54 protein-coding genes and 3 tRNA genes (2 of these 57 running past the window's edge) are annotated in these 55753 nt (G+C 64.0%); 26 read left to right on the forward strand and 31 right to left on the reverse strand.

The window, feature by feature from the left end; genetic code table 11:
- A protein-coding gene (locus VIL88_RS05445) for an NAD(P)/FAD-dependent oxidoreductase (protein WP_331986775.1) crosses the window boundary here: on the reverse strand, positions 1–799 show its 5' portion. It extends 548 nt beyond the left edge of the window; only the first 799 of its 1347 coding nucleotides appear in the window; it begins with the start codon at positions 797–799; its stop codon lies beyond the left edge, outside the window.
- Between the two features lie 165 nt (positions 800–964).
- On the opposite strand from VIL88_RS05445, the gene VIL88_RS05450 reads away from it, so the two are divergent.
- Positions 965–1375, forward strand: coding sequence for a DUF2177 family protein (locus VIL88_RS05450; protein WP_331986776.1), 411 nt, complete (start codon positions 965–967; stop codon positions 1373–1375).
- Here VIL88_RS05450 and VIL88_RS05455 read toward each other — a convergent pair.
- Positions 1365–1889, reverse strand: a complete 525-nt coding sequence (locus tag VIL88_RS05455; protein ID WP_331986778.1) for a heme-binding beta-barrel domain-containing protein — start codon at positions 1887–1889, stop codon at positions 1365–1367. The two genes, VIL88_RS05450 and VIL88_RS05455, sit on opposite strands and share 11 nt — an antisense overlap.
- Before the next feature lie 190 nt (positions 1890–2079).
- Between VIL88_RS05455 and VIL88_RS05460 the strand changes: the two genes are divergently transcribed.
- The 3 genes from VIL88_RS05460 to VIL88_RS05470 all read left to right on the forward strand — a co-directional run bounded on the left by VIL88_RS05460 (position 2080) and on the right by VIL88_RS05470 (position 6943).
- Complete coding sequence (locus VIL88_RS05460; protein ID WP_331986779.1) at positions 2080–2787, forward strand: ABC transporter ATP-binding protein; 708 nt, start codon at positions 2080–2082, stop codon at positions 2785–2787.
- Positions 2787–5333: an ABC transporter permease gene (locus tag VIL88_RS05465; protein WP_331986780.1), complete on the forward strand. Its 2547-nt coding sequence runs from the start codon at positions 2787–2789 to the stop codon at positions 5331–5333. The genes VIL88_RS05460 and VIL88_RS05465 overlap by 1 nt, the downstream gene beginning before the upstream one ends.
- Positions 5334–5434: 101 nt before the next feature.
- Complete coding sequence (locus VIL88_RS05470) at positions 5435–6943, forward strand: ATP-binding protein (RefSeq protein WP_331986782.1); 1509 nt, start codon at positions 5435–5437, stop codon at positions 6941–6943.
- Positions 6944–7136: 193 nt separating this feature from the next.
- Here VIL88_RS05470 and VIL88_RS05475 read toward each other — a convergent pair whose 3' ends face one another.
- On the reverse strand, positions 7137–8000 hold the full coding sequence (locus VIL88_RS05475) for an aldose 1-epimerase family protein (RefSeq protein WP_331986783.1): 864 nt from the start codon (positions 7998–8000) through the stop codon (positions 7137–7139).
- Between the two features lie 121 nt (positions 8001–8121).
- Between VIL88_RS05475 and hrpB the strand changes: the two genes are divergently transcribed.
- The gene (hrpB, locus tag VIL88_RS05480; protein ID WP_331986785.1) at positions 8122–10575 is read left to right on the forward strand and encodes an ATP-dependent helicase HrpB; all 2454 of its coding nucleotides are present in this window, start codon (positions 8122–8124) and stop codon (positions 10573–10575) included.
- A 36-nt stretch (positions 10576–10611) separates the two neighbouring features.
- Here hrpB and msrB read toward each other — a convergent pair whose 3' ends face one another.
- Positions 10612–11016, reverse strand: a complete 405-nt coding sequence (msrB, locus tag VIL88_RS05485) for a peptide-methionine (R)-S-oxide reductase MsrB (protein ID WP_331986786.1) — start codon at positions 11014–11016, stop codon at positions 10612–10614.
- Between the two features lie 133 nt (positions 11017–11149).
- Here msrB and VIL88_RS05490 point away from each other — a divergent pair, with 133 nt between their 5' ends.
- Entirely contained in the window at positions 11150–11764 is a 615-nt protein-coding gene (locus tag VIL88_RS05490; RefSeq protein WP_331986787.1) for a pyridoxamine 5'-phosphate oxidase family protein, read from the forward strand.
- A 49-nt stretch (positions 11765–11813) separates the two neighbouring features.
- Positions 11814–12032 carry a hypothetical protein gene (locus VIL88_RS05495; RefSeq protein WP_331986789.1) on the forward strand — a complete coding sequence of 73 codons (219 nt, stop codon included), beginning with the start codon at positions 11814–11816 and terminating at the stop codon, positions 12030–12032.
- A gap of 160 nt (positions 12033–12192) precedes the next feature.
- On the opposite strand, the gene VIL88_RS05500 is transcribed toward VIL88_RS05495, so the two are convergent.
- The 3 genes from VIL88_RS05500 to cpdR all read right to left on the reverse strand — a co-directional run bounded on the left by VIL88_RS05500 (position 12193) and on the right by cpdR (position 12954).
- A tRNA-Val gene (locus VIL88_RS05500) sits at positions 12193–12267 on the reverse strand.
- A gap of 30 nt (positions 12268–12297) precedes the next feature.
- Positions 12298–12372 (reverse strand) — tRNA-Val (locus VIL88_RS05505).
- Positions 12373–12594: 222 nt separating this feature from the next.
- On the reverse strand, positions 12595–12954 hold the full coding sequence (gene cpdR / locus VIL88_RS05510; protein WP_046139960.1) for a cell cycle two-component system response regulator CpdR: 360 nt from the start codon (positions 12952–12954) through the stop codon (positions 12595–12597).
- 246 nt (positions 12955–13200) lie between these two features.
- Here cpdR and VIL88_RS05515 point away from each other — a divergent pair, with 246 nt between their 5' ends.
- Together VIL88_RS05515 and VIL88_RS05520 are read left to right on the forward strand one after the other, a co-directional pair.
- On the forward strand, positions 13201–14100 hold the full coding sequence (locus VIL88_RS05515; protein ID WP_331986792.1) for an N-formylglutamate amidohydrolase: 900 nt from the start codon (positions 13201–13203) through the stop codon (positions 14098–14100).
- A gap of 47 nt (positions 14101–14147) precedes the next feature.
- Positions 14148–14933: an inositol monophosphatase family protein gene (locus tag VIL88_RS05520; protein WP_331986793.1), complete on the forward strand. Its 786-nt coding sequence runs from the start codon at positions 14148–14150 to the stop codon at positions 14931–14933.
- Between the two features lie 13 nt (positions 14934–14946).
- Here VIL88_RS05520 and VIL88_RS05525 read toward each other — a convergent pair whose 3' ends face one another.
- A complete protein-coding gene (locus tag VIL88_RS05525; RefSeq protein WP_331986794.1) occupies positions 14947–15918 on the reverse strand; it encodes an alpha/beta hydrolase in 972 nt (323 codons plus the stop codon).
- 367 nt (positions 15919–16285) lie between these two features.
- Between VIL88_RS05525 and VIL88_RS05530 the strand changes: the two genes are divergently transcribed.
- The 4 genes from VIL88_RS05530 to VIL88_RS05545 all read left to right on the forward strand — a co-directional run bounded on the left by VIL88_RS05530 (position 16286) and on the right by VIL88_RS05545 (position 24293).
- A complete protein-coding gene (locus VIL88_RS05530) occupies positions 16286–16747 on the forward strand; it encodes an Hsp20 family protein (protein WP_331986795.1) in 462 nt (153 codons plus the stop codon).
- 599 nt (positions 16748–17346) lie between these two features.
- Positions 17347–22086, forward strand: coding sequence for a glutamate synthase large subunit (gene gltB, locus VIL88_RS05535; RefSeq protein ID WP_414650111.1), 4740 nt, complete (start codon positions 17347–17349; stop codon positions 22084–22086).
- Positions 22087–22249: 163 nt separating this feature from the next.
- On the forward strand, positions 22250–22873 hold the full coding sequence (locus VIL88_RS05540) for a glutathione S-transferase family protein (protein ID WP_331986797.1): 624 nt from the start codon (positions 22250–22252) through the stop codon (positions 22871–22873).
- On the forward strand, positions 22866–24293 hold the full coding sequence (locus tag VIL88_RS05545) for a glutamate synthase subunit beta (protein WP_331986798.1): 1428 nt from the start codon (positions 22866–22868) through the stop codon (positions 24291–24293). The genes VIL88_RS05540 and VIL88_RS05545 overlap by 8 nt, the downstream gene beginning before the upstream one ends.
- 149 nt (positions 24294–24442) lie before the next feature.
- Here VIL88_RS05545 and VIL88_RS05550 read toward each other — a convergent pair whose 3' ends face one another.
- Entirely contained in the window at positions 24443–24685 is a 243-nt protein-coding gene (locus VIL88_RS05550) for a DUF982 domain-containing protein (RefSeq protein ID WP_331986800.1), read from the reverse strand.
- Positions 24686–24807: 122 nt separating this feature from the next.
- Between VIL88_RS05550 and hpt the strand changes: the two genes are divergently transcribed.
- Positions 24808–25344 carry a hypoxanthine phosphoribosyltransferase gene (gene hpt / locus VIL88_RS05555; protein WP_331986801.1) on the forward strand — a complete coding sequence of 179 codons (537 nt, stop codon included), beginning with the start codon at positions 24808–24810 and terminating at the stop codon, positions 25342–25344.
- Positions 25345–25518: 174 nt separating this feature from the next.
- On the forward strand, positions 25519–26055 hold the full coding sequence (locus VIL88_RS05560) for a DUF2087 domain-containing protein (RefSeq protein WP_331986803.1): 537 nt from the start codon (positions 25519–25521) through the stop codon (positions 26053–26055).
- Here VIL88_RS05560 and VIL88_RS05565 read toward each other — a convergent pair.
- From VIL88_RS05565 to galE, 3 genes are read right to left on the reverse strand one after another with little or no spacing between them, the layout of a single operon-like run.
- The gene (locus tag VIL88_RS05565) at positions 26033–27232 is read right to left on the reverse strand and encodes a DUF459 domain-containing protein (RefSeq protein ID WP_331986804.1); all 1200 of its coding nucleotides are present in this window, start codon (positions 27230–27232) and stop codon (positions 26033–26035) included. The genes VIL88_RS05560 and VIL88_RS05565 overlap by 23 nt on opposite strands.
- A 52-nt stretch (positions 27233–27284) precedes the next feature.
- On the reverse strand, positions 27285–28493 hold the full coding sequence (locus VIL88_RS05570) for a lytic murein transglycosylase (protein ID WP_331986806.1): 1209 nt from the start codon (positions 28491–28493) through the stop codon (positions 27285–27287).
- A 42-nt stretch (positions 28494–28535) separates the two neighbouring features.
- Positions 28536–29522: a UDP-glucose 4-epimerase GalE gene (gene galE / locus VIL88_RS05575; RefSeq protein ID WP_331986807.1), complete on the reverse strand. Its 987-nt coding sequence runs from the start codon at positions 29520–29522 to the stop codon at positions 28536–28538.
- 98 nt (positions 29523–29620) lie between these two features.
- On the opposite strand from galE, the gene galU reads away from it, so the two are divergent.
- The gene (gene galU / locus VIL88_RS05580) at positions 29621–30505 is read left to right on the forward strand and encodes a UTP--glucose-1-phosphate uridylyltransferase GalU (protein ID WP_331986809.1); all 885 of its coding nucleotides are present in this window, start codon (positions 29621–29623) and stop codon (positions 30503–30505) included.
- Between the two features lie 3 nt (positions 30506–30508).
- On the opposite strand, the gene VIL88_RS05585 is transcribed toward galU, so the two are convergent.
- The 3 genes from VIL88_RS05585 to VIL88_RS05595 all read right to left on the reverse strand — a co-directional run bounded on the left by VIL88_RS05585 (position 30509) and on the right by VIL88_RS05595 (position 33325).
- The gene (locus VIL88_RS05585; RefSeq protein WP_331986811.1) at positions 30509–31753 is read right to left on the reverse strand and encodes an outer membrane beta-barrel protein; all 1245 of its coding nucleotides are present in this window, start codon (positions 31751–31753) and stop codon (positions 30509–30511) included.
- Between the two features lie 119 nt (positions 31754–31872).
- Positions 31873–32322 carry an NfeD family protein gene (locus tag VIL88_RS05590; RefSeq protein ID WP_331986813.1) on the reverse strand — a complete coding sequence of 150 codons (450 nt, stop codon included), beginning with the start codon at positions 32320–32322 and terminating at the stop codon, positions 31873–31875.
- A gap of 10 nt (positions 32323–32332) precedes the next feature.
- Positions 32333–33325, reverse strand: coding sequence for an SPFH domain-containing protein (locus VIL88_RS05595; protein ID WP_331986815.1), 993 nt, complete (start codon positions 33323–33325; stop codon positions 32333–32335).
- 138 nt (positions 33326–33463) lie between these two features.
- On the opposite strand from VIL88_RS05595, the gene ligD reads away from it, so the two are divergent.
- Positions 33464–36055, forward strand: coding sequence for a DNA ligase D (gene ligD, locus VIL88_RS05600; RefSeq protein WP_331986817.1), 2592 nt, complete (start codon positions 33464–33466; stop codon positions 36053–36055).
- On the opposite strand, the gene modB is transcribed toward ligD, so the two are convergent.
- From modB to eda, 3 genes are read right to left on the reverse strand one after another with little or no spacing between them, the layout of a single operon-like run.
- Positions 36052–36732: a molybdate ABC transporter permease subunit gene (modB, locus tag VIL88_RS05605; protein ID WP_331986819.1), complete on the reverse strand. Its 681-nt coding sequence runs from the start codon at positions 36730–36732 to the stop codon at positions 36052–36054. The two genes, ligD and modB, sit on opposite strands and share 4 nt — an antisense overlap.
- Before the next feature lie 11 nt (positions 36733–36743).
- Positions 36744–37475 carry a molybdate ABC transporter substrate-binding protein gene (gene modA, locus VIL88_RS05610; RefSeq protein WP_331986821.1) on the reverse strand — a complete coding sequence of 244 codons (732 nt, stop codon included), beginning with the start codon at positions 37473–37475 and terminating at the stop codon, positions 36744–36746.
- A gap of 4 nt (positions 37476–37479) precedes the next feature.
- Entirely contained in the window at positions 37480–38115 is a 636-nt protein-coding gene (gene eda / locus VIL88_RS05615) for a bifunctional 4-hydroxy-2-oxoglutarate aldolase/2-dehydro-3-deoxy-phosphogluconate aldolase (RefSeq protein WP_331986823.1), read from the reverse strand.
- Between the two features lie 163 nt (positions 38116–38278).
- Here eda and VIL88_RS05620 point away from each other — a divergent pair, with 163 nt between their 5' ends.
- Positions 38279–39472 carry an alpha-hydroxy acid oxidase gene (locus VIL88_RS05620; protein WP_331986825.1) on the forward strand — a complete coding sequence of 398 codons (1194 nt, stop codon included), beginning with the start codon at positions 38279–38281 and terminating at the stop codon, positions 39470–39472.
- Here VIL88_RS05620 and VIL88_RS05625 read toward each other — a convergent pair.
- Genes VIL88_RS05625 through VIL88_RS05635 form a run of 3 tightly spaced genes read right to left on the reverse strand, consistent with a single transcriptional unit; the run spans position 39469 to position 41182 of the window.
- On the reverse strand, positions 39469–40266 hold the full coding sequence (locus VIL88_RS05625; protein ID WP_331986827.1) for an anti-sigma factor: 798 nt from the start codon (positions 40264–40266) through the stop codon (positions 39469–39471). The genes VIL88_RS05620 and VIL88_RS05625 overlap by 4 nt on opposite strands.
- Complete coding sequence (locus VIL88_RS05630) at positions 40263–40769, reverse strand: sigma-70 family RNA polymerase sigma factor (RefSeq protein WP_331986829.1); 507 nt, start codon at positions 40767–40769, stop codon at positions 40263–40265. The genes VIL88_RS05625 and VIL88_RS05630 overlap by 4 nt, the downstream gene beginning before the upstream one ends.
- 14 nt (positions 40770–40783) lie before the next feature.
- Positions 40784–41182, reverse strand: a complete 399-nt coding sequence (locus VIL88_RS05635; protein ID WP_331986831.1) for a hypothetical protein — start codon at positions 41180–41182, stop codon at positions 40784–40786.
- A 242-nt stretch (positions 41183–41424) separates the two neighbouring features.
- Between VIL88_RS05635 and VIL88_RS05640 the strand changes: the two genes are divergently transcribed.
- Complete coding sequence (locus VIL88_RS05640) at positions 41425–42525, forward strand: TRAP transporter substrate-binding protein (RefSeq protein ID WP_331986833.1); 1101 nt, start codon at positions 41425–41427, stop codon at positions 42523–42525.
- Between the two features lie 89 nt (positions 42526–42614).
- Here VIL88_RS05640 and VIL88_RS05645 read toward each other — a convergent pair whose 3' ends face one another.
- Both VIL88_RS05645 and VIL88_RS05650 read right to left on the reverse strand, forming a co-directional pair.
- Positions 42615–44003 carry a TRAP transporter large permease subunit gene (locus VIL88_RS05645; RefSeq protein ID WP_331986835.1) on the reverse strand — a complete coding sequence of 463 codons (1389 nt, stop codon included), beginning with the start codon at positions 44001–44003 and terminating at the stop codon, positions 42615–42617.
- The gene (locus VIL88_RS05650; protein WP_331986837.1) at positions 44003–44566 is read right to left on the reverse strand and encodes a TRAP transporter small permease subunit; all 564 of its coding nucleotides are present in this window, start codon (positions 44564–44566) and stop codon (positions 44003–44005) included. The genes VIL88_RS05645 and VIL88_RS05650 overlap by 1 nt, the downstream gene beginning before the upstream one ends.
- A gap of 198 nt (positions 44567–44764) precedes the next feature.
- Here VIL88_RS05650 and VIL88_RS05655 point away from each other — a divergent pair, with 198 nt between their 5' ends.
- The gene (locus tag VIL88_RS05655) at positions 44765–45742 is read left to right on the forward strand and encodes a carbohydrate kinase (RefSeq protein ID WP_331986839.1); all 978 of its coding nucleotides are present in this window, start codon (positions 44765–44767) and stop codon (positions 45740–45742) included.
- A 3-nt stretch (positions 45743–45745) separates the two neighbouring features.
- Here the strand turns inward: VIL88_RS05655 and VIL88_RS05660 are convergent, their stop codons facing one another.
- Positions 45746–46492 (reverse strand): hypothetical protein, encoded by a 747-nt coding sequence (locus VIL88_RS05660; protein WP_331986841.1) that lies wholly within the window; start codon positions 46490–46492, stop codon positions 45746–45748.
- Positions 46493–46635: 143 nt separating this feature from the next.
- On the opposite strand from VIL88_RS05660, the gene VIL88_RS05665 reads away from it, so the two are divergent.
- Entirely contained in the window at positions 46636–47538 is a 903-nt protein-coding gene (locus tag VIL88_RS05665; RefSeq protein WP_331986843.1) for an SMP-30/gluconolactonase/LRE family protein, read from the forward strand.
- A complete protein-coding gene (locus VIL88_RS05670) occupies positions 47535–48176 on the forward strand; it encodes a class I SAM-dependent methyltransferase (RefSeq protein ID WP_331986845.1) in 642 nt (213 codons plus the stop codon). The genes VIL88_RS05665 and VIL88_RS05670 overlap by 4 nt, the downstream gene beginning before the upstream one ends.
- Before the next feature lie 26 nt (positions 48177–48202).
- Here the strand turns inward: VIL88_RS05670 and VIL88_RS05675 are convergent, their stop codons facing one another.
- Positions 48203–48535 (reverse strand): TfoX/Sxy family protein, encoded by a 333-nt coding sequence (locus VIL88_RS05675; protein ID WP_331986847.1) that lies wholly within the window; start codon positions 48533–48535, stop codon positions 48203–48205.
- Complete coding sequence (locus tag VIL88_RS05680) at positions 48532–50082, reverse strand: altronate dehydratase family protein (protein WP_331986849.1); 1551 nt, start codon at positions 50080–50082, stop codon at positions 48532–48534. Before VIL88_RS05680 ends, VIL88_RS05675 begins: the two co-directional genes overlap by 4 nt.
- A 108-nt stretch (positions 50083–50190) precedes the next feature.
- Between VIL88_RS05680 and VIL88_RS05685 the strand changes: the two genes are divergently transcribed.
- On the forward strand, positions 50191–50940 hold the full coding sequence (locus VIL88_RS05685) for a GntR family transcriptional regulator (RefSeq protein ID WP_331986851.1): 750 nt from the start codon (positions 50191–50193) through the stop codon (positions 50938–50940).
- A gap of 76 nt (positions 50941–51016) precedes the next feature.
- Positions 51017–51868: a fumarylacetoacetate hydrolase family protein gene (locus VIL88_RS05690; protein ID WP_331986853.1), complete on the forward strand. Its 852-nt coding sequence runs from the start codon at positions 51017–51019 to the stop codon at positions 51866–51868.
- Positions 51869–51917: 49 nt separating this feature from the next.
- On the opposite strand, the gene VIL88_RS05695 is transcribed toward VIL88_RS05690, so the two are convergent.
- Positions 51918–52304, reverse strand: coding sequence for a RidA family protein (locus VIL88_RS05695; RefSeq protein WP_331986889.1), 387 nt, complete (start codon positions 52302–52304; stop codon positions 51918–51920).
- A gap of 131 nt (positions 52305–52435) precedes the next feature.
- Between VIL88_RS05695 and VIL88_RS05700 the strand changes: the two genes are divergently transcribed.
- On the forward strand, positions 52436–52732 hold the full coding sequence (locus VIL88_RS05700; RefSeq protein WP_331986855.1) for a GNAT family N-acetyltransferase: 297 nt from the start codon (positions 52436–52438) through the stop codon (positions 52730–52732).
- On the opposite strand, the gene VIL88_RS05705 is transcribed toward VIL88_RS05700, so the two are convergent.
- The 4 genes from VIL88_RS05705 to VIL88_RS05720 form a co-directional block, all read right to left on the reverse strand.
- Entirely contained in the window at positions 52729–52935 is a 207-nt protein-coding gene (locus tag VIL88_RS05705) for a hypothetical protein (protein WP_331986857.1), read from the reverse strand. The genes VIL88_RS05700 and VIL88_RS05705 overlap by 4 nt on opposite strands.
- The gene (locus VIL88_RS05710; protein ID WP_331986859.1) at positions 52935–53978 is read right to left on the reverse strand and encodes a DUF3298 domain-containing protein; all 1044 of its coding nucleotides are present in this window, start codon (positions 53976–53978) and stop codon (positions 52935–52937) included. The genes VIL88_RS05705 and VIL88_RS05710 overlap by 1 nt, the downstream gene beginning before the upstream one ends.
- An 85-nt stretch (positions 53979–54063) precedes the next feature.
- Positions 54064–54663 (reverse strand): alpha/beta hydrolase, encoded by a 600-nt coding sequence (locus VIL88_RS05715; protein ID WP_331986861.1) that lies wholly within the window; start codon positions 54661–54663, stop codon positions 54064–54066.
- Positions 54664–54831: 168 nt separating this feature from the next.
- A tRNA-Met gene (locus VIL88_RS05720) sits at positions 54832–54908 on the reverse strand.
- Between the two features lie 184 nt (positions 54909–55092).
- Here VIL88_RS05720 and VIL88_RS05725 point away from each other — a divergent pair.
- Positions 55093–55753: the 5' portion of an aldo/keto reductase gene (locus VIL88_RS05725; RefSeq protein WP_331986863.1), read on the forward strand. Its footprint extends 377 nt past the window's final position; 661 of the gene's 1038 nt are visible here — the first part of the coding sequence; it begins with the start codon at positions 55093–55095; its stop codon lies beyond the right edge, outside the window.

A 55753-nucleotide genomic window follows, 5' to 3' on the forward strand; every position in this document is an offset into this window, starting at 1 on the left:
CGGTGAACACGTCGCGCTGGCCATTGCTGTCCTCGATCGTGATCAGCCCGCCCTGCCGGATGATGGAGCGCGCGCCCGGCGCCCGCAGCATTGTGCTGGAGCAGTCCTTGAGCAAGGCAGTCACATAGCTGCGGCTGCCGCCCTTGACGGTTCGCCACAGGGCGCGGCGGCCGAGCGTGAACAGCTCATGACTGGCAAAGAACCGGACAAAGGACTGCATGGGAAAGCCGCGGATAGCGTCGGGCGAACTCGACCAGATGGCGGCGCACATGGGCAAGACATGCAGCTCCACCAGGTGCCGGGAATAGCCATGGCGGTCCAGGAACTCGCCGAGCGTGACGCCCTCGATCTCGGCGCTGTCGAGCAGGCTCTCGGCATGGGTATAGAAGCGCACGATGTCGGCCAGCATGCGCCAGTAGCGCGGGCGCACCAGATTGCGCTTCTGCCCCACGAGGCCGAGCGGATCGCTAGAATATTCCAGCGCGCCGTCCCCTATGGATGCGGCGAAAGACATATGCGTTTCGGTGCTCTCCACCTTGAGGTGATCGAGCAGCGCCGTGAAGTTGGGATAGTTGGCTTGGTTGAAGACGATGAAGCCGGTGTCCACCGCCGTCCGGCCATAGGGGGTTTCCACGTCGACGGTATGGGCATGGCCGCCGGTCCAGTCCTCTTTTTCGTAGAGGGTGACCTGGTGCTTGCGGCTCAGCAGCCAGGCGGCGGAAAGACCGGCAATGCCGCTCCCCACCACGGCGATCCGGCGGCCACGGGAGAGGTTTGAAGGAAAAGGCTGTTGACGCAATTGGGCTATCCTAACATAGGTTAGCCTCGAGCAACGGAACCTCGGCCGGGAGAGTTTCAGTCCGTTTTGCTGGAATTTGGCATCAGCGCAAAATAAGCACGATTGGCGCTCTGGACCCCCGCGTGAGAGCATCGGCTCCAGACAGTTTTTCCTGTGGAGCCCGCCATGCCCGCCCCTATCCTGGCCTACCTTGCCTCCGCCGTCGCCTTCTTCGCGCTGGACTTCGCCTGGCTCAGCCTCGCCGTGCCGCGCCTATACCGCCCGCTGCTCGGCCCGTTGCTGCGCGACACCCCCAACTTCCCCGTCGCGGCCGCATTCTACCTGGTCTACGTCGTGGGGCTGGTGGTGTTCGCCGTGCTGCCCGCCGCTTCGGCCGGTTCCTGGCTGGTGGCGCTGGGCCTGGGTGCACTGCTCGGCCTTGTCGCCTACGGCACCTATGACTTCACCAACCTCTCGACCGTGCGCGACTGGCCGCTGCTGGTGAGCCTGGTCGACCTTGCCTGGGGAATCAGCGTCAGCGCCATCGCAGCCCTGGCCGGTTATGCGGCGCTGTCCTGGTGGCCCCCTACTGCGTGAACGGTACGCTGGCGGTCAGCACTTCACCCGAATCGTTGAACTCGACCTCGAAATCGACGGTAATGCTGTTGTTGCCTTCGAGATAGATGCGCGAGCCGATGCGCACGTCGCTGCCGGTGCGATCCTTCTGGCGCTCCTTGAGGTCGAAGCTGATCCGGCCGCCGCTCTCGCGCCCGATGGCGAGGCCGGTAAAACCGGCATTGGAGCTCATGGCCGCCTCGTACTGGCGCGCGGCATCATTGTAGGCGATGGTGCCGCTGATCGAGAGCGTGGCGTTGACCAGTGTGCAGCGGCCCGAATAGTTGATCTTGCCCTGGTTGCCGGTGGCTACGGTCAGCCGGCAGCGGAACGGCTCGTTGCGATCGCCACCCACCAGCGCCCCCTCGCCGCGCCAGTTGCCGACATAGGAACCGAGAAGCGCCAGCTCCTGCTCTGCCGCAAAGCTCCCGGCCGGGCCGGTCAGGGCCAGTGGCAAGGCCAGCGCCAGCGCAAAGAGTTTAGATCGCATCGTCATCGGAAGGCCCCTTGCTTGGCGGTGACTCAAAACACTGCTCTTCTCTGCCAGCGCGGCGGTTCCGAAGCCAGTGGAAATCTGACACATCTGTCGCTGTTGTTACGAATTTGATAGCTGCCCTCGGCTACAAGAGCAGCAACGCCCAGAAGGGCACGAGCGGCTTGAACGTCTCAGGATGGAAACGGTTCTGGTGAATACTTCTAACTCTTCGATCATCGATGCGCGGGACGTGACCTATAGCCTCGAGGTTGCCGGAAGGCCGCTCCACATCCTCCGCTCCGTGTCCCTCCAGGTCGCACCCGCCGAAGTTGTCGCCATTGTCGGCCCCTCGGGCAGCGGCAAGACTTCGATGCTGATGCTGCTGGCCGGCCTCGAACGCGCGACCACCGGAGAGATCACCGTCCACAATCATGCCCTGGGGCGCCTGGGCGAGGACGATCTCGCCCGCTTCCGCCGCAAGACCATGGGCATCGTCTTCCAGAGCTTCCACCTCATTCCGTCACTGACGGCGCAGGACAATGTTGGCCTGGCGCTCGAGATCGCCCAGCCCGAGCTCTCCCTGCATGAGGTGCGCGAGCGCGCCGCGGCGGCGCTTGATGCGGTCGGCTTGGGCAAGCGGCTTGACCATCGCCCCTCGGCCCTTTCCGGCGGTGAGCAGCAGCGCGTCGGCCTTGCCCGCGCGATGGTCGCCAATCCGCCGCTCCTGCTCGCCGACGAGCCCACTGGCAATCTCGACCAGGAAACCGGCGCCGTCGTGGTCGAGCTGATGTTCGACCTGGCGCGCCGGCAGAACACCGCCGTCGTGCTGATCACCCACGATCCGCACCTGGCCGAACGCGCCGATCGCGTCTTCACCATGACGGCCGGTGAACTGGTCGAAACCACGGCTGCCCGCTGATGCGCCAGATCCTGGCTGCCATCCGCATTGGCCTCCTCGACATGCGCGGCGACCTGCGCCGCTTCGTGCTGCTGGTCGTCTGCCTTGCCGTCGGCACGGCGCTGATCGCCGGGGTGAACTCGGTCGGCGCCAGCATCAGCCGCGCCATCGAGACCGGCGCTGCCGAACTCATGGGCGGCGATGTCGAGCTCTCGCGCGCCGACCGCGTCGCCACGCCTGAAGAGCTGGCCATCATGGAAAGCTTCGGCCGCGTTGCCGATACGGTTGACACCAATGTCCGCGCCGAGTCCGAAGCCGCCGATGCTTTTGTCGACCTTGCCGCCGTTGGCCCCGCCTATCCCCTCCTGGGCCAGGTCGTGAGCCCGCAGCTGACCGGCAGCACCACCCTCGCCGAACTGCTCGAAATCCGGGAGGAAGTGCCCGGCGCACTGGTCGATCCGCTGCTGCTCGACCAGCTCCAGATTGCCGTGGGCGACACCTTCTCGCTGGGCGGCACGGTATTCGAGGCGCGTGGCACCCTCTCCCGCATTCCCGACACGACCGTGCGCGGCTTCCGCCTTGGCCTCACCGCCCTGGTCAGCACGGAGGGTTTTGGCGTCGTCTCCGACCGCTCCTCGCCCCTGCCGGGCCTGGGCACCTGGTCGCGCTACAAGATCCTCCTTTCCAGCAGCGATGCCGACGCCGCGCGCCTGGCGCTCGATGACGCGCTAGGCAACGGCGGCTGGACCATCCGCTCCGCCCGCGACGCCCTGGGCCAGATGGTGCGCTACTACGACCTCTTCATGCGCTTCCTCGTCATTGTCGGCCTCGGCTCGCTGCTGATCGGCGGCGTCAGCGTCTGGACGGGCATGCAGGCCTATATCGCCGAACGCGCCAGCGTCATCGCGGTCTTGCGCGCCATGGGCGCCGGCCGCCCGCGCATCTTCATCCACTTCTTTGCGCAGGTCGCGGCGCTGGCCGGTGTCGGCGTCGGCGCCGGCCTCCTCCTTGGCGGTGGCGGGGCCTTTCTTGCGCTCCCCTATGTCGGTCGTGCCGTCGGCATCGACCTCGTGCCCACGCTTTACCTCCAGCCGTTGCTGGTCGCTGCTGGCGCCGGCCTGCTCACCGCCTTTGCCTTCGCCTACCTGCCGCTGCAGCAGGCCCAGACCATCCGTCCGGTGCTGCTGTTCCGCTCCAAGGGGCTGTCGGCGCCGCCCGCCGACTGGCGCGCCCTGCTCCTGTCGCCGCAGATCCTGCCGCTCCTCCTGGCCGCCGCGGCCTTCTTTGTCCTCGCCTGGCTGATGACCGGCGACTGGCAACTCGTCGCCGCTTTTGCTGTGGCGAGCGCCGCCGCCGCAGTGGTGTTCGAACTGTTCGTGCGCGCCATTCAGTCCATCCTGCGCCGAATGCCGGAGCCGCGCTTTTCCCTCTTGCGCCACGCTTTGCGCGCCATCTCAGGCTCCGGGCAGAATGCGGCGTCGGTCGTCGTTTCAGCCGGTATGGCCCTCGTCATGCTGATCGTGGTCCTCGTGCTGCAGGCCAATATGCGGCAGGAATTCCTGGGCGCCTCGGCCTTTGACGTGCCGACGCTTGTTGCCTCCGACCTTTTCCCCGACGAGGTCGAATTGCTCGAAACCCTTGCCGCTCCAGGCGGAACGATCGAGCGCTTCGTCTCGACGCCCATGCTGCGCGGCGAGCTCACCGCCATCAACGGCACACCGGTGGCCGAGGTGCGCACCCGCGGGCCGGAGGCGACATTCCTCCTGGCCGGCGAAGTGCCGCTGACCTTCCGCTCCGAAATGCCCTTTTCCTCGCGCCTGACCGCGGGTGAATGGTGGGCGCCCGACTATTCCGGACCCGGCCTCGTGTCGCTCCACCAGAGCCTGCGTTCGGGCCTCGGCGTCGATCTGGGCGACACGCTGACCTTCACCATCTTCGGCGATCCGGTCACCGTCACCGTCGCGAGTTTCCGCGACTATTCCTGGCAAGGCGGCATCGACTTCCTTGCCACCTTTTCCCCGGGCGTGCTGGAAAGCTATCCGACGACGTTGTTTGCCGCCGTCACCGCCCTTCCCGGCCAGGAAGAAGCGGTGGAACGCCAGCTGGCGCAGGACCTTCCCGATATCCGCTTCATCGCCATCGGCGATACGCTCAAGCAAATCACCGATGCCCTGGCGCAACTCTCCTTCGCTTCGGCGCTGATCGGCGGCCTGGCCGTGGGCAACGGCCTCTTGGTGCTGATCGGCAGCCTCGCCACTGGCCGCCGCCAGCGCGAGGCCGATGCAGTGATCACCAAGGTGCTTGGCGCGACGCGGCTGAACCTTCTGGGCACCGCCTTCACGCAATTCCTGATCCTGGCCGCGCTTGCCGCTATTCCGGCGACGCTCCTGGGCATCGGGCTCGGCTTTGTGGTCAGCATGGTGATGCTCAACGTCGATTTCGTCCTCAACACGGACGTCCTCCTTGTGGTGCTTGTCGCCGCATTGGTGATCACCGGCCTCCTTGGCAGCATGACCATCCTGCGCGCTGCCTCGGCCCGCCCGGCCCGCCTCCTGCGCGATTTGTGATCGCCGCCGCGGCGCAAAGCCTGTGACTTGCCGCCACCAGGCTGGCCCGAATCGGGCCGCCTGGTGCTAACAGTCACCCGCCACAGGGCTTTGGAGAACCGATGAAGGTAGCAATCGACATGGGCGTCAGCACGGGCGCCGCGCCCGCGATGCTCGATCTCGAAGAGCTCCTCGCCACCCGCCTCCTGGTGCAGGGCAATTCCGGCTCCGGCAAGTCGCACCTCCTGCGCCGCCTCCTCGAGCAATCCGCGCCCTGGGTGCAGCAATGCATTGTCGATCCGGAGGGCGATTTCACCACCCTGGCCGACAAGTTCGGCCACACCGTCGTCGATGCCACCCGCACCGAGGCCGAACTCACCCGTATCGCTGCGCGCGTGCGCCAGCACCGCGTCTCGGTCGTGCTCAATCTGGAAGGTCTCGACGTCGAGCAGCAGATGCGGGCCGCCGCGGCTTTTCTGGGTGGCATGTTCGATGCCGACCGCGATTTTTGGTATCCGGTGCTGGTCGTCGTCGACGAAGCCCAGCTCTTTGCCCCAGCCGCAGCCGGCGAAGTTTCGGACGAAGCGCGCAAGCTTTCGCTCGGGGCGATGACCAACCTCATGTGCCGCGGCCGCAAGCGGGGTCTGGCCGGTGTAATCGCCACCCAGCGCCTGGCCAAGCTCGCCAAGAACGTTGCGGCCGAAGCCTCCAACTTCCTGATGGGCCGCACCTTCCTCGATATCGACATGGCCCGTGCCGCCGATCTCCTCGGCATGGAAAAGCGGCAGGCCGAACAGTTCCGCGACCTCGCCCGCGGCCACTTCGTGGCCCTGGGCCCCGCCATCTCCCGTCGCCCGCTACCGGTGACCATCGGTCCGGTCGAAACCTCGGCCCGCTCCACCAGCCCCAAGCTCGTCCCCTTCGAAGCGCCGGTCGATGCGGCAGACCTGATCTTTACCGCCGATCCCGAGGAACAGCTTCGTCCGGTCGTGCGCCGTCCGCCGCCGCCACCGCCGCCATCGACCAACGAGCTGCTGGCGCAGCTGACCCGCGCCCGCCCGCAGGTTGAGGAAGCGCCGCAGACGCTGTTTCCGGAAATCGATGAGGCGGAGCGCGACGCGCAGATCGACGCCATCATGGCCGAACTCCTGGGCGACCCCGATGCCAGCTTCCGCACAGTAGCCGTCCTTTACCAGGATTTCCTGGTCCGCTGCCGTATCCGCCGCGTCCAGGGTGAACCGCCGGCGCTGCCCGCTTTCAAGCGCAAGCTCGCCGTTGCGCGCGTGGCGCCTGATGCCGAGATCGCCCAGTCCGACGGCTGGCAGCAGGCCCTGGCACTAAGCGAAACCCTGACCGACGATGTGCAGGGCGTGTTCCTGGTGCTGGCCCAGGCCGCACTGTCAGGCGCCCCCTGCCCCTCCGACGTCACCCTGGCCCGCCTCTACGGCACCCATTCCGCCAGCCGCGCCCGGCGCCTCCTCACCTGGTTCGAGGAGCGCGGACTACTGGTGGTCCGCCTCGACTTCCGCCAGAACCGGGTCGTGGCCTTCCCTGACCTGGGCGTAGAAACGGCTCCAGGCGACCCGAACGGACCCGATGTCGTGGCCGAAATCCAGGGCGCGGCCGAGTAGGCTAAAACAGTTGTCAGCGCACCAAGTACCGCGTGCAACCACGGCGTTAAATCACGTTGCACAACCACGGCGTCATCCCCGCGCAGGCGGGGATCCATTCTTCCTGCCGTCCGCATCAAAGAGTGGATTCCCGCTTCCGCGGGAATGACGCTGTGGCCGGGGCAATCGCCTCCCAACCACATCCCCGCGCAAATTACCCCACAAACTCCACCCTGAAGGAATACCGCCCGCTTGCACCCGGTCCCAGAACCTCGCCATAGGGCCGCTCCTCGATTGCGTCGCTGCCGCCGGCCACTGCGGCCATGCCGTGCCACGGCTCAAGGCAGATGAAGGGCGCCTCCCCTTTGGTCCAGAGGGCAAGGTTGGGCAGGTTTTGCCACGTCATGCGAATGGCCTTGTCGCCCGCTTGGTACCGCAGGCCCGCCCCGGCGCCTTCCGGAAACACCAGTGCATCATCGGCAAACAGCGCGTGATCCAGCACCAGCACACCCTCTTCGAACGGCGACGGCTGCATCTCCCGCTCGATCAGCCCACCCGACAGCGTTGCCCGTACCGGCTCACCGCCATTGTCCAGCACCACCTGGTGCGGTTGGCCGTCGGCGCCTGGCATGGGCCAGAGGAAGGCCGGGTGGAAGCCGATTCCGAACGGCATGGGCCGGCTGTCGCGATTGGTGACCTCCGCCGTCACCGTGACGCTGCGGCCTTCGAGCCGATGCTCCAGCACCAGTTCGAAATCGAAAGGGTAGATCATGAGGCTCGTTGGTCCTGCGATCAGCCGGAAGCGGCAGAAGTCGCCGCCATTTTCCATCAGCTCGAATTCGCTACGCCGCGCGAAGCCGTGCTGCGCGATCGGGTGGCGTTCGCCATCGACGCTGATATGGTCACCCGGCGCCCGCCCCACGATGGGGAAAAGGATCGGCGAGCGGCCGGCCCAGAATGTGCCGTCGCCATGCCAGAGCCAGGACTGCCCGTCGCTGGTCACCACCGACTGCATCTCCGAACCCAGCGAGGACACTTCCACCGTCAGGTCGTCGTTGCTGATTTGCGTAATCGCCATGCCTGCCCCCAAATACATTCCTGTCTGCGCATGGCAGGACGCCATTGCCTTGTCCAGACTTGCCGCCGCGCGGCAGCGGCTGAACGTTGCAACAATGCAGTCGTTGCGCCAAAAGCAGCCAATGTCCCTGCCGCCCCTTCCCATCGACGACGCCCTGCCCGCGCTCCAGGCGGCCCTTGCCGCCGGTTCCTATGCCGTGCTGGTGGCGCCACCCGGCGCCGGAAAGACGACCCGGGTGCCCCTTGCACTGCTCGATGCCTCCTGGCGCGGCGACGGCCGCATCGTCATGCTGGAACCCCGCCGCATTGCCGCCCGGGCCGCTGCAGGACAGATGGCCCGGCTCCTGGGCGAAGAGGTCGGCGGGACGGTCGGCTATCGCGTCCGCATGGATGCCCGCGTCTCCGCCCGCACCCGCATCGAGATCGTCACCGAAGGCGTATTCACCCGCATGCTGCTGGACGATCCGGAACTCACTGGGATTGCCGCCGTCCTCTTCGACGAGTTCCACGAACGAAGCCTCGACGGCGACCTGGGGCTTGCCCTTGCGCTCGACGCCGCCGCGCTCCGCCCCGATCTGCGGGTGCTTGTGATGTCCGCCACTATCGATGGCGCCCGCGTTGCCCGGCTATTGGGCGACGCGCCGGTCATCGAGTCGCGGGGCCGCGCCTTTCCGGTGGAGACCCTCTATCGCGAACCCGATCCGCGCGGGCGCCTCGAGGACCAGGTCACCACCGCCGTTCTCGCCGCCCTGCGCGAGCACGAGGGGTCAGCCCTCGTCTTCCTGCCCGGTCAGGGCGAGATCACCCGCACCGCCGAACGCCTCGCCACCCGCCTGCCGCCCAACGCCGATCTCGCCCCGCTCTATGGCCAGCTCTCCCCCGCCGAGCAGGACCGCGCCATCCGCCCCGCCGAAGGGGTACGCCGCAAGGTCGTGCTCGCCACCTCCATTGCCGAAACCTCGCTGACCATTGAGGGCGTGCGCATCGTCGTCGACTCCGGCTTCCGCCGCGTTCCCGTCTATGAACCGGGCACGGGCCTTACTACACTTGCCACCACCCGCGTGTCCCGCGCCGGCGCCGACCAGCGCCGCGGCCGTGCCGGCCGCACCATGCCGGGCGTCGCCATTCGCCTCTGGAACGAGGGCCAGACCGCCGCCCTCGCCCCCTTCGACACGCCCGAAATCCTGGCGGCCGATCTGGCAGGCCTGGCGCTCGACCTCGCCGCCTGGGGCGTCACTGACCCGGCCACTCTCCCCTTCCTCGACCCGCCGCCCGCGCCCGCCTGGCGCGAAGCCATCGCCCTTCTCCAGTCACTCGATGCCCTCGACGCCGCCGGGCGGCTGACTGCCGAAGGCAAAGCCCTTGCCCGCCTGCCCCTTCATCCGCGCCTCGCGCACATGGTGCACGCTGCGGCAGCAGAGGGCGACGCGGAAACGGCGGCGGAACTGGCTGTGCTCCTCGGCGAACGGGGCCTCGGCGGCGACAGCACCGACCTTGCCCAGCGGCTCGACCGCTTTCGCACCGACCGCTCCCGCCGCGCCGAGGACGCGCGCCAACTGGCGCGCCGCTGGGGCAGGCTCGTCGGCTCCAGCGCAGGCTCACAAGCCCTCTCCGCCGGCTATCATCTGGCCCGCGCCTATCCAGATCGCGTGGCCCAGGCTGCCGGCGGGCGCGGCAGGTTCCGCCTCGCCAATGGCCGCCAGGCCGCGCTCGATGAAACCGATGCCCTCGCCGCCGCGCCGTTCCTCGTGGTCACCGACATGACCGGCGCCGCCGCCGCGAGCCGCATCCGCGCTGCCGCAGCGCTCGACCGCGATGAGCTGGAAACGCTGTTCGGGGCAAAGATCGTCAGCGAAACCAGCCTCCTCTTCGACGAGCCTTCGGGCAGCGTCCGCGCCCGCCGCATGCGCCGCCTCGGTGCCCTTCGCCTTGCCGACGAACCGGCCTCCATCGACGATCCCGATGCGGCAGCCCTGCTGCTGGCCGAAGCTGCCGTCCGTGGGGGCCTGAATCAACTCCCCTGGAGCCGCGAGCAGCAGGCCTGGCTATCCCGCGCCAATTTCCTCCACCGGACGCTGGGCGGATCCTGGCCCGATCTTTCCACCGAGGCGCTCGCCGCCTCCGCCGCCGACTGGCTGGCGCCAGCGCTGTTCGGGCTGACCCGTCTCGCCGATATCGGGGCCGACCACCTGCGCCTCGCGCTCGACCAGCTGCTGCCCTATGCCCAGCGGCAGGAGATCGAGAGGCTCCTGCCCAGCCACTTCACCGCCCCCACTGGCAACAGCGTCCCCATCGACTACCAGGCCGAGGGCGGACCCGGCATCGCCATCCGCGTGCAGGAGCTGTTCGGCCTCACCCGCCACCCCAGCATCGCCAATGGCCGCATTCCCCTGGTGCTGTCGCTCCTCTCCCCCGCGCAGCGCCCGATCCAGATCACCCGCGACCTGCCCGGCTTCTGGGCCGGCTCCTGGGCCGATGTCGCTAAGGATCTCAAGGGCCGCTACCCGCGCCATCCCTGGCCCGACGATCCCGCCAGGGCCGCGCCCACCGCACGGGCAAAGCCACGCGGCACCTAGCAAGGAAAAAGCCCCGGATCCCTCCGGGGCTTTCGTTTATTCGGCGGGGGTGAAGTTCAGCGCCACCCCGTTGATGCAGTAGCGCAGGCCCGTGGGCGGCGGACCGTCGGGGAAGACGTGCCCCATATGGCTGCCGCAGGTCGCACAGTGGCATTCGGTGCGCACCATGCCATAGCTGCGGTCGGTGGTGGTCTCGAGCGCACCGGGCAGCGGGTCGTTGAAGCTCGGCCAGCCCGTGCCGCTCTCGAATTTCAGCGTCGATTCGAACAGCGGCGTGCCGCAGCCGGCGCAGGAGAAGGTGCCCGCGCGCTTCTCATAAAGCAGCGCACAGCTGCCCGGCCGCTCGGTGCCGTGATTGCGCATCACCTGATACTGTTCCGGCGTCAGCATGGCGCGCCATTCCGCATCGGTTCGCGTTACCTTGTAAGCATGGCTGTCCATATCTGCTCCTTCCGGGCACCGTCTCAAATTCCGGCGCCCCAACTAAAGTCGTCTCGCCCGATCATTCGCATATCATATAGGTTCGGTTACACTCCGCCCATAGGCCCGCCCGGGCCCTCATGCAGATACCATCATGACCATTGTCGCTTCCATCGAAGAGCTCGAGGCCCTCTATCTGCCCGCTCCCGGCCCCGCCTCCACCGAAAAGGTTGCCCCTCGCCTGACGCCGCAATATCGGCGGCTGGTCGAGGCCAGCCCCTTCGTGGCGCTGGCAACGGTCGGGCCCGAGGGCATCGACTGCTCGCCGCGTGGCGACAGGCCCGGCTTTGTCCGTGTTCACGACGACAAGACGCTGATGATGCCAGACCGCCGTGGCAACAACCGCATCGATTCGCTGCGCAACATCGTGCGCGATCCCCGCTGCGCGTTCCTCTTCCTGCTGCCCGGCAGCGGCACGACCTTCCGGGCCAATGGCCGCGCCCATCTCACCATCGATCCGGCCCTGCTGGAAAGCTTCGCCGTCGAGGACAAGGCACCGCGCTCGGTCATCGTGCTCGACATCGAGGAAGTCTATTTCCAGTGCGCCCGCGCCATCGTGCGCAGCGAACTCTGGAATCCGGCGCGGCACATCGATCCGTCAACCCTGCCTACGCCCGGCGAGATGCTGGCCGCCATGACCGACGACGCGGTGGGCGGCGAAGCCTATGACCGGGCCTGGCCGGAACGGGCGAAACAGACGATGTGGTGAGGCACCTTTCCCCTCGCAGGGCGTTTAACCTTGCCACGGAGGATCCCTCATGACCGACAAAACGTCCACCGGCCCCAATGACCGCCCGCGCAACGACACCATCGCCCAGACCGGCGCCGGCCTGCCCGACGACACGGGCGATCCCATCGCCGTCAGCGACGAGGAAGTCGAACGCGTCCGCCAGAAGCTGACCGGCTCAACCGCCCGCGAAGAGCTCAAGCGCGAAGTGAAGGAAGACATCGAACTCCCGCTCAAGGGGTCGGCCTAAGCAACTGCCCGCAATTGGCGCTGGCCGCGAAGCGGCCTCTTCAGGTCAGGACGAGTCGAAACCGGTGGCTCTTCAAGCACCGGAGCGGAGCGTACTGACGTACGTGAGCACCGGAGCGCAGAAGAACGCCGGGTGCAGACCGTCATCACCTGAAGAAGAGTGGTGGGAGTAACAAGGATTGAACTTGTGACCCTTCGCGTGTGAAGCGAATGCTCTCCCGCTGAGCTATACTCCCATCGCCAGAGGCGAAAGTATTCTAGAGAGATGGTGGGCGTAACAAGGATCGAACTTGTGACCCCCTCGATGTCAACGAGGTGCTCTCCCGCTGAGCTATACGCCCATCTCTCCGGGAAGGAAAAGCGCTAAGCCGTTCCAGTGGCGCGGATAGACCACAAAACCGCTTCCATGGTCAAGGCCGAAAATCCATCGCGCCGACCGCTGTGGGAAACTCTTTGCGGTGAGTCGGATGACGTCGATTTTAAGACCGGAGCGGAGCGTACATCAGTACGTGAGCACCGGAAGCACAGAAAGCCGCGGCAGGCGACCGCCGCAACGAGTTTCCCTAGGCGGCCAGCAGCCGCTCGACTTCATTGACCAGGTCCTTGAGGTGGAACGGCTTGCTCAGCACCGATGCATCCTTTGGCGCGTCGCTGTCGGGGTTGAGCGCCACGGCGGCAAAGCCGGTGATGAACATCACCTTGAGGTCCGGATCGAGTTCGGTGGCGCGGCGGGCCAGTTCGATCCCATCCATTTCCGGCATCACGATATCGCTCAACAGCAGCGAAAACGGCTCCTCGCGCAGCCGCTCATAGGCCGAAAGGCCATTGTCGAAGGAAACGACCTCGTAGCCGGCATTCTTGAGCGCGCGCGTTAAGAACGAACGCATGTCGTTGTCATCTTCCGCAAGGAGGATTCGTTTCATTGGGTTCTCCGGCCATCAAGGGCGCAGCACGATCGTTGCGCAGCATGCGCGCCAGTGAATCGCATCTTATCGCTCGATGTTTAAGCGAAGTTTGCCTATTCGCAAAATCACGCGCCAAAAACCCGCTGATCACAGCCAATTGCCGGCCTTTCCACGTGCTTGGCTGGACAAGACGGCGGTAACGGGCGAGACTGGCTCAACAAATCACCGGGCAGCGTCAGGCGCCAAGCCCTTTCTGGAGGCAGCGTGCGGTCCGACTATTGGGATCAGCCAGCATTCGAAACCATCCGGCCGCGCCGGCTGGTGGCACCGCTGGTGTTCAACTCACCCCATTCCGGCCGCGTCTATCCGGACCGTTTCCTCGCCATGACACGGCTGGATCACCTATCGATCCGCCAGTCGGAAGATGCCTGGGTCGATGAACTCTTTGCCCGAGCGCCCCATCTCGGCGCGCCCATGCTGCGCGCCCACTTCCCCCGCGCCTATCTCGACGTCAACCGCGAGCCCTGGGAACTCGACCCGGCCATGTTCGTAGAGCCGCTGTCGGACCGGTTCAACACCACCTCGCCCCGCGTCGCCGCCGGGCTCGGCACGCTGGCGCGCGTCGTGGCCGAAAACAAGCCCATCTATAAGGAGCGCCTGACGCTCGAGGATGCGCGCATGCGCATCGAGGGGATTTACCACCCCTATCATGCGGCCCTCCAGGCCCTGCTGGGCGAGGCGGTTACTGCCTTTGGCGTCGCCCTCCTGATCGACTGCCATTCCATGCCGCGCATCGCCCGCGCCAATGACAAGGTGCCGCCAGATATCGTCCTGGGCGATCGCTATGGCACGACCTGCGCGCCGGCCTTGATCGACCTGGTCGAGACCGTATTCACCAGCGCCGGCCTGCGCGTCGCCCGCAACCGGCCCTATGCCGGCGGCTTCACCACCCGCGCCTATGGCCGTCCGCAGCACGGCGTTCACGCCCTGCAGATCGAGATCAGCCGCCACCTCTATATGAACGAAGTGACGCTGGCCAAGAACGACAACTTCGATGCCGTCCGCGGCCTGGTCGACCGGCTGATCTTTGCCCTGATCAATCTCGATCCGGCCACCGTCGCCGGCACCCCGCTCCCGTCGGCCGACAGGCTGGCTGCGGAATAACCCTGCCCCCGTAGCCGCGCTACCAACCTCAACCTTCAGGCCTCACCATGCTCGACCTGGCTCAAATCGAAGCGACCCTTCTTGCCGCCTCCGAGGCTGCCGCGGCCCATACCCTCCCCCTCTTCCGCACCACGCTGGGCATCGACAACAAGCTCGAGACCGGCTTTGACCCGGTGACGGAGGCCGATCGCGGCGCCGAAACCGTGATCCGCGCCGTGATCGGCGAACGTTTTCCCGACCATGCGATCATCGGCGAGGAATGGGGCAGCCAGGGCGACAGCGAATATAGCTGGATCATCGATCCGGTTGACGGCACCCGCGCCTTCATCTCCGGCGCACCAGTCTGGGGCACGCTGATCGGCTTTGCCCATCGCGGCACGGCCATTGCCGGGCTCATGAGCCAGCCCTTTATTGGCGAAACCTTTCTGGCCGTACCTGGCCGCTCCACCTATCGTCGCGGCGCCACCACCATCCCCAACCGCACCAGCGGACAAACCGAACTGGCGCCCTCCCGCGTCTTCACCACGACGCCGGCGCTGTTCCGCACGCCCGAGCTTCTTCGCAAGTGGCAGGCGATGGAAGCCGCGACGCGCCTGCAGCGCTTCGGCATGGACTGCTATGGCTATGCCTTGCTGGCGGCCGGGCATGCCGATCTGGTGATCGAGCCCTTCCTCAATACCTATGATATCGCAGCCCTGGTGCCGATCATCCGCGAAGCAGGCGGCGCCATTTCCTGCTGGGACGGCAGCGAACCCACCGGCGGCGGCGATGTCGTAGCCGCTGCGACGCCACAACTGCTGGAGAAGGCGCTGGCTCTGATCAACGCCGCGTAGTGTTCAGCCGGCTTTAGGCCGACTGCTCGGTGATGAATGCGTCGAACGCTGCCAGCACCTGGCCGCGGATCGGATCGGTTTCCATGAAGAGTTCATGCCGCGCTCCGGCAATCACCACATGCCGACCGTTGCGCATGCGCAGGCCCAGCTGTTCGATGGCGCTGGTCGAAACCACTTCGTCGCGCGCGCCCGCCAGCATCAGCACCGGGATCTTGATGCGCGTGGGGAACATTTCCTCGGCGGCCTCGGCCATGGCGGCAAAGGCCGACGCTGCCCAGCGGATGGTGGGGGCGCCGATTTCGAGCGTGGGCCGTTCCCGCACCACGTCCACGGTGCGCATATAGCGCACGAGGTCGCCCGTGAGCGGGTTGTTGACAAAGCTCGTTTCGCCCAGCGGCTTGTCCTGCCGCCGCCCCACCGGCATCCGCCCCATGCCCAGAAAACTCAAGGCCTCGGTGAGCCTGGCCATGCCGCGCATGCTCAGCGGCTGCCGGTCCAGCGCCAGCATCGGCGCCGAAAGAAAGATGCGCTCGAACATCATCCGGTCGTTGATGCCGGCAAAGATAGAGGCCAGCCCGCCCATCGAATGGCCCACCAGATAAAAGGGCGGCGGGCAATCGGGCAGCAGGATCTCGCCGTGAAAGCTGCGGAGGTCACACCAGTAGTCTTCGAACCGGTCGACATAGCCAAGCTTTGGGCTGCCAATCAGCCGGTCCGAGCCTCCCTGTCCGCGCCAGTCGAAGGTCGCGACGGAAAAGCCGCGCCGGCGGAAGTCGGCAATGGTCTCGAAATACTTCTCGATGAATTCGGTGCGCCCCTGCACGAGGCAGATGGTGCCGCGATGTGCGCCCTCCGACTTGGGCCAGAGGGCATAGCGCAGCCGGACATTGTCCTGCGTCTTGAAATAGCCGACGCGGCCGCCCTCCGGCATCGGGTTCGACGCGATGTTGACGAGGTCAGGTCCGTGGGGATCGACGGCGTTCATGAAGGGGTCTCTCGTGCTGGCCCCGCTCTTTAACCAGAGCCGGCCCAAAAGGAAAACCGGCATCTGCTTTCACAGATGCCGGCTCCCTTGCGACGGTCCATGCGGGGGGCGGTGATGGACCGTTTGTGCAACGAGGACCTGCTCGCCACGCTTGCCGTTCTAGCCTCCCGACCCTGAACTTGAGCGGACCGCATCATTCATTTCCAGTTCATATTTTCCCTCTTGAACAGCGAAAAACCCCTCCCATATCTCACTCGTTCGCCGGTTCTTCCGGGAACCCCGACCTCGGAAACAGCCGCTTGCCTAATGCTGGGAGCGCCAGACGAGACCACCGGGACATCCACGTTGCTTTACGGAGAATGTGACTATGCAGACCTTTGATTTTTCCCCCTTCTACCGTTCCACCGTCGGCTTTGACCGCGTCTTCAACCGCCTCGACACCCTGGTCGGGCAGGAAGCCAAGACCTACCCGCCCTACAATATCGAGCGCACCGGCGAGGACGCCTACCGCATCTCGATCGCCGTCGCCGGCTTCAGCAATGGCGACATCGCCATCGAGACCAAGGAAAACAGCCTGGTGGTCAAGGGTGCCAAGCCCGCCGACTCCGCTGACAAGAGCCGTGAATTCCTCCATCGCGGCATTGCCGAGCGCGCCTTCGAGCTCCGCTTCCAGCTCGCCGACTATGTCGAGGTTCAGGGTGCCACGCTCGAAAACGGCCTGCTCCATCTGGAACTGAAGCGCGAACTGCCCGAAAGCAAGAAGCCGCGCACTATCCAGATCGGCACCGCCAACACCCAGCAGACCATCGAGGATCAGTCGGTCAACTAATCCGACCCCTTTGTGGAATACCCGAGGCGCAGTCATCCGGCTGCGCCTTTTTTCTGCGTGCCCCGCGCTTTCCAGCGCATTGCCTATAGGAACGGGTACTTCCGCTGCTTCACGCTTTGAATCTGCGTGGTTCAGGCGCATCTCCGCTCCCACAGCGGGACAATTCCCCTACGCTTTCCTATAGCTTTGTCGGCGAAGTCCTATTTTTTGTGCCCAAACTGTGTCGACGCCGCTTGCTCCCAGTTTGGAATTATGCAAATGTGAATTTGTTAGGGCAGCACGACTGTCCTACCTGACGCGTCGCCCGGCTCTCCGCCGCAAGCGCGCACGCTGGTCCGGCTGGCCCGCTATGCCATTAGCGGAAACGGACAGGCGGAGCTAACATAGCTCGAATTCGAGTGGCCATTTGGATGCAGCGCCACTCCCCACGCATGGACGAGATTGCTCATTCGAGCCGTACCCTGTAGTACGACCCGCCTGAACAACGCGCCACCAGAGGACTGGAGCATCCAACCCGCCGCCACCGGCACCATCAGGATGCACACGACATAGCGAACCAAGCCCGGCAACGGGTGCGATCAACAAGCGAGGACAAAGACATGGCACACGAGCAGAACGGCGACATCATCCCGGTCGGCACCAAAGCCACTCCCCGCACCCTGATCCGCGATGGCCGCCGCCTCATCTCTGGCCGCCCCGAGGCGCAGGGTCTTTATGATCCCGCCAACGAGCACGATGCCTGCGGCATCGGCATGATCGCCAACATCAAGAACAAGCCCAGCCACGAAGTGGTCGAAAAGGGTCTCGAAATCCTCGAGAACCTCGAACACCGCGGTGCCGTGGGCGCCGACCCGCTGATGGGCGACGGCGCCGGCATCCTGGTGCAGACCCCGCACGGCTTTTTCAGCAAGGTCATGCCTTTCCCCTTGCCGGAAAAGCATCACTACGCCGTGGCGATGATCTTTTATCCCAACGACGCCGCCTTGCGTGACCGCTGCGCCGACGCCGTCCGCGCCTGCCTCAGCAGCGAAGGCCTCACGCTCCTGGGCGAACGCGTCGTCCCCACTGACAACTCGCCCCTGAGCGACGGCGTTATCGCCACCCAGCCCATCATCGAGCAGATGGTGATCGCGCGTCCTGCCGGCCTGTCGCTCGACGAATTCGAGCGCAAGCTCCTGATCGTGCGCAAGGTGATATCGAACACCGTCTATGCCCAGGTTCCCGAGAGCAACACCGACAACGGCTTCTATGTCGTCTCCATGTCGGCACGCACCCTTGTTTACAAGGGCATGTTCCTGGCCGCCCAGCTCAAGGCCTTCTATCCCGACCTGTCGGACGAAAGCTTCGAGTCGGCCATCGCCCTGGTGCATCAGCGCTTCTCGACCAACACCTTCCCCTCCTGGAAGCTGGCGCACCCCTACCGCATGACCACCCACAATGGTGAAATCAACACCATCCGGGGCAACGTCAACTGGATGGCCGCCCGCCAGGCTTCGGTCTCCTCGCCCCTGTTCGGCGACGATATCACCAAGATCTGGCCGATCTCCTACGAGGGCCAGTCCGACACCGCCTGCTTCGACAACGCACTCGAATTCCTGGTGCGTGGCGGCTATTCGCTGCCCCATGCGGCCATGATGCTGATCCCCGAAGCCTGGGCTGGCAATCCGCTGATGGATGAGACGCGCCGCGCCTTCTACCAGTACCACGCAGCGCTGATGGAGCCATGGGACGGCCCCGCCGCCATGTCGCTTTCGGACGGCCGCTATGTCGTGGCAACGCTGGACCGCAACGGCCTCAGACCCGCGCGCTACCTCGTCACCAAGGAAGGCCACGTCGTCCTCGCCTCGGAATCGGGCGTGCTCGATATCCCGGACGAAGACATCGTCGAACGCTGGCGCCTCCAGCCGGGTCGCATGCTGCTGCTCGACCTCGAAGAAGGCCGCATCATCTCGGACGACGAGATCAAGCGCACGCTCGCCACCAAGAACCCCTATGCCGAGTGGCTCGCCCGCTCGCAGATTGTGCTAGAGGACCTGCCCGAAACCGAGCCCAAGGCACCCCTGACCTCCGAGTCGCTGCTCGATCGCATGCAGGCCTTTGGCTATACGCAGGAAGACATCAAGCTCCTGATGGCGCCCATGGCCACCACCGGCCAGGAAGCCGTCGGCTCGATGGGCACCGACACGCCGCTGTCTGCCCTCAGCAACAAGAGCAAGCTGCTCTATACCTATTTCAAGCAGAACTTCGCCCAGGTCACCAACCCGCCGATCGACCCGATCCGCGAGGAATCGGTGATGTCGCTCGTCTCCTTCATCGGCCCGCGCCCCAACATCTTCGACCTCGAGGGCGTCAGCAAGGAAAAGCGCCTGGAAGTGCGTCAGCCCATTCTCACCAACGAGGATCTCGAAAAGATCCGCGCCATTGGTGACATGGAAGACAACCAGTTCAAGACCAAGACCATCGACATCACCTACCCGGCCGATACGGGCGCGGCGGGCATGGAAGCGGCCATCGAGGCGATCTGCGTCGAGGCCGAGGCCGCCATTGCCGGCGAATACAACATCATCATCCTCTCCGACCGGCTGGTCGCTGCCGACCGCGTTGCCATCCCGGCGCTGCTGGCGACGGCTGCCGTCCATCACCACCTGATCCGCAAGGGCCTGCGCACCTCCTCGGGCCTCGTGGTCGAGACCGGCGAAGCGCGCGAAATGCACCACTTCGCCATGCTGGCCGGCTATGGCGCCGAAGCCATCAATCCCTACCTGGCATTCGAGGCCCTGGCGGCTCTCCATGCCGAAGGCGAGTTCCCGCCCGAGGTGGATGCCAACGAGGTGGTCTACCGCTACATTAAGTCGGTGGGTAAGGGCCTGCTCAAGGTTATGAGCAAGATGGGCATCTCGACCTATCAGAGCTATTGCGGCGCCCAGATCTTCGACGCCGTCGGCCTTCATAGCGATTTCGTCAAGCGCTTCTTCTTTGGCACCGCCACCACGATCGAAGGCGTCGGCCTCGACGAAGTGGCCGAGGAAACCGTGCGCCGCCACCGCGACGCTTTCGGCGACGACATCGTCCTGCGCAAGGCGCTCGATATCGGCGGTGAGTATGCCTACCGCATCCGCGGCGAAAAGCATGCCTGGTCGCCCGATGTCGTGGCCGACCTCCAGCACGCCGTTCGCACCAAGGAAGACAGCCCCGAAACCGCGCAGGATCGCTACAACAGCTTTGCCGCCCGCGTGAACTCGGGCGAGAACGGCTACTTGGCCATCCGCAACCTCCTCGAGATCAAGCCGCTCGGCGAAGCCGTGCCGCTCGAGGAAGTTGAGCCGGCGGCCGAAATCGTCAAGCGTTTCGTCACCGGCGCCATGAGCTTTGGCTCGATCTCGCGCGAGGCGCACACGACGCTGGCCATCGCCATGAACCGCATCGGCGGCAAGAGCAATACCGGTGAAGGCGGCGAAGAGCCCGATCGCTATCGTCCCCTGCCCGATGGCTCGCGCAACCCGCTGCGCTCGGCCATCAAGCAGGTTGCGTCCGGCCGCTTCGGCGTCACCACCGAATACCTGGTCAATTCCGACCAGATCCAGATCAAGGTCGCGCAGGGCGCCAAGCCCGGCGAAGGCGGCCAGTTGCCTGGTCACAAGGTGGACTGGGTCGTCGCCAAGACCCGTCACTCGACGCCGGGCGTGGGCCTCATCTCCCCGCCGCCGCATCACGACATCTATTCCATCGAAGATCTGGCCCAGCTGATCTACGACCTCAAGAACGTCAACGAGCAGGCCGATATCTCGGTCAAGCTGGTGTCCGAAGTCGGTGTCGGCACGGTTGCGGCCGGCGTCGCCAAGGCACGCGCCGATCACATCACCGTTTCCGGCTATGATGGCGGCACCGGCGCTTCGCCACTGACATCGCTCAAGCATGCCGGCGGCCCGTGGGAAATCGGCCTCGCCGAAACCCACCAGACCCTGGTGCTCAACCGCCTGCGCTCGCGTGTCGTCCTGCAGGTCGATGGCGGCCTCAAGACCGGCCGCGACGTCCTGATCGGTGCCCTGCTCGGTGCCGACGAGTTCGGCTTCTCGACCGCGCCATTGATCGCAGCCGGCTGCATCATGATGCGCAAGTGCCATCTCAATACCTGCCCGGTTGGCGTCGCCACCCAGGACCCGGTGCTGCGCAAGCGCTTCAAGGGCACGCCCGAGCACGTCATCAACTACTTCTTCTTTATCGCCGAAGAACTACGCGGCCTGATGGCGGGCATGGGTGCCCGGACGCTCCAGGAACTCACCGGCCGCTCGGACCTGCTCGACCAGCGCAAGATGGTCGACTACTGGAAGAGCGAGGGCGTCGACTTCTCCAAGCTCATCTACAAGCCCGAGCCGATCGGCGGCGACACGCTCTACCACTCTGAGGCGCAGGACCATCACCTCGAAGCCGTGCTCGATCGCAAGCTGATCGAACTGGCCCAGCCAGCGCTCGACAACGGCACGCCCGTGCAGATCGAACTGCCGATCCGCTCGCGCGACCGCTCGGCCGGCGCCATGCTCTCGGGTGCCCTCGCTAAGAAGTACGGTCACGAAGGCCTGCCCGAGGACACGATCTCGATCCGCCTCAACGGCACGGCCGGCCAGGCCTTCGGCGCCTTCCTTGCAAAGGGCATCTCGATCGACATGGTGGGCGACGCCAACGACTATGTCGGCAAGGGCCTCTCGGGCGGCCGCATCGTCGTCCGTCCGTCCGACAAGGTCAGCTTCGAGCCTTCGAAGTCCATCATCGTCGGCAACACCGTGCTCTATGGCGCCATTGCCGGTGAGTGCTACTTCCGCGGCATCGCCGGCGAACGCTTCGCGGTCCGCAATTCCGGTGCCATCGCCGTTGTCGAGGGCACCGGTGACCATGGCTGCGAATACATGACCGGCGGCGTCGTCGTCGTCATCGGACCGACCGGCCGCAACTTCGCGGCCGGCATGTCGGGCGGCGTGGCCTATGTGCTCGACGAAGACGAAACCTTCCGCGAACGCTGCAACCTCGCAATGGTCGATCTCGAACCGGTCGCCGAGGAAGAGGCGCTCATGCAGAAGCTCCACCACCATGGTGGCGACCTCGAATGGCATGGCCGCGTCGACATTTCCGGCGACATGACCAAGCACGACGACGAGCGTCTCCATCAGCTCATCAGCAACCACCTCCATTACACCGGCTCGGATCGCGCCAAGTACATTCTCGACCACTGGGTCGAGATGCGGCCCAAGTTCGTCAAGGTGATGCCGGTCGAATATCGCCGCGCCATCAAGGAAATGGAAAAGAAACGCGCCGGCGGCGCCACGGTGATGGCGGCGGAATGATGGCCAGGCTAAAGACCGGCGGCTCCATCGCCTCCCTCCCCCTTGCGGGGAGGGACCGAGGGTGGGGGTCGTTCTGTGGTTCGCTGACGGACCCCCACCCCCACCCCTCCCCTCAAGGGGGAGGGGAGCCGGCGCGCGGCGGCCTCCTGACGAGGAATGAACCATGACCTTCCAGCTCTATGGCAATCTCGGCTCCGGCAACGTCCTCAAAGTGAAATACCTCGCCGACGCGCTCGGCCTGCCCTTCACCTTGCACGAAATCGCCTCGCGCTCCGGCGCGACGCAGACGCCCGAATTCCTCAAGCTCAACCCTGCCGGGCAGATGCCCGTCGTGGTGCTGGAGGATGGCCGTCCGCTGGCACAGTCGAACGCCATCCTGCGCTACTTCGCGCAGGGCACCCGGTTCCTGCCCAATAATCGCTACGAGGCGGCCAAGGTGGACGAGTGGCTGTTCTGGGAACAGTATTCGCATGAACCGACCGTAGCCGTGGCTCGCGCGCGGGTCGTCTATGACGGCCAGAAGGTCAGCGAACTCGATCCATCCCTGGTCGCCCGCGCCAACAAGGCGCTCGACCTGATGGAAGGGGCCCTTGCCGGCCGCAGCTTCTTGGTGGGCGACAGCCTGACCATCGCCGACATTGCGCTTCTGGCCTATACGCGCCAGGCGCCGCAGGCCGGCTTTGACCTCTCCACGCGCCCGGCGATCCTCCAGTGGATCGCGGGTTGCGAAAACGAACTCGGACTACCTGCCCACACGGCAGAGAACAGGGGAATTGGCCATGGGTAAAGTTACCGGCTTTCTCGAAATCGAACGCGAAGAGCCCCGCTACGAGCCGGCCTCCGACCGCATCCGCCATTTTGGCGAGTTCACCATTCCCATGTCAGAAGGGCGCATCGTCGACCAGGCGGCGCGCTGCATGGATTGCGGCATTCCCTTCTGCCATGGCGATACCGGCTGCCCGGTGCACAATCAGATCCCGGACTGGAACGACCTCGTCTACAACAATGACTGGGAAGAGGCGGCGCGCAACCTCCACTCCACCAACAACTTCCCCGAATTCACCGGCCGCATCTGCCCCGCGCCCTGCGAGGAGGCCTGCACGCTGAACCTCGAGGACGTGCCGGTCGCCATCAAGACCATTGAACAGGCCATTGCCGACCGCGCCATCCGCTCCGGATGGACCAAGCCGCAGATCAACCCCAACAAGACCGGCAGGTCGGTGGGCATCGTCGGCTCCGGCCCGGCCGGCATGGCCGCGGCCCAGCAGCTGGCCCGTGCCGGCCATGAGGTCCATGTCTATGAGCGCGAGCCCAAGGCCGGCGGCCTGATGCGCTATGGCATTCCCGACTTCAAGATGGAAAAGGACCATATCGACTTCCGCGTCGGGCAGATGGAAGCCGAGGGCGTCACCTTCCACTATGGCGAAAACATCGGCGTCTCGCGTCCGTTGTCCGATCTTCAGGCCTGGCACGATGCCGTGCTCCTCTGCGGCGGCTCGGAAAAGCCGCGCGACGTCGAGTCCGAGGGCACCCACCTCAATGGCGTTCACTTTGCCATGCCGTTCCTCGTGCAGCAGAACCGCCGCATCGGTGGCGAGGATGTCTCGGACCAGGTCCAGCTGACCGCCGCCGGCAAGCATGTGGTGGTCGTGGGCGGCGGTGATACCGCGTCGGACTGCGTCGGCACCTCGTTCCGCCAGGGCGCCATCGCCGTGACCCAGCTCGACGTCCGCCCCATGCCGCCCGAGCTTGAGAACAAGCTGACCAACTGGCCCAACTGGGCGGTCAAGATGCGCACCTCCTCCTCGCAGGCCGAAGGCGCCATCCGCGAATTCGCGGCCGGCACGATGAAGATCATCGGCAATGCCAAGGGCGAAGTGACCGGCGTCGAATGCGCCCGCGTCGACCGCAAGCGCCAGCCCATCCCAGGCACCGAATTCGTCATCAAGGCGGACCTGGTGCTGCTCGCCATCGGCTTCGCCCACCCCATCCACGAGGGCATGCTGACCGAGCTGGGTGCCCAGCTCGACAAGCGCGGCAATCTCTTTGCCGATACCTTGAGCTACAAGACCACCGTCCCCAAGGTCTACGCCGCCGGCGACATGCGCCGCGGCCAGTCCCTGGTTGTCTGGGCCATCCGCGAAGGCCGCCAAGCCGCCCGCTCGATCGACTTCGACCTCATGGGCAAGACCGATTTGCCGCGGTAGGCACCCCCACCCACCCTTCCCCTTAAGGGGGAGGAGCCGATCCAGTATGCGGCAAACTCCTTTGGCTGAGCCAGCGCCTCCTCCCCCTCCAGGGGGAGGATAGCGCAGCTAGGCCGCAGGCCGTAGCGAAGCTGAGGTGGGGGTAACCCCTACTCCACGAAAATGCCCGCCTCGATCGCCGCTTCCATGAACGCCATCCAGGCCGGCTCGGGCGCCGCGCCCTCCATGGCCGACAGGCAGGTGTCGCTGGCAATCTTGTGCTTGTCGTCGCGCTCCACCGGCCACTCCATCAGGAGGATGTTGCGCGCCTGCGCCGGCGTGCTGACCACCACCGCCTCGCCGTTGAGCTTGATGGTGATGGGTCTCTCCCAGGCGTGGATCGTGTCGAGCATCGCGAAATCTTTCTGCAGTTGGCGCTCTCCAACGATGCCCACCCTGCCCAGTTCCGCCGGCGTGCACAAACTGCTAACAGATCGACAGCATTTCGCGCACGTATCGCGCTCCGGAAGCACTCATGTCCAAGCCCTATGTCGTCGATGAACTGATCTCCGCCAAGGCCATCGCCGCCCGCGTCGAAGCCCTCGCCAAGGAGATTTCCAGCCACTACGCCGACACCGACAAGCTCGTCGTGGTCGGTCTCCTGCGTGGTTCCTTCATCTTCATCGCCGACCTCGTCCGCGAACTAGACCTGCCGGTCGAAGTCGATTTCCTCGAAGCCTCCTCCTATGGCAATGCCATGGAATCCTCCCGGGAAGTGCGCATTCTCAAAGACTTGCGCGGCGAGATCGCTAACCGCGACGTGCTTGTCGTTGAGGACATTGTCGACACCGGCTACACGCTCAAGCACGTGCTCGAGATCCTCGAAACCCGCCACCCCCGCCGCATGGAAGTCTGCGCCCTGCTCAACAAGCCATCGCGCCGCGAGACCGACGTCAAGGCCCGCTGGGTCGGTTTCGACATCCCCGACGAGTTCGTCGTGGGCTACGGCATCGACTACGCCCAGCGCAACCGCAACCTCCCCCACATCGGCGCCGTCCGGTTTACCGAATAGCCCGTTCCTGCTATACCGGTGCCACCGTCTGCAGTTCACCGAGGCGTCGCCGTCCCTTAGGGGAAGCTAAACCTGCCATGGCACTGGACATTTGCTCCCCATTCTCATGGGTGCTGCTTGTAAGCCGGCGACCGACAGGGCCTGTAAGAGGCTTGGCACCCGATGAGGATTGTCATGTCGAAGCAGCTCGTTGCCCTTTCCATCCCCGATATTTCCACATTCGCCAAATCGCTTCGCGCGAGTCTTGCCGCGCTTGATCGCGAGCCCACCCATGCGGAGCTGCTCAATATCGTGGCGCGTTGCGCCGGGCACCGCAACTTCCAGGCCCTTCGTGCTGCCCCGACCATAACAACGCAGCCTCCGGCTAAAAGCAGTCGTGTTGCTAAAGCCATTCGCAACTTCGATGCCGGGCGCATGCAGCGCTGGCCCGCCAAGACGAACCACCAGGACCTATGTCTCTGGGTGATCTGGTCACGCATTCCACCGGATCAACAAATGACTGAGCGGGAAGTCAGCGAGATCATAATGAACGCCCACGCCTTCGGCGACCACGCCTTGCTGCGCCGGTCATTGGTCGACATGAAGATGCTCGGGCGCACACGCGACGGAAAAGTCTATCGCCGTATCGAGAAACAGCCGGGCCCGGACGCAACGGCATTGATGGAAGCCGTTGTGTCGCGCTTAGCGGCTAGTTCTCCTGATCTGGATTAACAGCCCCGGCCGCCGCAGGGTCGACGCCCACGCCGAAGGCGTCGACGCGCCCTATGGGTGCCGTGACCAGCTGTTGCAGAGTAAATGGCGGTGCCGGCGGCGTGGTGCTGGTGGCGGTCATGAGATCATTTGCCCGCGCTGGCACCCGGCTGATCGGGATCACGGCGCCGGCCACTTCCAGCAGCCGAACCTGTCCCAAGCCTTGGTAAGGCGGGCGCAGCATGGCTGCGGCGTCGGTTCCCGCCAGCGGGTCGGCAACGGCAATGGTCACACCACCGCCGCGGTAGAAGGTACTCATGGTCTGGCTGACATAGAAGGCCAGCTTGTTGGCGCCGTCGGTGGCGAAGTGGATGCCGTCATCCTTGCGCATCCGCGCCGTCTGTCCGTTCACGTCCGGCCCTTGCGAGGAATACTTGCCGTCCTCGCCAAGGAAACGCTCGTAGATATCGAGAAACTCTGCCCCGCCGGCAAAGGCGGCAAGGCGCTGCACATTGCTGATCTGGCTGATTGCCGCCGAATATTCGCTCTTGGACATGGGCGGTAGGCCCACCCAGATCACGGGCTTGCGCGCAGCACGGAGCTTGCCCAAAAAGGTGCCGATACGCGACTGGTAGACGCTGTTCCAGCCGTCCGTCAGCGGCTCGTAAGTCTGTCCGTTTGCCGAGATATCCTGCCGGTCATTGATGCCGATCATGACCACGGCGACATCGAAGCTATCGGTCGCGATCTTTTCGCTGATCGCTTTGTCCCAGTCAAAGAAATCGGTGCGGACAAAGCCGGAGTCGCTCACGCCCTCGTTGATCACCACGAGATTGGGATCCTCTGCGTAGAAGCGGTCCAGCGCCTTGCTGAGATCGATCGCGAGGGAATCGCCAAAGACGGCAAGCCGCGTGGCGTCGGCGGCCTTCTCAATTTTCGGTGCTGGCGGAGGCGGCGGCGGGCTTGCGGCGGGCGCTGCCTGCTGCGGCCGCTGCTGTGGGCGGCGGCGCTGCTGTTGTTGCTGTTGCACGGGCGGAGGGGGCGCCGCCTGCTCTTCTTCCCCGAACAGGAGGTCGAACAGGGTCCTCCGCCGCTGTTCCTGAGCCACCAGAACGCGTCCATCATCCTGGGCAAAGGCTGGCGCCACGTCGACAAGGACGAGCATCGCGACCAACATTGCCAAGACGTAGCGGATCATAGCCTTCCTTTAGCAAGCATGGGGCGCCCGCGCCATCGGCGTCGCTGGCTTGTTACCGGAGCGCCGCAGTCAGCGCTTCATAGGAAGCACGGGTAATGAAGCCGTCGGCGACTTGGCCACGCGCCGCTTGGAAGCGTGCATAGGCTTCCTGGCTGATCGGGCCCAATCGGCCGTCCACTGCGCCTTGATAGTAGCCCAGCTGCAGTAGCGCCTGCTGAATGCCCTTGCGCTGCGCCAGGTTCGGCATGGGGGCATTGCGCGGCCAGTCATCGACGAAAGCGCCGCCCCCTTTCAACCGGTCGGTCATATGCGCCACGCTCATCGCGTAGCTGTCGGAGAAGTTGTAGCCCTTCAGCACGAGGTAATTGCGCGTCATCAGGAACTTCGGCCCGTTCTTGCCGGCGGGGACATAGAGGAAAACCTCGGAATTGGGATCGGCGAACTGCCGCCCGCCGACGCGCGTGACACCGCGTTCCGCAAAGAAGGCGATGGGCCGCATCTCCGTACGTGTGGCGAGGAGGTAGTCGAATCCTTCCGGCACGACGACCTCCATGCCCCAGTCCACGCCCGGCACATAGCCGAGCGCGCGCAGAAACCTGGCACTGGTAGCCAAGGCATCGGCAAGCGAGTTGTGGAGGTCGACGCGACCATCGCCGTCCCCGTCGCTGCCATGCGCCACGACATTGCTTGGATTGACCTGCAGGTGCCCGATCGCTCCAGCCCAGGAGCCGACGAGACTAGTGCTGTCGAGTGGCCCGCGCTGCACTAGGAGGAGTGCGGCGATCAGGTCGGCTTCGTCCTCCACCAGGCGCGTCCGCCGCTGATGCACCAGCGTCGCCAGCGACCGCACGATCGGACGGATCAAGCCGTCATTGTCGAGCACGGCACCATAGTCGGTTTCCATGCCCCAAATGGCGCCAAGGACATAGGGATCAACGCCATAGGCCTGTCCGACGCTTTCAAAAAGCGCCGCGTTGCGCGCCATGGCCGCCTTGCCGCGTTCGATGCGGCCCGACGTTATCCGCCCCTCGATATAGTCCCACATGGGAGTGGTGAATTCAGGCTGGGTGGTGACGAGGTCGGGCACGCGCGGATCAGGCGTCAGCCCGCTCATGGCCCGGTCGTAGACCGCGCCATCGACGCCCGCCGCCACGGCTTTGGACCGGAAGCCGGCGATGAAGCTTGCAAAGCTCTCCACCGGCTGCGCCCACGCTGGCGCGCCACCGAGCAGCATGAGGATCAGAACCGCTATGATGCGCATGTCACCCGAACTCCCATCGCCGCTCAGCAGTAAAAAACGAACCTACCGGTTCCGCGTCATCAGGTGCCGTTCCCAGGCATAGGCGGTTTCAACGATCTCGTTCAGATCATCGTGCTGCGGCACCCAGCCAAGAAGGCTGCGCACTTTCTCACCCGTGGCGGTGATCGACGCCGGATCGCCCGGACGCCGCGGCCCTTCATCGGCGCGCAGGTCGACACCCGAAACCTGCCGCACCGTTTCCACCACCTGCCGCACCGAATAGCCCTGTCCATAGGCGCAGTTGAGGGTCGTCGATTCGCCGCCCCGGCGCAGATGCCCCAGCAGCAGCGCATGGGCCGCAATAAGGTCCGTCACATGGATATAGTCGCGCACGCAGGTGCCATCGGGCGTCTCGTAGTCAGTGCCGAAGATGTCCATCTTCTCGCGCTGGCCCAAGGCGGTCTGGCACGCCACCTTGATCAGATGCGTCGCCAGGGGCGTGGACTGCCCGCTGCGCTTGCTCGGATCGGCACCGGCGACGTTGAAGTAGCGCAGAACACCATAGGTCATCGGATGCGCTGCGGCGACGTCGGCCAGCATCCACTCGGTCATCAGCTTTGAGCGGCCATAGGGCGACATCGGGTTGAGCGGCGTCGTTTCCACCACAGGCGCCAGGCCGGTCATGCCGTAGACCGCCGCCGTCGAGGAGAAGATGAAGTGCTTGACCCTGCCCTTGACCGCTGCCTCGATCAGGTTTCGGGAGGTGGCGGTGTTGTTGGCGTAATATTTGAGCGGATCGGCCACTGATTCCGGCACCACGATGGAGCCGGCAAAGTGGACGATTTCCGCGATCTCGTGCTTGTCGATCAGCCGGCGCACCAGTTCGATATCGCCTGCATTGCCGCTCTCGAACGTGGCCCGTCCGTCGATGGCCCAGTCGAAACCAGTGACAAGGTTATCCAGCACAACGACTTTTTCCCCGGCATCGGCCAGGTTCAGCACCATGTGGCTGCCGATATAGCCCGCGCCTCCGGTTACAAGGACAGCCATGGGATTAACTCCATATTGTGCAACACTTATTCGCCAAGATGTTATTTAACACAGGTTGAGATAGCCTTACGCCTGAACTCTCTAAAGGAGCATGACACTTGCCAAAGCGCGTCAGAACGGCCGTTTTCCCGGTTGCTGGTCTTGGTACCCGTTTTCTTCCCGCCACCAAGGCAATGCCCAAGGAAATGCTGACAGTGGTCGACCGGCCGCTGATCCAGTATGCCGTCGACGAGGCCCGCGAAGCCGGCATCGAGCACTTCGTTTTCGTGACCGGCCGCAACAAGGGCGTTATCGAGGACCACTTCGATCGCCAGTTCGAGCTTGAAGCGACGCTCGAGGCCCGCGGCAAGACTCCGGCGCTCGATGAACTGCGCAAGGACCTGCCTTCGGCTGGCCGTACCAGCTTCACCCGCCAGCAGGAGCCGCTCGGCCTTGGCCATGCAGTCTGGTGCGCTCGCGACATCGTCGGCGACCAGCCCTTTGCCCTCCTCCTGCCCGACATGATCTTCCGCGCCAAGCCCGGCGTGCTGCGCCAGATGATGGACGCCTATGAAGAGACCGGCGGCAACGTCATCGGCGTCGAGGAATGCGCCTGGGAAGACGTGTCTTCATATGGCATCGTCGTGCGTGGCGAAGGCGAGGACAAAGGCTTCCGCATCGACGGCATGGTCGAAAAGCCCAAGCGCGACGAGGCGCCCTCCAACCTCTTCATTTCCGGCCGTTATATCCTTCAGCCTGAGATCTTCTCGCTTCTGGCCGAGCAGACCAAGGGCGCAGGCGGCGAAATCCAGATCACCGACGCCATGCAGACGCTGATGCAGCGCCAGCCCTTCACCGGCGTCAAGTATGAAGGCAAGGTGTTCGACTGCGGCTCAAAGCTCGGCTTTCTCACCGCCAATGTCGTCTTCGCCCTTGATCGCGATGACATCCGGCCCGGCTTCCTCAAGGAACTGCGCCAGCTCGATCTCGATGAGCAGCTTTAGCCGCTAGCGCGACACCGTGATGCCCATCGTCACGCGATGGGCATCCTGCACGCCATTGCTCGTGCTGTCGGTGCGGTCATAGGCGTAGTCGGTCGACACATCGGTATGGGCGTTGACCCTGTAGTCGGCGCCCAGGCCATAGCCGTGCCCAGTCTCGGTATCGCTGCTGCCTTCGAAGCGCGCCCGGTTCCAGTCGGCCACGGCGCGCAGGGCCAGCCATGAATTGACCTGATAGCCCACTTCGGCGCGAGCCGTGTAGTCCACCCACGTCGTGCCGCTGCCATTGGGGCCGGGCGGTGCGACCGTGGTGGCAAAGCCGGCCAGCATCCGCCAGGTCGGGTCGGGTGTGAACACCACCTGCGCATCATAGAGCTGCGTCACCACCTGTCCGAGGCTCGCCTCGTCGAAACGCCGCAGCGCTAGCCCGGCCGACCCCGTCGCTTCCAGCCTGTTCCAGCGGCCCGTCACCCCACCCTTGACCGAGTAGTCATTGGCGTTGGTGGTAACCCCAAGGGCTGCAGAGGGGTGATCGCCGATGTCGCGGCCGAGGCCCGCCTGCCCAAAGACTTCAAAGATCGGCGTGGCCTGGAAGCCGACGCGCAGGGCGCTGTCGAAGGCCCAGTAATTCTGTCCCGAATTGTCTGCGACGGTGCCGTCCACCAGCGTCGTCGTTCCGTAGACATTGCGCTGCGCCGCGCCCGTGACGCTGACATTGAACCGCCCGAAGTCGCGCGACAGGCCTAAAGCTGCACCGCCGCTCAAGGTTTGCGGCGCCACCGCCACATTGCTGGCCACGCCCGGCGTACCCGGCAGATCGCGCGTCATCGAGAAGTTGCCGTTGGCCGTGAACTTCGTGGCGCTGTCGAGATCGTATTCGGTTTCGAGGTTGAGCCGCAGCGCGCCGACATCGATGTTGCCACCATCGCCCGGGCGTACGACTTCTGCATTGGCGTCGAACTTGACGCGGGAGCGCGTCCCGAGATGCTCAAGGCTGACCGAAGGGATCAGGCGCGTGTCGAAGCGCTCGCCAGACGTGGCATTGGTGTAGGTGCCGCGCAGGCCCAGCGACCAATCGATCAAAAGCGGCGGATGCGGAGGCTCGGGCACATCCTGGCCACTGGCCAACACCGGATCGGTTGGATAGACGCCGGGCAGGAGCCGCTCGTTGTCGGCGCTCGATCCTTCGCCCAGCGAATGGTCGGAAGCCGCAAGTGTGGGCACGGCAAGGCCGAGCGCCAACAGGCTCACCACTCCCGCAATGCTCCGCCCTGTCCTGACCAAAACCTGTTCCGCCACACGCTGACCCGCTCAAGGCACGTGCCGAGCGCGCGGCGATCCTCTCAGTTTATGGTTAATGAAGCTTTGCCCTAGAGCGGAACGACCTTGAGCACCGCTCCGTCATTGCCCACGATGCGCACGCGATGGCCCAGCGGCAGGTCCGGTCCGGTGACCCGCCACACCGTATCGCCTAGCGCAACTCGGCCGAAGCCTTGGCTGATCGCCTGCTCGAGCACCACTTCCTGCCCAATAAACTGTTCAGCTCGCCGGTTGAGATAGGGCCGGTCGCTATGGGTGGGGCGGCTCCGCGTCCAGCGGACCCAAAGGGTAATCGTCACCAGCGACAAGACACCAAAAATCAACCACTGCGCCGCCCAGCTGATCGGCTGGAACATGGCGACAACGCCGGTGACGATGCCGGCAATGCCCATCCACAGGAGGAATCCACCGGGCACCACCAGTTCCAGCGCCAGTAGGATCAGCCCGGCGACCAGCCAGGCCCAGGGACCGTTGCTGGCAATGAAATCGATGACCTGCATGGCTGGCGTCCTAGGACTGGCCAGCCGAGGGTGGTCGGCTTGGCCGCACGGGGGCGGGCGTGGTCCCGCCGCCAAAGGTTTCGCGGGCGATCTCGGCAATGCCGCCGATCGAACCGATGACGCTGGCTGCCTCCACCGGTAGCATCAGCACCTTCTGGTTGGGCGAGGTCGCGAGCTTGCCGAGCGCCTCGATATAGTTGTTGGCGACAAAATAGTTGATGGCCTGGACATTACCCGAGGCAATGGCCTCGCTGACCATGGTCGTTGCCTTGGCCTCGGCCTCGGCGGAACGTTCGCGCGCCTCGGCGTCGCGGAAGGCGGCCTCGCGGCGGCCCTCGGCTTCGAGAACCTGCGCCTGCTTGGCGCCTTCAGCCTGGAGAATGGCTGACTGGCGACGGCCTTCAGCTTCAAGGATTGCTGCGCGCTTCTCGCGCTCCGCCTTCATCTGCCGGCCCATGGAATCGACAAGGTCCTTGGGCGGATCGATGTCCTTGATCTCGATGCGGGTGATCTTGACGCCCCATGGCGCAACTGCCGTATCAACGACCTTAAGCAGCCGCTGGTTTATCTCGTCACGGTTGGAGAGCAGCTCGTCGAGGTCCATCGAGCCCATCACCGTGCGGATATTGGTCATGGTGAGGTTCAGGATGGCGTTCTGCAGATCGGACACTTCATAGGCCGCCGCTGCCGCATCGAGGATCTGGTAGAAGGTCACCCCATTGGCGGTGATCGAGGCGTTGTCGCGGGTGATCACCTCCTGGTGCGGCACATCGAGCACCTGCTCCATGACGTTGATCTTCTTGCCGACGCCATCGATGAAGGGGACGATGAGGTTGAGTCCGGGCTTGAGCGTCCGCGTATACTTGCCGAAGCGCTCGATGGTAAAATTGTAGCCCTGCGGCACCGTCTTGGCGCCGGCGAACAGCACCAGCAGCGCCAGAATGCCCAACCCGATCAATGTGATGCTGAGCCCATCCAGCGCAAAGCCATTGAGCAGGTCCATCGACGATTCTCCCTTGGTCTTCATGCGGGGAACCATATGGCTGCATGCCCCGTGGCGCAACGCTTGCCGAGTCGGAACGAGTCCTCTTGCGGACTCGTTGCCACCAGCAAAGACATAGCTCCGGAGGCGAGTTTAGCCATGGCGACCCAAGCTGATACGCTCCTCAAGGAATATCAGGCCAAGCGTGACTTTACCAAGACGCAGGAGCCGTCCGGCAAGTCCACCAGCACCTCAGGTGACGGGACGCTGCGCTTCGTGGTGCAGAAGCACGATGCGACCCGCCTCCACTACGATTTTCGCATCGAACTCGATGGCGTGCTCAAGAGCTGGGCCGTCGCCAAGGGCCCTTCCGACAATCCGGCGGACAAGCGGCTTGCCGTGCATGTGGAAGACCACCCTGTCGACTATGGCACCTTCGAGGGCACCATCCCGGCCGGCGAATATGGCGGCGGCACGGTGATGCTTTGGGACGAGGGCACCTGGGAGCCGATCGGCGATCCGCATGAGGGACTCGAAAGTGGCGATCTCAAGATGCGCATCAATGGCCATCGCATGAAGGGCGAGTGGGTCCTGGTCCACATGAAGGGGCGCGACACCAAGCGCAAGTCAGGCCCCCCGCGCGAGAACTGGCTGCTGATCAAGCACAAGGACGACTATGCGCGCGACGACGAACTGCTGACCGAACGCTTCACCAAGTCGGTCTCGACTGGCCGCGACCTCGACGGGATCGCCAAGGGCCTCAAGCCGCGCAAGAAGACCGACACCCAGGCCGATGCGGTCTGGCATTCCGACCGGAAGCCGAAGGCGGAAAATCCCGCCGCCGCACCCAAGCGCCAGAGCCGCAGCAAGGGCAGCACAGCGAAGCTCCCTGAATTCCGCCCACCTCAATTGGCAACGCTGGTCAACGACGTCCCGGACGGGCGCGACTGGCTGTTCGAGATGAAATATGACGGCTACCGCTGCCAGGCCGCGATAGCCGGAGACCAGGTGCGGCTCTATACCCGCACCGGCAAGGACTGGACCGAGCAGTTTAGCGCCATTGTGCCCGCCCTGGCCGAGGTCACGGATGGCTCCGCCCTGATCGATGGAGAGCTTTGCGCCTTCGACAGCAAGGGCCGCACGGATTTTTCCACCCTCAAGGACAATCTATCCTCAGGTGGCCCGCTGGTCTTTTTTGCCTTCGACCTGCTCGAGCAGGACGGCACCGACGTGACGAAAAAGCCCTTGGTGGAGCGCAAGGCGCAGTTGGAAAAGCTTCTGGGCAAGACCGAGCCGTCCTCGCTGGTGCAGTTCTCCGCCCATGTCACCGGCAATGGCCAGCGCGTCTTCGACGCCATCTGCCGCGAGGGCTACGAAGGCATCATCGCCAAGCAAGCCGATGCCCCCTATCGCGGCGAACGCACCCGCAGCTGGCTCAAGATCAAATGCTCCAAGCGCCAGGAATTCGTCATCGGCGGCTGGCGCCCTTCCGAAAAGAAGCGCGGTTTCGCCTCGCTTCTGCTTGGCACCTGGGAAGAAGGTAAGCTCGTCTATCGCGGCCGCGTCGGCACCGGTTTCAACGCCCAGAGCAGCAAGGAGCTTCAAGCCAAGCTCGACGCGCGCAGCCGCAAGACCAGCCCCTTTGCCGAAGTGCCACGTGCCATTTCGCGCGTGGCGGAATGGGTGGCGCCCGAACTGGTTGCCGAAATCGGCTTCACCGAATTCACCCCCGATGGTGTGCTCCGCCACCCATCCTTTCTTGGTCTGCGCGAAGACAAGCCGGCTTCCGCCGTAGCACTTGAAACCCCGGCAAGTGCCGACGGACCAGCGCCGCTCAGTAGCGCCGCTGGCATCAACGCGGCCGAGGCTGCCGGCATCAAGCTGACCAGCCCCGATCGCATCATCTATCCCGGCCAGGGCGTCACCAAAGGCGATCTCGTTGCCTACTACGCGGCGGTGGCCGAACGCATGCTGCCCTATATCGAGAACCGGCCGCTGAGCCTCCTGCGCTGCCCGCAGGGGCGCTCCAAATACTGCTTCTTCCAGAAGCACGACACGGGCGGCTTCAACGAAGCCATGAAGTCGGTGATGATCATCGAAAAGGACGGCCACCAGGAAGACTATTTCTATGTCGACAGCCTCGCCGGCCTTATCGCCGGCACGCAGATGAACGTCATGGAATGGCACCTCTGGGGCTCACGCACCAAGGATGTCGAAAAGGCCGAGCGCATCATCTTCGACATCGATCCCGACGAGGGGCTGGGCTTCGACCATGTGCGCAGCGCCGCCATCTACATCCGCGATGAACTCGAAAGCTGGGGCCTCAAGAGCTTTCCGCTGGTAAGCGGCGGCAAGGGCATCCACGTCATCGCTCCCCTGCGGGCCGTCACCGAATGGCCCGACATCAAGCATTTCTGCAAGGGCATCGCGCAGCGCCTCGCCAATCAGGAGCCTGAGCGCTTCGTGGCAAACATGAGCAAGGCCAAGCGCAAGGGGCGCATGTTCGTTGATTATTTGCGCAATGAACGCGGCTCCACCGCCGTCGCCCCCTGGTCCAGTCGCTCGCGCGAAGGCGCTCCGGCGGCTGTGCCGGTCAGCTGGGAGGAGCTCGACACGATCAAGGCCGCCAACCAGTTCAGCCTTCCTGCAGCAGCCGAACGCGCAAAGCAGCCCGATCCTTGGCCCGACTATTTCACGCTCAACCAGTCGGTCACGCCGGCCATGCTCAAGAAGCTGGACGAGGAAGCCTAGGGCAGCGGCACGTCCACGCGCCGGGCGACGCGCAGCGTCACGGCAATGACCACGAAGGCAAAGACGACCATGCCAAGCGCAATCACATGCGCTTGCGCCCATTCCAGCCGCTCGACGTGATCAAAGAGCGCCACCGCGATCACCTTGGTCTGGCCCGGAATATTGCCGCCGATCATCAGCACTACCCCGAACTCGCCGATCGTATGGGCAAAGGTCATCACCGCCCCGGTGATGTAGCCGGGTCGAGCCAGGGGCAGCGCCACCCGCCAGAAGCGTTGCCACGGGCTGGCGCCCAGGCTGGCCGCGGCTTCGAGGGGCTCTCGGCCGATGCCCGCAAAGCCGTTGCGCAGCGGCTGCACCATGAAGGGCAGCGAATAAAAGAACGAACCGATCACCAGTCCCGCAAAGGAAAAGGTCAGCGTGCGCCCGCCCCAGAGACCGGCAATCCAGCCGCCCGGTCCATGAGGCCCGAGCGCGATCAGAAGGTAAAAGCCCAGTACCGTGGGCGGCAGCACCAGGGGCATGGCCACGAGCGCGCCGACAGCATCGCGCCAGCGGCTGCCGCTCCGTGCCAGCCACCAGGCCACCGGCGTACCCGCCACCAGCAGGACCAAGGTATTGATGGTGGCAAGCGCCAGGGTCAGGCCAGCCGGCGTCAAGATGTCTTGGAGGTCCATCGGCACCTGCCTTACGGAACGGTATAGCCCGCCGCCTCGATGACTTGCACGGCTTCCGCGCTGCGGAGAAAGCTCATGAAGGCAGCGGCCGCGGGCTTATCCTTGCCATTCACCAGCAGCACGGCGTCCTGCCTGATTGGCTGGTAGAGCGCTTCCGGCACCAGCCAGACACCTTCTTTGCCGAGCACCTGGCTCAGGGCGACGAAGCCCAGTTCAGCATTGCCCGTCTCCACAAACTGCAGGGTTTGCGTAATGCTCTGCCCGGTCACGACCTTTGGGGTTACTGCGTCCAGCAATCCCAGTGCGGTCAGGGTTTCGATCGCCGCTCGCCCATAGGGCGCTGTTGCCGGATCGGCGATCGCCAGGGTGTCGAAACCGCCTCCCGCCAGGACCGCGGCACCGTCGCTCGGATCCAGCGATGCCGAGTAGAGCGCCAGCGCGCCCACGGCATAGGTGAAGATGCTGCCCTCTATACCGATCCCATCCGCGACTGCCCGGCTCGGCCGCTCGTCGTCGGCTGCCAGCAGGACCTCATAGGGCGCGCCCTGCAGCGCCTGCGTATAAAGCTGCCCGGTGGCGCCGAAACTATAGGTGACCTCATGGCCCGTCGCTGCCGTGAACAGCGGCGCCAGCTCTTCGACCACCACGGCGAAATTGGCCGCCACTGCGACATGCACAGTCTCCGCCCGCACACCAAGCGTGCCGAGGGCCAGCGTCAAGATCGCTGCGAGGAGTCTCTTCACCCGCCTAGCTGCGCAGTGCCGAGGCTTCGCGAGCCAGGGCCTCGATCCGGCCCCAGTCATTGCTGGCCAAAGCATCGGCCGGCATGATCCATGAGCCGCCCACGCAGATGACGTTGGGCAGCGCGAGATAGGTCTTGGCCTTCGCGGGGTCGATGCCGCCCGTTGGGCAGAAGGTAATGTCGGGCAGCGGCGAGGCGAAGGCCTTGAGCACCGGCGCCCCTCCATTGGCCTCGGCCGGAAAGAACTTGAGGAACCCATAGCCGCGTTCCGACGCCGTCATCGCTTCGCTGGGCGTGGCGATCCCCGGCAGCAGCGGGATGCCGATGTCATCAGCTGCATCGAGGATGCGCGGCGAAATGCCGGGCGAAACCATGAACCGGCAGCCGGCATCCACCGACTGCTTCATGTGGAGCGGCGTCCGCACAGTGCCCGAGCCGACGATGGCGCTGGTCACCTTGGCCATTTCCTCCATTACACGCAGCGCATTGGGCGTGCGCAGCGTCACTTCCAGCACCGGAAGCCCGCCCGCCACCAGCGCCTCGGCCAGCGGCCGCGCCTGCGACACATCGTCGAGGATGATTACCGGCACGACCGGAGCAAGCGAGAGAATGGAGCGGATCGCGGCAGTATCTTGCGGCATGGTAGCGGCCTCTTGCTGGTGTTGCGGCAAGGGTTAGGTCGGGCGCAGCCATCCTGCAAGTCCGTTCCGCCAAATCGGGCACGATTTGCTCGCCTGAAGCGCCGCATTGACGACTAACATGTTAGTTGTTACGGCAGGCAAAACCCTCCGGAGCTCTCCAGGCATGGCCGCACTCGACAAGATCCTCACCGTCGACGAGATGAAGCGCAAGGCGCGCCGCAGCGTGCCCAAGATGTTCTTCGAATATGCCGACAGCGGCTCCTATACCGAAGGCACCTACCGCGAGAACGAGAGCGACTTCGAAAAGATCAAGCTCAAGCAGAAGGTCGCGGTCAACCTCGAGGGCCGCAATCTCAAGACCACCATGCTAGGCAAGGAGATCACGATGCCGGTGGCCATCGCGCCAGCGGCAACGGGCGGCATGCAGATCGCCGACGGCGAGATCAAGGCGGCAAGGGCGGCCGAGAAATACGGCATTCCCTTCACCCTCTCGACCATGAGCGTCTGCTCCATAGAGGACATCGCGGAGAACACCACCGCCCCTTTCTGGTTCCAGCTCTATGTGATGCGCGACCGGGGCTTCATCGAGCGGCTGATCGATCGGGCCAAGGCTGCGAAGTGCTCGGCCCTGGTCCTCACCATGGATCTCCAGATCCTCGGCCAGCGCCACAAGGATATTCGCAACGGCCTGTCTACGCCGCCGCGGTTCGACGCCTATTCGGTCTGGCAGATGATGCAGCATCCGCTCTGGTGCCTGCGCATGCTGGGCACCAAGCGGCACAACTTCCGCAACATTGTCGGCCATGTTGGGGGCAATCACGACCTTGCCTCGCTCTCAGCCTGGACTACCTCCCAGTTCGATCCCACACTCAATTGGGCCGACGTGCGGTGGGTCAAGGAACGCTTCGGCGGCCCAGTGATCGTCAAGGGTGTTCTCGATCCCGATGATGCGCAGGCGGCGATCGACAATGGCGCCGATGCCATCGTCGTCTCCAATCATGGCGGCCGCCAGCTCGACGGCGCGCCCTCCACCATTCGCGTCCTGCCCGAGATCGTCGAGCGCGTTGGCCACAAGACCGAAGTCTATCTCGATAGCGGTATCCGCTCGGGCCAGGACGTCATCAAGGCCCTCGCCTATGGCGCCAAAGGCACCTTCATTGGCCGGCCCATGCTCTATGGTCTTGGCGCCGGCGGCGAAGCCGGTGTTACCCGCGTGCTCGACATCATCCGCAAGGAACTCGACACCACCATGGCGCTATGCGGCGAACGCGACATCCTCAATGTCGGCCTCCACAACATCTACAGCAACGACCTCCCGCCGCGGAACGCGCCGCTGGCGCACCGCAATCTCGCCTAGCCGCGATAGATTGGCGCCGCCGTTCCAGGCGTAAGCTGGCTGAACACGGCTGCGGCGATGGCTTCCATCGTCGCCGCCGACCCCTCTCCCACAATGGTGCAGGTGATCAGGGCATTGCTCCAGTAGAGCGCGGTATCAGTGCCGAAATCCACTTCCTCATAGCTCGGCCCGCCGACGCCCGATGAGGGCGTAATGTAAAGCGTCAGCCTTTTGCCGGCTGCATCTTCATACATGAGCTGCGCGGCCCGTCCGCCGGGAATGGCCGGTGCCGGCAACAGGCGCCCGCCCAGAAAGCTCAGCCCCTGGACCTTTAGATCGGGCATGGCCAATGTTGTTGCGAGGCGATTGGAGAGCCAGGTGCTCAGATGGGCAGCATCGTCACCGCCGACTTCGACGGCATGACGGTTCTCGGCCACATAAACCGTATGAGCGCTGACCGCATCAGCGATCAGTTGGTCATGAAGCGCTGGGCGGTCCCCACCTTCCCGAAGCATCCAGCCGACGACGATACCGATGCCCAGCACCGCCACGATCATCGCTGCCTGCTGCACCATGCGCCATTGCCCACGCTTGTGCGCAGCGGCAAGGCGTTCGACGCGCAGCCGGTCTGGGACGGGCTCGGCTCCGACGGGGGCAAAAAGGGTGCGGATGGCGTCGTTCTGCCGCTGCTGCAGCGCCACGTCTGCGGCCGCCTCCGGGTTGCTGCCCAGATACGCCTCGACTTCGGCGCGCTCGGCAACCGTCAGTTGCCCATCAGCATAGGCCATCAGCATGTCGCGGGTCATCTGCGTCATTTGACGGTCCTTAGATGCGGTTCGGCCGGCGTGCCGGTCAGGGTGCGCAGCGTAGCGCGGGCGCGGCCGAGCCGGCTCATCAGCGTACCCATGGGAATCTTCAAGATGTCGGCTGCCTCCTGATAGTGCACGCCCTCCAGCGTGACCAGCAGCAGCGCCTCGCGCTGTTCGCCGGGCAGGGTTTCGATGGCGCGTGCCAGTTCGGCCAGTGCCACATGGCCTGGTTGCGGCGCCGGCGTTCCCACTTCGGGCACGAGCGCTATGTCGACATGCTCGCCGCGGCGATGGGTTGAGCGCCGACTATTGCGATAGAGGTTGACGAGAATGGTGAAAAGCCAGGCGCGGACCGGGCCGCTGGGCCGGAACAGGCCGCGCCTGGAGATGGCGCGCTCGAGGCAGTCCTGCACCAGGTCATCGGCAAGGTCGACATTGCGCGTCAGCGCCCGGGCATAGCGCCTGAGGGCCGGTACGCATGCTTCAACCTGGTCGAGAAACTGATCCACGGACCGCCTGAGGCCTATTCTACGGCAACATGCCAGACGCCGCCGACGCCGTCACCCTTGATGTCACCGGCAGCCTCGTCCTCGTACCAGTAGTAGAGGGGCCAGCCCTTGTAGGCCCACATTTTTGAGCCGTCGTCGCGGGTCACCACGGTGAAATCACCTTCGTCGGTGGCAGCCTCGTCGGCCATCAGCGGCGGCCATTTTACGGCGCAGTCGTCGTTGCAGACGCTCTTGCCGTCGCCATTGGTGTCCTTGTCAAAAGTGTAGAGCGCCATGCCGCTGCTGTCGGTCAGCACCTGCTTGCCATCGATCTCGGTCGACTTGACCAAGCCATCGAGATACTCGGCGGCCAGCGTGGGCATTGACAACAGGGTGAGCGCCGCAGCGCCGGTAAGAAGCGAACGAATATGCATAGAACTTCCTCCTGGGTTCAAAGAGCTGATTTCGGCTCTCACCAGCGTAAACACCGCAATGCGCACTTTAATCCGTCGCCTGAGAAATTTGTTGAGCACGCAAATTCCCTTTCATCCGCAACTACATGCTGGACAGAGGCGCAAGGGATTGGTTTTGTAGCGGCAACTGATCTGCCCCCGCCCTGCCGCAGGAGGCAAATCGGCACCGCACGCAAAGTGCGTGCGGCATTGGGAGGACATGAATGAAGAGACGTGAATTCTTCAAATCGGCTTCGGTGGCCACGATCGGCGCCGCGGCCGCAACGACTTTGGCTGCACCGGCCATTGCGCAGGGGACCATCAACTGGCGCATGGTCACCACCTGGCCCAAGAATTTCCCCGGCCTGGGTGTCGGTGCCCAGACCCTGGCGGATCGCATTACCAAGGCTTCTGGTGGCCGCCTCAACGTTCAGGTTTTTGCGGCCGGCGAAATGGTGCCGGGTCTGCAGGCGCTCGACGCGGTGATCGACGGATCGGCCGAAATGAGCCACGGTACCCCCTACTACTGGCAGAACAAGAGTCAGGCCCTGAGCTTCTTCACCGGCGTGCCCTTCGGCATGACCAACCGTGAACTGACGGCCTGGGTGCGCTATCTCGGCGGCCAGGAAATCTGGGACAAGGTCTATGACCAGTTCGGCGTCCAGGGCTTCCTTTCGGGCGATACGGGCACGCAGGCTGGCGGCTGGTTCCGCAATGAGCTGACCGGCGTTGCAGATATCCAGGGCCTGCGCTTCCGCACCCCCGGCCTCGGCGGTCAGGTTTGGGCAAAGCTCGGTGCGTCGGTGACCAACCTTGCCGCTGGCGAAATTTTCGCCGCGCTGCAGTCGGGCACGCTAGACGCTGCCGAATTCGTCGGTCCCTATAACGACCTCGCACTTGGCTTCTATCAGATTGCCAAGAACTACTATTTCCCGAGCTTCGTCGAGCCGGGCCTCGCCACCGAACTGGTTGTCGACAAGGCCAAGTTCGGCGAACTTCCGGAAGACCTGCAGGAGATCGTTCGCGTCTGCGCCCAGTCAGCCTATGACCAGGTCGCTTCGGACATGTATGCCAACGATCCGCGCGCGCTGAGCGCCCTGGTTGCCGAGCATGGCGTCCAGGTCCGTCAGTTCCCCGAGGAGATCGTTGAAGCCGGCGCCAAGGCGTCAATGGAACTGATCGCCGAGATCCGCGAAGGCGGCGATGCGCTGACCAAGGAAACCGCCGAAAGCTTCGTTTCGGCCTTCAACCTGCTGCGCACGCGTACCCGCGACACCGACATGGCCTATCTCGCCGCCCGCGAGAAGTACATCAAGTTCGAATAGGCTCCAGCCGCAGCAAAAGGAAAGGCCCGGGTCGAACCCGGGCCTTTTTGTTTGGCAGTGATCTGGCGTCCCGAAGTCTGAGCTGTCGCTCAGTACAGCATGTCCGGCAGCCAGGTGATCATCTGGGGGAAGAAGAAGAGGCTGATGAGGCCAATGATCTGCAAGATGACGAAGGGGACTACGCCTTTGTAGATCATGCCGGTAGTCACGCGCGATGGTGCGACGCCGCGGAGATAGAACAGCGCAAAGCCAAAGGGCGGCGTGAGGAAGCTGGTCTGGAGGTTTACGCCCACCATTACCCCGAGCCAGATCGGATCGACATCGAGCGCCAGCAGCACCGGTGCGGTGATCGGGATCACGATGAAGATGATCTCGAACGTGTCGAGGATGAAGCCAAGGAGGAACATCACGAACATGACGATGATGATCGCACCGACGGCACCACCCGGCATGGACGAGAGGAACTCGTGCACGAGGTTGTCGCCACCCATCATGCGGAAGACGACCGAGAACACCGCGGCACCGAACAGGATGATGAACACCATCGAGGTAATGGTGGCTGTCGAGACAACCGCCTGCCTCAAAATGCCCAGGTTGAGCCGGCCACGGATCAGCGCCAGGAGCAAGGCGCCGACGGAACCGACCGAGGCCGCTTCCGTGGGCGTGGCAATGCCAGCCAGGATCGACCCCAAGACGGCGAGGATCAGCAGCAGCGGCGGGATCAGCGCCACGACTACCTCACGGAAGAGGCCGGCTTTTTCAGCCGCAGGCACTGGCGTTGCGGGAGCGGACTGCGGATCTCGCCACGCTTTGATGATGACGTAGATGGCGTAGAGCGCAACCAGCAGGAGCCCAGGAATGATGGCGCCGGCAAAGAGCGCACCGACCGATACGGGCTCGGGCGCGAAGTTGCCCTTTTCCATCTGCACCTGGGCATTGATGCCCGAAAGCATGTCACCCATGAAAATGAGAACGGTGGACGGCGGGATGATCTGCCCCAGAGTGCCGGAGGCGCAGATGACGCCGGTCGCGAGCTTTGGATCATAGCCGGCGCGCAGCATGGCGGGCAGGGAGATAAGGCCCATGGTGACGACGGTGGCGCCGACAACGCCCGTCGAGGCAGCAAGAAGCGCGCCCACCACGATGACCGACAGCGCCAGGCCACCCCGCAGGTTGCCGAACAGCTTGCCCATGGTCAGCAGCAACTGCTCGGCAATGCCGGATCGTTCCAGCATCACGCCCATAAAGACAAAGAGCGGCACGGCGACCAACACTTCATTGGTCATAAGACCGATATAGCGGCCTGCCAGCGAACCATAGTTTGATGGGTCATAGACGCCCAGCAGCCAGCCAACGAGGCCGAAGACAATGGCGGTGCCGGCCAGCGAGAAGGCCACCGGAAAACCGAGCATAAGGACGCCGATGACGCCCACGAACATAAGACCAGCGAGAATCTCGCCGATAAGGACGGGATCCATCAGTGAGCTTGCCTTTCGTCGTCGAGTTTATAGCGCAGCTTGGGCGGCAACAGGTCTTCGCGATGGGCCAGCACCAGGATGGCGCGCCCGGCCATGGCAATGCCCTGCAGGCCCACCAGTACGGCGAAGATGATGATGAAGCCCTTGAGGATGAAGAGGCCCGGCATGCCGCCGATATTGGCGGAGCCCTCATAGAAGCCCCAGGAACGGGCGACCGCCGGGTAGCAGTATTTGAGGACGATATACATAAAGGGCAGGAGGAAGACGACGACGCCGAACAGATCGGCCAGTGCCTTGCGGCGTATCGAGGCGGGACGATAAAAGATATCGACCCGCACATGATCGTCGCGCAAAAGCGCAAATCCGGCCACGCCGGTGAACATCGCGCCTGCAACCCAGACATAGAGGTCCTGGACCCAGAGGGTGGACGTGTTGAAAACATAGCGCTGCACCACCACGGTGAAGCAGACCAGGACGCATACGAGCGCGAGCCAGGACAGCACCTCGCCCACGGCGCGATTGACCGCGCTGATGCCCCTGATCAACAGTGCGAGTAATTGCAACTCGACCCTCCCAAAGCCTTTTCGTTCCGCCGGCTGGTCCAGCGGAGATTGGTCTGGATTGAACAGCATATGACAGCCGCGTCAACAGGCGCAGAGCACGTCTTCAGACACTAATCGCCTGTTGCACCGGCATTTGCTCACTGCTGGTGACAGCAGGAGCAAAAATGCTATGTCGCTGCCACGCGAAGGAGGATTGCGATGTTCGTTGTCGGTGGGGAAAGCCTGATTGATCTCAAGGCCGAGGTGACGCTCGGTGACGGCTTTCAGATCGGTCGCGATGACGCCGGCCAGATCGTGATGACGGCGCATCCCGGCGGCTCGCCCTATAACTGCGCCATCGCCCTTTCCAAGCTTGGCAATAGCACCGGCTTCCTCTGCCCCATCTCCGCCGATGCCTTTGGCGACTACCTGCTCGGCCCATTGGACGAAGCCGGCGTTCAGGCCCTGCTGCCTGAGCGCGTGCGACACTACACCACGCTCGCCGTGGTCAACTTCGACAGTAACCACAATGCCCGCTACGGCTTCTATCGCTCCGCCGATGGCGCCATCGAGGCCAAGTCCGCCATCGCGGCGCTGCCAGAGCAGGTTGAGCTCTACCAGATCGGTGGCTTCTGCCCCATCAAGCCTGATGAAGCCGCCATTTGGCTCAAAATCGTCAACGCTGCCATTGCCAAGGGCGCGACTATTTCGATCGACCCCAATGTCCGTCCCAGCCTCGTCGACGATTTCGTCGGCTACAAGAGCCGGCTCTCGACCTTTCTCGACCTGGCCAACATCGTCAAAGTGTCCGAGGAAGACCTTGAAGCGCTCGACGGCACCTTGAGCATAGACGAGCATGCCAGGGCTCTCCTCGCGCGCCACAATTGCGAACTCGTGGTCGTCACCCTGGGCGACAAGGGTTCGCGCGCCTTCACCCAAGCGGGCACGGCCGATGCCGCCATCTACGCTCCTCCCGTGTTCGGTGACACGGTTGGCGCCGGCGATAGCTTGATGGCCGGCATCCTGTCCTGGCTCAGGGAACGCAACCTCTTGGCACCTGCGAAGCTTGCTCAGCTCGGTGCAGGTGAACTCGGTGAAATGCTGCTTTTCGGCGCCGTTGTTGCCGGCATCAACTGCGGCCGCAAAGGCTGCAAGCCGCCCACGCGCGCCGAGGTCGACGCAGTGCTGGCGCAGTAGCGCCTACCTCAGCCGATCGAAAAACTGCTGCCGATGCCAGGCCAGCATGGCTTCGTCCGGCCGGTGATTCGTATCGTTGCCCACCGCAAGTTTCCCCGTCGGCGCAATGGTTGAGAGGACATCCGGACCCACGGCGAAGCTATCGACGATTATCTCGAGCTCCGGACCGACCGCCCAGACGTAGCGGCTGAAAAGCTCGCCAGGCTCGTCGTGAAGGAAAAGAAAGTTTCCGACATGGAGCCGGCCACCCTGGTCCATCGGCCGGATCACCACTGTTCCGCCTGCCCCATCCGTCACCTTGACGCCCGAGAAAGCGCATAAACCGCTCTGCTGCTGCCGAACCTGCCGCCCGATCTCTCCATAAACCTCAAGCGGCGCAAATCGCGGCTGCGCCATTTCGCCAAGCGAAGGCACGCCGCCAGCAATCATCGCCTGGTCATGAAGGTAGTCATCGGTCAACTGGAACACATCGTCCGCAAGACTTCCCTGCGGCTCGACTTCAGCGGAAAACGGCCGCACTTCCTCAAGATGGGCGAGCACCAGTGACTTCGACTGCGGCTCGAACCGGGTCAGGCGGGCGACGGCGAAATAGCTTGCAGCTAGGCCCGGTGCCAGTGACCTGGCCACCAGAACATCGGCGCCGATGAAGTGGGAAAAGCGGATCTCGTCGTCGAAGCGGCACGGCACCACGAGCCGGTCTAGCGCCGTCAGCCGCGGCACAACACCTAGATTGATGACCAGCTTCGGCAACCCTGTGCCCCTCGTTCGAAGCTCCACAGGTAGAAGACAGCCTTCCTCGTGTAAATACGTACGAGACAACCCTGATGTACTGGCGTCCGGCTCTTGCCCCGCATCGGCAAGTGGCTTCAAATGACGCAAAAAGGGAGAGCCACATGGCCAATGCCGCCATCGAGATCATCGACCCGAGCTTCCGCGACCTCGTGCACGAGGATGCCACGCTCGACGTGCTTTATGACGGCTGCAAATGGGCCGAAGGCCCGGTCTGGTTCGCCGACGGCAATTTCCTGGTGTGGAGCGACATTCCCAACAACCGCATGCTGCGCTGGGTGCCCGGACTGGGCGTCGCTCCCTTCAGGAGCCCATCCAACTTCGTCAACGGCAATACCCGTGATCTTCAGGGCCGCCTTGTTTCCTGCTCGCATGGCGCGCGCGCGGTGCTGCGCACGGAGTGGGATGGCACCATCACCACGCTGGTCGATAGCTACGGCGGTAAGCGGCTCAACTCGCCAAACGATGTCGTGGTCAAGTCCGACGGCACCATCTGGTTCACCGATCCGCCCTATGGCATCCTCTCCGACTATGAGGGCTACAAGGCCGATCAGGAACAGGAGGGCTGTTTCGTCTATCGCTTCGATCCGAAGGATGGATCGCTGTCCGTGGTTGCCGATGACTTCGACCGGCCTAACGGTCTGGCCTTTTCCCCCGACGAGAAGACGCTCTATATATCCGATACCGGCGAGGAATCCGCGTGGCCGACGCCGATCCGCCAGTTCGATGTCGATGGCGCGACCCTCCGCAATGGAAGGGTCTTTGTCACCATCGACAACGGCGCCTCGGATGGGTTTCGGCTCGATACCGCAGGCAACATCTGGACCAGCACCTGGGAGGGTGTGAACGTCTATACGCCTTCGGGCACCCTGCTCGGCCGCATCAGGACCGGCGCGAAATCCAGCAATGTCACCTTTGGCGGTCCGGACCGGAAGCGGCTGTTCATCACCTCGTCGCAATATCTGATGACGATCGAGGTGCAAGCCAAGGGTATTCAGCGCCCTTGATCGCTGCTGACTTCATCCGGGCCAACCTGCGGCTTGAGCCTGTGCCTGCCCTGCCGCAGATCCAGCTCTACACAGCGTATCCGGGATCGCGCCTGTCGCGGCTTGCCAGCCCAGACGGAGCTGCGCCTTACTGGGCTTATGCCTGGGCAGGCGGTTTGGCACTGGCGCAGCATGTGGTGCAGCGTTCCGAACTGGTGACTGGCAAACGCGTGCTTGATCTGGGTGCGGGTTCCGGGCTGGTGGGAATTGCGGCGGCGCTTGCGGGCGCACAAGTCAGCGCTGCCGAGATCGACCCCTATGGCTGCGCGGCGATCGCCCTCAATGCCGCGGCAAACGGCGTGAACCTGCCGCTGGCCGAGATCGATATCGCAGGTGAGGTGCCCAATGCATTCGAGATGATCCTCGCTGGTGACGTGTTCTATCTGCCTGAGGTCGCAGCGCGCATGCTGCCCTTCCTCGATCGCTGTGTGAGGGCGGGCATTGCGGTGCTTATTGGCGATCCGGGACGGCGTGACTTGCCGGTAGATCGGCTGATTGAGGTCGCGTCTTATCCGGTGGCTGATGTTGGCGATGTGCGGAATCGATCGGAGCGTGTGGGAATGGTTTACGCGCTGAACCCGCAACAGACCTCATCCTGAGCCTCTCGAACCATGAGGTCTCTGAGCTACTTCGCCTTCATCTTCTTGGGCTTGGGCTCCGGCAGAACATCTGCCGTGGTTTTCACCAGGCCGGCGAGCCAGTCGGCATCGTCCCAGCGCTCGCCATCGATCAGGAAATACATCTTGGATCCCGGATAGGCCTCGGCTTCAGTGACCTGGCCGAGATAGGAGCGCCCGGCATCGGTGGGTTTGATGAAGAGCTGGTCGTCGCACACGAAGGCCACCACCTTGCCACCGCAATAGAGCGCGTATTCTCCAAACATCTTGCGGGCCGTCATCGTCCCGGCGTCTGCGGTTTGTTCAAGAATGTAGTCGACGGTACTCGCCTGCGTGCTCACATCACCGCTCCGACCTGCCAGGGCACGAATTCGTTGTCACCATAGCCCAGTTCTTCCGACTTTGTCCGTTTGCCCGAGGCGATGTCGAGCAGCATGTCGAAGATCTCCTGACCCTTCTCCTCGATTGACACACCTTCGACGATGTCGCCGCAATTAATGTCCATGTCGTCGGTCATCCGGGCATACATCTCCGAATTGGTGGCAAGCTTCATCGACGGCACCGGCTTGCAGCCATAGGCCGAGCCGCGTCCGGTGGTAAAGGCGAGGAGATTGGCGCCACCCGCGACCTGCCCGGTTGCCGAAACAGGGTCGAAGCCGGGCGTATCCATGAAGACGAAGCCCTTTTCCGTGACCTTCTCGGCATATTCATAGACCGCCGTCAGCGGCGTCGTGCCGCCCTTGGCCGCGGCGCCTAGGGACTTTTCCAGAATGGTGGTAAGACCGCCCAGCTTGTTGCCGGGTGAGGGATTGTTGTTCATCTCGCCATGGTTGCGGCGCGTATAGTCTTCCCACCAATGGATGCGCGAGATGAGCTTCTCGCCCACTTCGCGGTTCACCGCGCGCCGCGTCAGCAGGTGCTCGGCGCCATAGATTTCCGGCGTTTCGCTCAGGATTGCCGTGCCGCCATTGCGCACCAGGATATCGGCGGCATAGCCCAAGGCGGGATTGGCGGTGATGCCGGAATAGCCGTCCGACCCACCGCATTGCAGCGCCAGCGTTAGGTGCGAGGCATCCACCGTCTCGCGGCGGGCGGCGGCGGCGACGGGGAGCATTTCCTTGACCTTCTCCACGCCCCACTCGATCATCTTCTTGGTGCCGCCACGCTCCTGGATGGTCATGGTCTGGAAGGTTTCGCCCTCCTCGATCCCATAGAGTTCCTTCATGCGGCCGATCTGGAACACCTCGCAACCGAGACCGACCAGCAGCGCAGCACCGAGGTTGGGGTTGGACGTGTAGCCCCATTGCGTGCGCTTGAGGATGTCGAAACCCTCGCCGCGCGATTCCATGCCGCAGCCGGTGCCGTGCACAAAGGGAACGACGCCGTCGATTTCAGGGTAGTCGTCGAGAATGCCCGAGCGGTTTATCGCTTCGGCAACGAACTTTGCGACCGTGGCCGAGCAGTTCACCGAGGTCAGGATGCCGATATAGTTGCGCGTGCCGACCGAGCCATTGGAACGGCGATAACCCTCGAAGGTCGCGCGTTGGTCGAGCAGCAGCATGTCTGGCGGCACGGCGGCTGCGGCGAAATCATAATCGTGGGTCAAGGTCCCGTCGGGACCGCCCATGCCGCAATTGTGCTCATGCACCCAGTCGCCCGGTAAGATCGCCTCCTTGGCGAACCCGATGATCTGCCCGAATTTGAGCACTGCTTCCCCTGCCGGGATCGCCCTCGTCGCAAACTTATGGCCGCGCGGAACGCGGCGATGGATTGTGACGCCCTGTGGCACGGCAGTGCCTACTTCAAGATTGCTCAGCGCCACCGCGATATTGTCGGCAGGGTTGAGCACCAGCGTCGTGTGGCGAGGACGGGTGAGGGTTTCGGACATGGCGGGGCTTTCGGGATCGATCTCAACTCGGCTTTACGCTGTGCCGCTTTGCCGCCAGAGTGGGCCGCGGCCATTGTAAGGTGCCTCTCTCCTAACTAACATGTTAGCATGAACAACCATACAAGTTCTTACGCCTTTTTATCGCGACCTTCGGCGCTGACCCGCGGCAATGTCACCGCCGAGGTCACGCAGGCATTGCGCTCGGCCATAGTAACCCTGGCGATGCCGCCGGGCAGCAGCATCGACAAGAGCCTCGTCTGCGCGGAACTGGGCGTATCGCGCTTTCCGGTGAGCGAGGCCCTGGCTCGGCTGCAGACGGAAGGCCTTGTCGATATTGCCCCGCAGCGCGGCTCGACTGTCTCGCTGGTCCGGCTCTCCGACGTTCGAGAATACATGCTGATCCGCAAGGGGTTGGAGTCTGAGGCACTCCGCGTGCTGATCGGCAGCCATGACGCCGGCCTGCTCGATGAATTGCGGGAAAACCTTGCGGCGCAGCAGGCCACTGCCGACCGCGACGACGCCGAGACCTTCCACCAGATCGACATCGAGTTTCACGACATCATCTACCGCTCGATGCGCTTCACCCGGATCAAGACCATCATCGACTCGGCCCGCGCCAACCTCGATCGCGCCCGGCGGCTGATCATCACGCCGCGGCGCCTGGTTTTGACCATTGCCGAACATCAGGCGATCTTCAATGGCATTGTCCATGCTGATGCGGTGCAGGCCTCCAGGGCCATGCGGGCCCATATCGACGCGGTGATGATCGAACTCTTCGCCTTTGCCCGCGAACATCCTGATCTCTTTGCCGATGGGCAGACGCTGGGCGCCGATAGCGACAGCTTCCCCTTCGGTTAATTTGAAGACAGGGATGTCTCGACAGCTTCACGAATGGCCGATAAGTCACGTTCACATATAAAGGGAGTATTGATCAATGAAATTGCTGCGTGTTGGCGCCAAGGGATTCGAGAAGCCTGCGATCCTCGCCGAAGACGGATCCATCCGGGACCTTTCTGGCATCGTGGGCGACATCGGTGGGCAGACACTCACGCCCGAGGGCTTGGCCAAGATCCGTGGCCTCGACTTGGGCGTGCTGCCCAAGCTCGACAGCAGCGAGCGGATCGGGCCATGCGTGGCCAATGTGGGAAAGTTCATCTGCATCGGCCTCAACTATGCCGACCATGCCGCAGAAACCGGCGCCGCCATCCCGGCCGAGCCGATCATCTTCATGAAGGCCACCAGCGCCATCATCGGCCCCAATGACGACGTGATCATCCCCAAGAATTCCATCAAGCCCGACTGGGAAGTCGAGCTCGGCGTCGTGATCGGTAAGGAGGCGCGCTATGTCGAGGAAGCCGACGCCATGGAGCATGTCGCCGGCTATTGCGTGATCAACGACGTGTCCGAACGCCACTTCCAGACCGAGCGCGGCGGCACCTGGGACAAGGGCAAGGGCAGCGACACCTTCGGGCCGATTGGCCCCTGGCTCGTGACCCGCGACGAAGTGGCCGATCCCCAGCAGCTGTCGATGTGGCTCGAAGTCGACGGCAAGCGTTACCAGAACGGCTCCACACGTACCATGATCTTCGGCGTGGCCCATGTCGTGTCCTATGTCAGCCAGTTCATGAGCCTGCAGCCCGGCGACATCATCTCCACCGGTACGCCTCCAGGCGTCGGCATGGGTATCAAGCCAAACCCTGTCTGGCTGCAACCGGGCAACGTCATGCGCCTCGGCATCGAAGGCCTGGGCGAGCAGCAGCAGAACGTCAAAGCCTATAGCGCCTGATTGGCGTCATGCGTCCGGTCTCGCCACCCGGCGAGGCCGGACCCCCGGATCAGGGCCGGCGCGCCACGAGGTCGATCTCGACCAGCGCACCCACCGCCAGCGCCGTCACGCCGACCGTGGTCCGCGCCGGCAGCTTCCCCGCGTCGAAAAAGCTCGGCCACAGGGCATTGAGAGCCGCATAGTCTCGCTCGAACGCCGTCAGGTAAATGCGTGCCATGGTGACATGCTCGAGCCCAAGGCCGATGCCGCCGAGCACGATCTTGAGGTTTTCGACCACTTGCCCGGTCTGTGCCTCGATCCCTTCGGGCAGGGGTGCATCCGGCGCGGCCGGGTTGGTCGGCATCTGCCCCGTGACGAAAACCCAGCCATCGGCCTCCACCGCATGGGAGAACGGCGCAACGGGCCGCGGTCCCGAGGCAATCATGTGATGCAGCAAATCGCCCATGGCACGGCTCCAGCAATTCTTGGTGCGGCACGACAGGCCGGTCGGCCGTGCTATAATGCTGCCACCGTCTGCGTCAACTTAGGGCTGTGGCCGCGCAAGGCGGACCCGGCGAAAGGACTATCATGACTGACACCGACCTCACCGTAGTGCGTGAAGAAAGCGGCAACCGCGGCCGCTATGTCATCCACCTTGCTCCGGGCTTTGAAGCCGAGATGACGTTCCGCAAGGCGGAAAACGGCACCATCACCATCGATCACACCGGCGTTCCGCGCGAATACGAAGGCCGTGGCATCGCCGCCAAGCTGGTCAACAAGGCCATCGAAGATGCGCGGGCAGAGGGTTTCAAGATCACCCCGCTCTGCTCCTATGTGGTTGCCCAGTTCCGGCGGCACCCTGACTGGTCGGACCTCCTGGCCTAATGGCCGGAGGCGCTGCGCTGGCGGAAGATCTCCGTCAGCCGCGCCAGGGCGACAAGATGCACATGCTCGGCCGTCGCCGGCTCCTTGAGGCAGATCACGTCGGTCACCACCGTGAAGATGCAGCCGTTGCGGATTCCCGAGGCGGCAAATTCCAGGCGCCGCCGCTCAGGCCAGTAGCGGGCATAGGTGACCGTGAACTGCATCAGTAGCCGAAGCGCACCGCCTCCTGCGTCTCGGCCTTGATCGCATCGAGCTTGTCCCACGGAATGGAGACGGTCGGCGCCCCATAGGCATAGGCCGAGACCTCATAAGGCTGGAACTGGATCACCAGGCCATAGTCGTTGGAAATATCCCAGCGCGTGGGGTCAACGACAAGCTCGGCAATGTCGCTCTTGTCTTCCACCATCAGCCATTCCCCGTGCTGCAGTTGCAGCTGCTCCCAGGTGGCATCGACCAGCGTCTCCGACCAAGCCGCGCCAGTGAAGAGATCGCTGGCAATCACCTCGCGTTCTTCGGGCACGTAGTAGTGGAGGTAGCTGATCGTGTAGTTGCCATGGGCGGCGCCATGGCCGAACCAGTATGTGGTGGCTTCGAGCGTGATGCGATTGGTGCCGGCCACCTCCTTGACCTCCACCGAGTGGCTGGTATCGGCCGAATTATCGAAGCCCTCCCCCTGCTCCGGATTGCCTGATTTCTTGAGGCCCTCCACCCGCTCCGACATGTAGCTGTTGAACGCTTCAGCCAGCGAGTCGTCTTCGTCGAGAAGAGGATAGCTCAGTTCATGCCGCGCTACTTTCCAGTAGGAATCGGGATCCTCGGCTTCGTTCGGATCCGGCAGCGCACCATAGTAGCCCTGGACCAGGAAGCGGTGACCGCCCAGCATGCGGCTTTGCTCGAGCGCCGTGCTGCGCGTCTTGAACACATCGATCAGGCAAGAGGTCCCCTGCTCCCCATAACTGTCTGAGGTCATCGGTTCGGCATTGTCGGTGCAGGCGCGCTGGGCGAAATCGAGCCAGTTCCGCTGGTCGGTCCGCATCAGGTTGACCGACGCCTTGGTCAGCCCGCCAGTCGCGGTGGCGAAGGACTTGGCCAGGATCTCGTCCGCACGCGACAGGTCCGGCGTTTCGCAGATGGCTTTTTCAAACGGCGTCTCGGCCTTGCTGCAATCGAAGCTCGCGGCCTCAGCTGGAGGCAGGGCGAAAGCGCCCAGCAGGAGCATGGGAGTGGCAAGACGCAGCAGATTCATCGGGTCAACCCTCAACGGCAACGCGCCAAGGCTGGCAGGCCCCGCGCGTCGCGTCAACGGTCACCACCGCTATCTTGGGAGGCGTTCAGCGTCCGAGAAAGCGCTGCGTCTCCCGCAACTCCTCCTGGCGCAGCTCATGGCCACCCTCGTGCCAGAAGAGGCTGGCCTTGGCACCATTGCGCGTGAAGTAGTCGGCCAGCGCCTGCGTTGCCGAGGCTGGCGCGATCGGGTCGCGCCGCCCCGCCGTGATCAGCACCGAGCGGCCGACGAAGTCCGCATCGGCAGGAATAAAGGGAATCAGTGGGTGCATCAGCACGGTCTGGTCGAACAGACCCGGCTGGGAAAACTGCACAGCGGCAAGGATGTTGGCGCCGTTCGAATAGCCGAGGCCGATCACCCGCCGCGGCTGCGACTCGTCACGCCGCTGGGCCACGAAGTCCGCCATCTGCCCTGTCCGCAGGCGAAGGTCGTCCATGTCATAGACGCCTTCGGCGGTACGGCGGAAATAGCGCAAGGCGCCGCCTTCGCTGACGTTGCCGCGTGGAGCCACGACTCTCGCATCGGGCAGTAGCTGCTGGCCAAGATCGAAAAACTGGTTCTCGTCGCCGCCCGTGCCATGAAAAACAAACAAGAGCGGCGCCGTTGCGTCGCTGCCCTGGTGTTCGCGGTACTGGTAATCGGCCATAGCAGGTCTCCCGGTGTGTCCCTGCTATATCGGCCGCCACAATGTGCCGGCAATGCCGCCGATCGGCCACGCATCGTTGCCGCTCGTGGAACAATGCAGGCGCGCGGAGGTAAATGAGGCCGGAAAGGAAAAGGCCCAGCCTACTCGGTGAGTAGACTGGGCCTTTTTTGGTTGCGGGAGCAGGATTTGAACCTGCGACCTTCAGGTTATGAGCCTGACGAGCTACCGGGCTGCTCCATCCCGCGTCAATCGAAGCGACCGTGGCCGCAACGTGAGGCGTATATAGGGGGTGCATGCGGATAGCTCAACCCCTAAAGCGGGTTTGCGTGACGCTTTTTTGACGGTGCATATGAAGCGGCAGCAAGGCTGTCATTTCCCCTTCTTTCAGCTAGGCTGCCCGCGATTTGATCCGCCTGCCGAGGAATGAAGATGAAGCTCAAGCCGCTTGGCCGCACCGATGTCATGGTCACCGAACTGTGCCTAGGCACCATGACCTGGGGAAGCCAGAACACCGAGGCTGAAGGCCATGCGCAGATCGACATGGCGCTCGACGCCGGCCTCAACTTCATGGACACGGCGGAGCTCTACGCCGTGCCGCGCAGCCCCGAGACCTCGGGGCGTACCGAGGAGATCATCGGCAACTGGTTCAAGAATACCGGAAAGCGTGACAAGTGGGTCCTGGCCTCAAAGGTCGCTGGAGGCCCGGTCGATTTCCTGCGCAATGGCACCCGCACCACGGGCAGGACCCTGCGTGAAGCATTCGAAGCCAGCCTGCGGCGGCTGCAGACCGACTATGTCGACCTTTATCAGATCCACTGGGCCGGCCGCGGCAGCTATAATTTCGAAGGGTACTGGAGCTACGAACCGCACAAGCAGGACACCGCCGACACCCTCGCCAATATCGAGGATATGCTTGAAGCCCTCGGACGGCTCGTTGACGAGGGCAAGCTCCGGCATGTGGGCGTCTCCAACGAGACCACCTGGGGCATCAGCCAGTGGCTGCGCATCGCCGAAACGCGCGGACTGCCGCGCCTCGTTTCGGTGCAGAACGAGTATAGCCTCCTGCGCCGCATCTTCGATCATGACCTGG

Origin of the sequence: Devosia sp. (assembly GCF_036563435.1) — a bacterium.
Lineage (GTDB): Bacteria > Pseudomonadota > Alphaproteobacteria > Rhizobiales > Devosiaceae > Devosia.

Excerpts from the sequence above, each read along its gene's own strand:
- VIL88_RS05450 (WP_331986776.1), top strand. The coding sequence starts at position 965 with ATGCCCGCCCCTATCCTGGCCTACCTTGCCTCCGCCGTCGCCTTCTTC.
- VIL88_RS05455 (WP_331986778.1), bottom strand. The coding sequence starts at position 1,889 with ATGACGATGCGATCTAAACTCTTTGCGCTGGCGCTGGCCTTGCCACTG.
- VIL88_RS05465 (WP_331986780.1), top strand. The coding sequence starts at position 2,787 with ATGCGCCAGATCCTGGCTGCCATCCGCATTGGCCTCCTCGACATGCGC.
- VIL88_RS05470 (WP_331986782.1), top strand. The coding sequence starts at position 5,435 with ATGAAGGTAGCAATCGACATGGGCGTCAGCACGGGCGCCGCGCCCGCG.
- VIL88_RS05475 (WP_331986783.1), bottom strand. The coding sequence starts at position 8,000 with ATGGCGATTACGCAAATCAGCAACGACGACCTGACGGTGGAAGTGTCC.
- hrpB (WP_331986785.1), top strand. The coding sequence starts at position 8,122 with ATGTCCCTGCCGCCCCTTCCCATCGACGACGCCCTGCCCGCGCTCCAG.
- msrB (WP_331986786.1), bottom strand. The coding sequence starts at position 11,016 with ATGGACAGCCATGCTTACAAGGTAACGCGAACCGATGCGGAATGGCGC.
- VIL88_RS05490 (WP_331986787.1), top strand. The coding sequence starts at position 11,150 with ATGACCATTGTCGCTTCCATCGAAGAGCTCGAGGCCCTCTATCTGCCC.
- VIL88_RS05495 (WP_331986789.1), top strand. The coding sequence starts at position 11,814 with ATGACCGACAAAACGTCCACCGGCCCCAATGACCGCCCGCGCAACGAC.
- cpdR (WP_046139960.1), bottom strand. The coding sequence starts at position 12,954 with ATGAAACGAATCCTCCTTGCGGAAGATGACAACGACATGCGTTCGTTC.
- VIL88_RS05520 (WP_331986793.1), top strand. The coding sequence starts at position 14,148 with ATGCTCGACCTGGCTCAAATCGAAGCGACCCTTCTTGCCGCCTCCGAG.
- VIL88_RS05525 (WP_331986794.1), bottom strand. The coding sequence starts at position 15,918 with ATGAACGCCGTCGATCCCCACGGACCTGACCTCGTCAACATCGCGTCG.
- VIL88_RS05530 (WP_331986795.1), top strand. The coding sequence starts at position 16,286 with ATGCAGACCTTTGATTTTTCCCCCTTCTACCGTTCCACCGTCGGCTTT.
- gltB (WP_414650111.1), top strand. The coding sequence starts at position 17,347 with ATGGCACACGAGCAGAACGGCGACATCATCCCGGTCGGCACCAAAGCC.
- VIL88_RS05540 (WP_331986797.1), top strand. The coding sequence starts at position 22,250 with ATGACCTTCCAGCTCTATGGCAATCTCGGCTCCGGCAACGTCCTCAAA.
- VIL88_RS05545 (WP_331986798.1), top strand. The coding sequence starts at position 22,866 with ATGGGTAAAGTTACCGGCTTTCTCGAAATCGAACGCGAAGAGCCCCGC.
- VIL88_RS05550 (WP_331986800.1), bottom strand. The coding sequence starts at position 24,685 with ATGCTCGACACGATCCACGCCTGGGAGAGACCCATCACCATCAAGCTC.
- hpt (WP_331986801.1), top strand. The coding sequence starts at position 24,808 with ATGTCCAAGCCCTATGTCGTCGATGAACTGATCTCCGCCAAGGCCATC.
- VIL88_RS05560 (WP_331986803.1), top strand. The coding sequence starts at position 25,519 with ATGTCGAAGCAGCTCGTTGCCCTTTCCATCCCCGATATTTCCACATTC.
- VIL88_RS05565 (WP_331986804.1), bottom strand. The coding sequence starts at position 27,232 with ATGATCCGCTACGTCTTGGCAATGTTGGTCGCGATGCTCGTCCTTGTC.
- VIL88_RS05570 (WP_331986806.1), bottom strand. The coding sequence starts at position 28,493 with ATGCGCATCATAGCGGTTCTGATCCTCATGCTGCTCGGTGGCGCGCCA.
- galE (WP_331986807.1), bottom strand. The coding sequence starts at position 29,522 with ATGGCTGTCCTTGTAACCGGAGGCGCGGGCTATATCGGCAGCCACATG.
- VIL88_RS05590 (WP_331986813.1), bottom strand. The coding sequence starts at position 32,322 with ATGCAGGTCATCGATTTCATTGCCAGCAACGGTCCCTGGGCCTGGCTG.
- VIL88_RS05595 (WP_331986815.1), bottom strand. The coding sequence starts at position 33,325 with ATGGACCTGCTCAATGGCTTTGCGCTGGATGGGCTCAGCATCACATTG.
- ligD (WP_331986817.1), top strand. The coding sequence starts at position 33,464 with ATGGCGACCCAAGCTGATACGCTCCTCAAGGAATATCAGGCCAAGCGT.
- modB (WP_331986819.1), bottom strand. The coding sequence starts at position 36,732 with ATGGACCTCCAAGACATCTTGACGCCGGCTGGCCTGACCCTGGCGCTT.
- eda (WP_331986823.1), bottom strand. The coding sequence starts at position 38,115 with ATGCCGCAAGATACTGCCGCGATCCGCTCCATTCTCTCGCTTGCTCCG.
- VIL88_RS05620 (WP_331986825.1), top strand. The coding sequence starts at position 38,279 with ATGGCCGCACTCGACAAGATCCTCACCGTCGACGAGATGAAGCGCAAG.
- VIL88_RS05625 (WP_331986827.1), bottom strand. The coding sequence starts at position 40,266 with ATGACGCAGATGACCCGCGACATGCTGATGGCCTATGCTGATGGGCAA.
- VIL88_RS05635 (WP_331986831.1), bottom strand. The coding sequence starts at position 41,182 with ATGCATATTCGTTCGCTTCTTACCGGCGCTGCGGCGCTCACCCTGTTG.
- VIL88_RS05640 (WP_331986833.1), top strand. The coding sequence starts at position 41,425 with ATGAAGAGACGTGAATTCTTCAAATCGGCTTCGGTGGCCACGATCGGC.
- VIL88_RS05645 (WP_331986835.1), bottom strand. The coding sequence starts at position 44,003 with ATGGATCCCGTCCTTATCGGCGAGATTCTCGCTGGTCTTATGTTCGTG.
- VIL88_RS05655 (WP_331986839.1), top strand. The coding sequence starts at position 44,765 with ATGTTCGTTGTCGGTGGGGAAAGCCTGATTGATCTCAAGGCCGAGGTG.
- VIL88_RS05665 (WP_331986843.1), top strand. The coding sequence starts at position 46,636 with ATGGCCAATGCCGCCATCGAGATCATCGACCCGAGCTTCCGCGACCTC.
- VIL88_RS05680 (WP_331986849.1), bottom strand. The coding sequence starts at position 50,082 with ATGTCCGAAACCCTCACCCGTCCTCGCCACACGACGCTGGTGCTCAAC.
- VIL88_RS05685 (WP_331986851.1), top strand. The coding sequence starts at position 50,191 with ATGAACAACCATACAAGTTCTTACGCCTTTTTATCGCGACCTTCGGCG.
- VIL88_RS05690 (WP_331986853.1), top strand. The coding sequence starts at position 51,017 with ATGAAATTGCTGCGTGTTGGCGCCAAGGGATTCGAGAAGCCTGCGATC.
- VIL88_RS05700 (WP_331986855.1), top strand. The coding sequence starts at position 52,436 with ATGACTGACACCGACCTCACCGTAGTGCGTGAAGAAAGCGGCAACCGC.
- VIL88_RS05705 (WP_331986857.1), bottom strand. The coding sequence starts at position 52,935 with ATGCAGTTCACGGTCACCTATGCCCGCTACTGGCCTGAGCGGCGGCGC.
- VIL88_RS05710 (WP_331986859.1), bottom strand. The coding sequence starts at position 53,978 with ATGAATCTGCTGCGTCTTGCCACTCCCATGCTCCTGCTGGGCGCTTTC.
- VIL88_RS05715 (WP_331986861.1), bottom strand. The coding sequence starts at position 54,663 with ATGGCCGATTACCAGTACCGCGAACACCAGGGCAGCGACGCAACGGCG.